Here is a 57,671-nt window from a genome sequence, read left to right on the forward strand (position 1 = left end):
TGCTATAATCCTTATACCAAACAAATTGAGAAAAATATCTGGTTTGTCTTTAAAGATTCAAAAGCAAATATTTGGGCAAGTTCGACAAATGAAGGTACACTGTATCTTTTAAATCGAAAAAAAGATGTCTTTGAACCTTTCGATAAAAGAATCGACAACCTGCAGTGTATGATTGAAACTTCTGATGGAAAGTTATGGGCAGGAAATTATACTTCGCTCTTATCTATTGACAAAAATACTCGCAAAATCACTAAAAAAGTAATTGGAAATCCTATCAGATGTATTCATGAAGACAAGGATAAAAATCTTTGGGTTGGAACGCAAGAAGGAGGTCTGCTTTTATTTGACCGAAAGACCAATACTTTTAAAAGATTAACAATAGACGATGGTTTGCCTTCAAACTCCATTCTAAGGCTTTTGGAAGATCAAGAAGGAAACTTGTGGATGAGTACTTATAATGGAATCTGCCGATACGATAAAAAGACTAAAACATTCCGTAATTTTTCTGTAAATGACGGACTTCAAAGCAATCAGTTTAGTTTTAATGCTGGAATAAAACTATCATCTGGGGAATTTCTTTTTGGAGGCATAAACGGTTTTAATGTTTTTTATCCCCATACAATAAAAGGCTTTATCCAAAAAAATAATGTCTTGCTAACAGATTTTTACGTCAATAATCAGCTTATTGAAGAAAGTAAAGCTGAGGTTGATGTGAGTTCTAATAAAATAAAAGAAGTTAGCTTGGAATACGATCAAACCACTTTGTCATTAGAATTTGTGGCGCTAGACTACAATAACGCAGATAAGATAAATTATGCCTATTTTTTGGAAGGTTGGGATCAGCAGTGGAACTATGTGGGTCAAACCCGAAAAGCAAATTATTCGCGACTTCCAGAGGGGAAATACACCTTTAAAGTAAAGACAACCAATTTTCAAGGCGGATGGAATAAAGAAGTAAGTTTGGTTTCTATAACAGTTTTACCGCCTTGGTACAGAACTTGGTGGGCTTATGCCTTATATCTTTTAGCAATTGGGGGAATACTATTTTTATATTTGGATTATAACAAAAACAAAGAAAAATTAAAGTATAAGGTTAAAATCGCAGAGCTTGAAAGCAAGAAAGAAAAAGAGATTGCCGAAAAGCAGTCGTCTATGTTTACTTATATTTCGCATGAATTTAGAACACCGCTTTCGCTGATTATTAATCCGCTGAAAAAAGCAGTTCAGAAGGAAATTGTAGAAAACGGATCTTCTGGAAGTGATTTGGCCATTGCCCATCGAAATGCCAGAAGACTTTTAAGCTTGGTAGATCAGTTACTTTTACTAAGAAAAGCAGAAAACGATGCCGATTCTCTTCGCTTGTCTCCAATATATGTAAATAATCTTTCGAATGAAGTGTATCAATGCTTCGTCAATCAGGCAAAGGAAAAACACATTAGTTATAATTTTATTATTCCAGAGCACGAAATTACCATTATTGGCGATTATGAAAAGATAGAGATTTCATTATTTAATTTAATGTCAAATGCTTTTAAATACACGCCAATTGGAGGCGAAATCAATTTGACAGTAACTGAAAATGATGATGAAGTTTTTCTTGAAATAAGTGATAGCGGAGATGGAATTGATAAAAAAGATATTGATGTTATTTTTGAAAAATTCAGACAAATCAATTCGAAAGTTTCAGTTGGAACTGGTTTTGGCATTGGACTTTATATTGTTAAATATTTCGTTGACAAACATAAAGGATCTGTACTCTGCAGCAGTGAGAAAGGAAAGGGAAGTACATTTAAATTGGCATTTTTAAAAGGAAACAGTCATTTTGAGGATATAGAAATTACCAATGAAAAACCACAGCGAAGCCAATTATTTGATGAATTGATTCCAGATGAAATCCAAGAGCCGATTCCTGCAGCAGTAACTTCTATTGCCGACAGTGATTTTAAGAAGACTATGTTAAGCGACAAGCGAACTGTTTTGATTATTGATGACAATGCAGAAATTAGAGCGTACCTTATTAAGCTTTTTGCTGATAATTATATAGTCTACAGTGCTGAAAATGGCGAAGAAGGTTTAAAAATGACCAAAAAACATATGCCAGATCTTGTCATTAGCGATATTACAATGGAAGCTATGGACGGTTTAGAGCTGTGCCGAAGAATTAAAGAAGATAACGCTTTATCACATATTCCCGTTATTTTACTAACAGCATCTAAAAATCTGGAAACTCATTTACAAGGAATTAATGAGGGCGCAGATGACTATATCACAAAACCATTTGATGATGATATTCTCACAGCAAGAGTCGATTCTCTATTGCGAAATCGCCATAATTTGCGAACCTATTTCTTAGATAGTATAACATTAAAAGAAAATACCCAGAAAGTTCCTGTTGAATATCAAGAGATATTAAAAAAATGTATCGAAATTGTTGAAGCTAATATTCATAAAAAAGATTTCACGATTCGAACTTTTGCCCTTGAAATGGGAATGAGTCACAGAACGCTTTATACTAAGATCAAAATTATTTCTGGTCAAACCTTAAATGCTTTTATTCGTTCTTTGCGAATCAGAAGGGCAGCGATGCTGATGCTGACTGAAGATATGAATATTACTCAGGCGAGTACCGAGGTTGGATTTGAAGATCCGAAATATTTTAGACAACAGTTTGTAAAACTTTTTGGAATGACTCCTTCAGAATATATCAAAAAGTATAAAACGTCATTCAATTCTGACTTGAATATCATTAAATAGGCTCTAGATTCATTTTTACCGTTGCAGAATCAGCTGCTTTTTTTAGGGAAAGCTTGAATTTTTTTATCCAGCTCAAACGTTTTAGCTTAAAAACTGCATTTTATTCAATAATTATATATTTTGTAAAAAATCCCACATGATTTTAAATACTCTTTAAAATTTAATTCAAAATAATGGTTAATTACAATTTTGACCTCCTTTTTTTTCCAATTTACCCCTCATCAGAAGTGTTATTTAAACATTTCTTTGCAGTAATAGCAATCAACAAATAGGTTTTGCTGTTAGTCATAAGTGTTAATTAAGATAGTTAGTTATCTGTTTAAAGAACTGAGCACTCTTTAAACTTTCAGATCAGTAGTGGTTGGTTTTCATTACTTATCATCCCGCAGTTTATTTAGGCTGCGGGTTACTTAAAAAAGACATTTATTATAAACGGAAAGAAATAAAAAGAAATAAAAAGAAATATCTAACCATGTAACCAAACTCAAATAATATGAAAATGACCACATAATAATCGTTTTACTTTTTTTACCGCCTCACATAAAAAAAGCATTACCTCGAGTAACCTACGAGATTTAAAAAACAAACTTTGACTTTTAGAAAAAAAACTAACTAACCTAACCTCAAAAATTAAAGAAATGAAAAAAAATGTATTTTTATTTTTTCTTGCTCTTTTTGGCCTTCTCGTAACAGGATGCCAAAATAATGAATCAGGATTTCCAAGTTCTGATAATCCTACGGTGGTAGTTTCCACAAAAGAGATCTATGGAGCTCCGAGTAGAAAATTTGAAATTAAAGCTGCGCTTGCAGACGATTTAGGACTAAAAAGCGTACAAATTCAGATTCCAGAATTATCTCTGGATAAAGTAATTTCTTTTGGAACAGATCCGCTTTTAAAATTGTATGATTTAAGTTATTTTTTTGAAATTCCTGCAGATCGGGGAACGTCGGAATCTTTCAAAATTAAACTAGCTATTACTGATGTTTCAGGTAATGTTGTCAACGAAGAGATTAATCTGCGTTTAGATGGTGAGTTTGCGGCTCCTAGCATAACAATGGTTACGCCAAAAGAAGGGGCGGTTATTTTATTGTCTACAAGCAATGAAATGCCGGTAAATTTTGTGGTAAACGATGATTCAGGAATCGATTATGTACAAGTAAAATGCGAAGCTTTAGGAATCGATGAAATGATTCAGTTGTCAGGATCTCCACAGTCATATACATTCAATAAAACGTACAAATTGCCAGTAACTGCTGCTAATTATGTTTTAACAATTACAGCTAAAGATAAATTTGCGATTCCAAATTTAGGAGCACTAAACGTAAATATCGTGGCCACTAATGAATATCCAGCTATCTATTTATGCGATCAGCAAAAAGGGACCAATCTGACTACAGATGCAGTTGGAGTTCCGATGTATTTCCATGAAAAAAGCGGACAGGATTTCGAATTCAAGTATTACGCCGATAAAGACAACAAAGAAGTATATTTCTTAGGTCAGGAATCTGATTTTGCTCCTCATTGCTTTGGTTTAAATGCTTCTGGAGAATTAGTAGATGATGTGGCTTCAACGCCAATTATTTTGCCAACAAAAGGATATTATAAAATAAAAGTAAATCCAAATACTTTAAAATATACTGCTGAGAAATATACTCCAACAAGTAAAGTTTGGGCAGATATTGCAAATGGTTTATGGCATGATGATGCTGCGTTAAGAAAACCATTTGTAAGTGTTTGCGGCGGCGGAATTCAAGGAGCAACTTGGGATACTTGGGATGCTTGGACTCAAAAAAGTTTACACTTAACTAATAATCCTGCCAATCCATATCAATTGGTTGGAGAATACACTTTAACGGGAACTATAGAAGCAACTTTCACAGGCCAATGGTGGGATCCTTCTTGGAGATTAATTAAAAATGGAATTGCAACCATGTCGCCGGGAGAAAATGGAAATGCGAAATATCCTGCCGCTCCAGGTGTTTACAAAGTAGTCTTAGATACCGAATTGGAAAGAGTATTTATAACAAAAAAATAGTTGGTTATAACGTAGTTGTAACATTAAACAAATAAAACAGCTTGATATGAAATTTAAATATATAGGATTTTTTATTGCCCTTTTGTGTACTGCTGTATCTTTTGGACAAATAAAAATAAAAGGTACTGTTAAGGATAAAGCCAATGTGCCGATTCCAGGAGTAAATGTAATAGTAAAAGGAACTTCGACATCGGCAGCGACCGATTTTGATGGAAATTATGCGATAAGTGTTCCAAACAAAAATGCACAAATCGAATTCTCGTTTGTAGGTTTTACTTCCCAAATTGTCTCGGTTGGAGATAAAACAGAAATTAGTGTAGTAATGCAGGAATCAAGTCAGGCATTAGATGAGATAGTGGTAGTAGGTTATGCGGCTGTAAAAAAGAGCGACGTTACGAGTTCAATTTCTTCTGTAAAAGGAAAAGAATTGCAAACTATGACTGTTGGTAACGTAGCAGAATCGCTTCAAGGAAAAGTTTCTGGAGTGCAGGTTACGGGACAAGGAGGTCCAGGAGCGCAGCCAAGGGTTTTAATTCGTGGGATTTCGACTTTAAACTTAAACACAGATCCATTGTATGTAGTAGACGGAATTCCGATGGGAACAAGCATCAATTTCTTAAGCAACAACGAAATTGAATCTATGGAAGTCTTAAAAGATGCTTCTGCAAGCGCTATTTACGGTTCTCGCGCGTCAAATGGAGTTATTTTGATCACCACTAAAAAAGGTAAAGAAGGCAAAACCAGATTTACTTTCGATTTAAGCTCTGGTATGCAGATTATGAATAATCCATACGATATGGCTGATGCAGAAACTTACGCCCGAATAATGAATACGGCCAACAATAATTCAGGTTATGCTGATTATCTGCCAAATCCGTCACAATACAGAGGAAAAACGACAGATTGGTGGAAGGAAGGAATTAGAAAAGGAACACCCGTTACCAATGCTTCTTTAGGAATTTCAGGAGGCTCTGACAAACATACTTACGGAATAAGTCTGAATTATTATAATTCGGAATCTATTTACGGTATAGGCGGATGGGAAAGAATAACAATGAGAATTGCCAACGATTTTAAATTCTCAAAAAAGCTGTCAGCAGGAATTACATTAAATCCGCGTTATGAAACTTGGGGAGCACCTGGAAACTGGGCTGACTTCGATAAAATTGATCCCATTACGCCAATTTACAAACCAGCAGATCAGTTGAACGGAACAGAAAATGAATACAGCATTTATGCAAGATCTCCATCTTATGTATGGAATCCGGTTGCAGCTGTAAAAAGATATGACGACTATACCGATCAGTACAATTTAAACACAAACGGATATTTACAGTACGAGCCAATAAAAGGTTTAGTGATTCGTACACAAGCATCTGTTGAGGTTGGAGACAAAGTGAGAAATAAATTCGTTCCAGATTTTGTAATTGACGCAGCTCACGAAAAACAAGAAATTAATACCGTTGAAAAATGGAATACTACAAATGTAGATTGGACTTGGCAGAATACGATTACGTACTCTAGAAAATTTGCAGAAAAACACCATGCTTCTTTAATGGTGGGTAATACCATGGAAGAGTATAACGGCAATGATCTTTGGGGATATGGAGAAGGGGTGCCAAACAACTCAGATTCTATGAGAGAGTTAAATGCGGCAACCAAAAATAAAGACAGTAAAGGAAACAGCTGGTCAAGTTCTTTAATGTCTTATATCTCTCGTTTTTCTTATAATTATGATGAAAAGTATTATTTCACTGGAACATTTAGACGTGATGGCTCTTCAAAATTTATGACCAATAACAAATGGGCAAATTTCCCTTCTGCGTCGGTTTCCTGGAGAATTTTAAACGAAGGCTTTATGGAATCTGCCAAAGATTTCGTTAGCGACTTAAGATTAAGAGCAGGATGGGGTAAAGTAGGAAATCAAGGTTTGCCAGATGCGGTTTATCAATCAAATATTGGGCAAGGATATTATGTAATTGGCGGAGGAGTTGTTGATACTTCTTTTCCTTCTTCAATGGCCAATAAAGACATTAAATGGGAAACGGTAGAAGATATGAGTTTTGGTTTGGATTTCGGTTTCTGGAAAAACAAACTTTCAGGCTCTTTAGAATATTATAAAAAGAAAACCAATGACATGTTATTTTTAAAACAGTTTCCAACGTATAGCGGATTTCCAGATTATTCAAGAATGTGGACCAATGTTGGTTCTATGCAGTCAAGCGGTATCGATTTGCTTGTTTCTTATAAAGATAAAAAAGGGGATTTCTCTTATGGCGTAGATGTAACTTTTACAACGGTAAATGTAGATATGGTATCGCTTTCTTCTGATGGAGAAAGATTATACGGATCAGGAAACAGAACCTTAACTGTTAAAGGTGACGTTCCTGGGTATTTCTACGGATATGTGGCAGATGGATTGTTCCAAAACCAAACGGAATTAAACTCACATACAGATGAGCACGGAACGAAATTACAGCCGTATGCACAAGTAGGAGACGTTCGCTTTAAAGATTTAAACGGCGATGGAAAAATAGATGAAAAAGACAGAACAAAAATAGGTTCTCCGTGGGCTGATTACAACATTGGTTTGAATTTAAATTTTGCTTACAAAGGATTTGATTTAGTGGCCAATTTCTATTCAAGTATCGGAAATGAAATCGTTAACCAGAACATATCGGATTTATACAATGGTGCAAGTTTAACTAACAAAGTAAGCGGATTGGAGCAGATGGCTTGGCATGGCGAAGGGACTTCAAACTATATCCCTCGTTTGTCTAAAGACGATAACAACGAAAACTTTACCAAATTCTCTTCTCTTTATGTAGAAGATGGCTCTTATGTACGTATGAAAAATTTACAAGTAGGATATTCTTTCTATAACAAATTCGGATTGGATAAATTAAGAGTTTCATTATCGGGCCAGAATTTATGGACATGGACAAAGTATACAGGAGTTGATCCTGAGGTTGCTGGAGGAGATCCTAATCAGGGAGATAGAGTAAAAGGATCAGGTTTTGGAGGATGGAATTATCCAGTACAGCCAACAATCTTGATGGGACTTAATGTTGCATTTTAATCAAAACGATCATGAAAAAAATAATAGTATCAATAATAGCTTTTTCTCTATTAGCAGTTTCTTGCAGCGATTTTATTGAAAAAGAACAAAGAGGAACACAGACTTTAGAAAATTATTTTCAAACTGCGCAAGAATGCGAAAATTATGCCAATGAGTTAACACAGAGATTGTTGCTGGCCAAAGATTGGTGGACACTAACAGCTCCAAGAGTGACCAACGAAATGTCTACAGATGACGCTTGGATGGGAAATACAGGACAAGACAGCGGAGCTCATAGACCATGTTCGCAATACATTATTACTCCTGACAATATGGGAGATATGAATAGTATTTATACTGCGCATTATTATACCATTCAATCTGCCAATATAGGTTTAGAAAGAATGGCTAAATCGCCAATTACAGATGCCCAGAAAAACCAATATATGGGAGAATCTTTATTTGTGCGTGCATATTGCTACTACGAATTGGTAAATCTCTTTGGAGGTGTGCCTTTATATACAAAATCATTAGGAACAGGAGATTTAACTTTACAGAGAAGTTCTGCTGCAGAAGTATATGCGCAAATTGAAACTGATCTTAAAGATGCGGCGGCTAAATTAGAAAGTGCTCCTGTAAATAGAGACGGTAGAATAAACAAATGGGCGGCTTATGCTTTATTGGCACGTGTTTCTTTATTTCAAGAAAAATGGGCTGAGGCAAAAACCTATTCGAACAAAGTTATCACAGAAGGACCTTTTCAGTTAGAGGCAGATTTCTTAAATATTTGGAATGTAAACAATCATAACGGAGTAGAATCTATTTTAGAAGCGCAGTCTTCTTCTGTTCAAAACAGAGATTTAGGCGCGGCATTGCCAACTTTATCTGGAGCAAGAGGAGAAGACAAGAAGAATTTTCCAAGTAATGATGCTGCTGATGTTTTAGACGGATGGGGATGGTGTATGCCAACAAGTGACTTAGAAAATGCTTATCTTTCTGAAAATGATGTGATTCGTCGTAGAAGTACTATCACAAAATGGGGAGAAGCAGCTTATGGAGATGAAGTTTTAAACCCAACACATAAGTTTAGCTTAAACGATAATAAATCAGGACGTATTTGCCGTAAATATTATATTCCGATTGCAACTCGTCGTTCTTTAGATAAAAAAGACGGACACTTACCGCTAAACATTCCATTAATTCGTTTGGCGGAAATGTATTTGACAAGAGCAGAAGCAAATTATCATTTAGGTGGAGATGCTTTAGCAGATATCAACATCATTAGAGCACGTGTGAAATTGGATCCAAAAACAGGAATTTCGGGACCAACTTTATTGAGACAAATCTACAAAGAACGCCGTTTAGAATTGGCTTTTGAAGGATTGCGTTTATTTGATATCCGCCGCGAAAAAGACCCAACAACAGGAAGACCGGTTATAGAATCTTTAATGGGGCCAAACGGAACTTTTGTGAAATATAATTTAAGTTCAACAGATCCCTATGAAACAACTAACTTGAGAGAACCGCAAGACAAAGGAATCAATTTTGATCCTTCTAAACACTTATTGTGGCCAATTCCGCAAGTAGAAATCGATTTAAGTGGTAATGTCATTAAACAAAATCCTGGATACTAAAATGAAGTTTAATAATCAAAATAAAGTGAGTCTGCTGTGTGCAGGCTTACTTTTCGCAAGTTCCCTTTTTGTAAGCTGTGATGCTGAAAAATCTGAAAATTCAGGTTCAGAAAATGTTGTTGCGGAATTAAATGTGAGTTTAGACATGAATCTTCAAACCATGGAAAGTTTTGGAGCTTCGGATGCTTGGCAATGTAATTTTATTGGAAAAAATTGGCCTACTGACAAAAGAAATAAAATAGCCGATTTATTATTCAGCCAAGGTTTAGATGCTGACGGAAATCCAAAAGGAATTGGATTGTCTTTGTGGCGTTTCAATCTTGGGACAGGAAGCGCAGAACAAGGTGACGCAAGTGATATTACAGACGAATGGAGAAGAACGGAATGCTTTACTGCTGATGGAGTTTCGTACAATATGTCAAAACAAGCAGGTCAGGTTTGGTTTATGAAAGCCGCGAAAGAACGTGGTGTAGACAAACTTTTAGCTTTTGCCAACAGCGCACCTGTTTATTTGACTCAAAATGGAAAAGCTCATGCGACGATCAAAGAATTTTACAATTTAAAAGAAGGTAAAATGCCAGATTTGGCCGATTTCTGGGCAACATCCTTAGAAAAGTTAAAAACAGAACATGGTTTGACTATCGATTATGTGAGTCCTTTTAACGAACCGCAATATGAATGGGATGGTTCTGGACAAGAAGGTTCTCCAGCAACCAATGCTAATATTTATAGTTTTGTAAATGTCCTTTCGCCAAAATTACAATCAAAAGGCTTAGATGCAAAAATTGTAGTGGGAGAAGCTGGGTCTTATGAATCTTTATACAAAACTGTTTCAGGAAAAGAAAGCAGATCCAATCAGATCGATTATTTTTTTGCCGCTAATTCTTCTAAAAATATTGGCGGTTTAAGCAATGTAAAAAAGACAATTTCTGGACATAGCTATTGGCAGGCTTGGCCGTTGCAAGAAATGATTTCTTCCAGACAGTCAGCAGCTGCGAGAATTCAATCGGTTGGTGGAGTTAGTCTCTGGTCATCTGAATATTGTGTGTTAGAAAGTCCGGGAACTGCTGAACTTCCGGGCGGAGCTGGAGCAGGTAGAGATTTAGGAATCTCATTAGCACTTTGGACAGCACGCATCATCAGCACAGACATTGCTGTTGGAGGTGTCACCTCTTGGCAGTGGTGGACGGCAGTAAGTCGTGGTGATTATAAAGATGGATTAATTCACGTAGATGATGGAACAAGCAACGGAGCAGGAAATGCCGATTACTGTAAAAATGACGGATACATCAGAGATTCTAAAACGCTTTGGGCTTTAGGAAACTTTTCGTTCTTCGTTAAACCGGGAATGGTAAGAGTTCAAATTCCTAGTGTTGACAATTCAACTGCTTTAAACGATGTTATGGTTACAGCTTATAAAGATGCGACAAATAAAAAGCTGGTAATTGTTGCCGTTAACATAAGCAAATCGACGAAAGCCTACAAATTAAATCTTTCAGGCGGAGCTGTAACAGATAATAAATTAACGCCTTACATTACTTCTGAAACATTGAGTTTGAAAAAAGGAACAGCGGTTGATGTTGCTGGTTTTGAAATTCCAGCTAGATCTATAGTAACCTACGTAGGAACGTATAAATAAGAATAAAAAATTAACCGCAAAGACACAAACAAAAAACGTAATCCGATAGCTATCGGGAGCAAAGCTAAAAATAAGCTTAGCGAACCTTGCGATAACTTGGCGTCTTTGCGGTTAAAAAACAAAAATATAAATGAGGAAAATATATCTCTCGCTTTTATTGGTAATTAGTTCGCTGTCTTTTGCACAGCGAACTGTTACCATCAGCACAGATAATGTAGTACAAACCATGGACGGTTTTGGAGGTTCTGATGCTTGGAGAACACAGTTTGTGGGTAAAAACTGGCCAGAACAGAAAAAAAATGCCATTGCAGATTTATTGTTTAGCAAAGAAATCGATGCACAGGGAAATCCAAAAGGAATCGGACTTTCGATTTGGAGATTCAATTTGGGTGCAGGAAGTGCAGAGCAAGGAGAAAACAGTAAAGTTTCAGACGAGTGGAGAAGAAGTGAATGCTTTTTGAATGCCGATGGAACTTACGATTTTTCAAAACAAGAAGGCCAAAGATGGTTTCTGCAGGCAGCCAAAAAACGCGGAGTAGAAAAATTCCTGATTTTTACCAATAGTCCGCCAGTGCATATGACGAACAACGGATTGTCTTTTGCTTCTCAAAAGAATAAACTGAATCTAAAAGATGGTGCAATTCCAAAATTTGCTGATTTCTTAGTTCAAAGTATTCAGGGATTGGAGAAAAAAGAAGGAATCAAATTCGATTATGTAAGTCCGATAAACGAACCGCAATGGGAATGGATGCCAAAAAATGGGGATACCAACAGTCAAGAAGGAACACCAGCGACCAATCAGGAAATATATGATTTAACCAAATCACTTTCAGAGAAACTGAAAGCAAAAAAAATGAGCACTGAAATTGTGATTGCAGAAGCTGCGCAAATCGATTATTTGTACGAAAATGTAAATGCCGAAAATCGAGACAATCAGATTGATTATTTCTTCGGAAACACTAAGACCAATGTAGCTAAGTTTTCAAACGTAAAAAATGTAATTCTCGGGCATAGTTATTTTACTACTTGGCCAATTGAAAGACAAGTTTTAAGTCGAAAATTGATTGCCGCAGAAGTAAAACAAAAACCAGGATTAAAATACTGGCAGTCGGAATATTGCATTTTAGAAAATCCGGGAGAAGCTGAAATTCCGGGAGGTTCTGGCGGCGGAAGAGATTTAGGAATGCAGACTGCTTTGTTTGTAGCCCGTTTAATTCATAATGATATTGCCGTTGCCAATGCCGCATCATGGCAATGGTGGACTTCTATTACAAGAGTTGATTACAAAGACGGCTTAATTTATCTGGATGATGGAAAAAGTAACGGAGGTACGGCTCCAGATTATGTGAGAAATGATGGAGAATTTCACGATTCCAAATTGCTTTGGGCTTTAGGCAATTATTCGCTTTTTGTACGTCCGGGAATGCAGCGAGTTGATGTTCCAAACCAAAATGAATTGGATAAAGCAAACGATGTAATGCTGACCGCTTACAAAGACATTCTAAACAAAAAACTGATTGTTGTTGCTGTAAACTGTGGCAAAGAAGCTCAGAAATACAAATTCGATTTATCAAAAGGAACTTTAAAAAACAATGAGTTCATTCCTTACATAACTTCTGATGCATCAAATTTAAAAAGAGCTGAAGTTCAAAAAAATGGAAATTTAGAAATTCCTGCAAGGTCAGTAGTGACGTTTGTGGGAGAATTGCAATATTAAAAAATTGTTTCAAGTTTCAGGTTTCACGTTCAAACCTAACTTGAAACTTGAAACCTGAAACAAAAAATAACTAAAAACATGTTAACTAAGAAAACTCTAATTCCCGTCCTTCTCTTTTCGTGTGTATCGGCATTTAGCCAGATATCATTTGGAGATTCTAAAAAAATAAATGACAGCTGGAAATTCAATCTTCAAGAAACTCCAGATGCAAAAAATGTTGCTTTTGATGATACTAAATGGCAGAGTGTAAATGTACCGCACGATTGGAGCGTAAAAGGCCAGCTGAGTCCAACTCTGGCAAGCTGTACAGGTTATCTTCCGGGAGGGATTGGTTGGTACAGAAAATCAATCAATATTCCGCAAAGCAAAGCAGGAGAAAAAGTATATTTGTATTTTGAGGGAGTTTACAACAGAAGCGAAGTTTTTATCAATGGAAAATCATTAGGAAAACGTCCAAACGGCTATATTTCATTCGCTTATGATGCTACACCTTTTGTGAAATTTGGAGGAGAAAACACCATTTCAGTACGTGTTGACCATAGCCAAAGTGCCGATTCAAGATGGTACACTGGTTCAGGAATTTACAGAAATGTTTGGTTGGTTTATGCAAACCCAGTTCACATTGCACAATGGGGTGTATATGCTTATCCAGAAGTGAAAAAAGGTGCTGGAACATTGAACGTTGAGGTTGATGTAGAAAATGGTTCTGCTTTTAAATCTACATTGACTGTTGTAAACGAACTGTTTTCAAAAGATGGAAAATCGGTTGGAAAAACAACTTCTAAAGTTGAAGTGGCAGCAAATCAAAACGGAAAAATTTCAGCCAAAATCAACGTTAAGAATCCTCAATTATGGGATTTAGACAATCCAAATTTATACGAATTGAAAACTACTGTTTTACAAGACGGTAAAGAAATAGACAAAGCGGTAACTCAAACAGGTTTTAGAAGTTTTACATTCGATCCAAATAATGGTTTTGCCCTTAACGGAAAATGGATGAAAATGAAAGGCGTTTGCTTGCACCATGATGCGGGAGTTTTAGGATCTGCAGTTCCAAGAGAAGTTTGGGTAACTAGATTAAAAACCCTGAAAGAAATTGGAGTAAACGCAATCCGTACTAGCCATAACCCGCAAGCGCCAGACTTCTATGAACTTTGCGATGAATTGGGATTATTGGTTTTAAACGAAGCTTATGACGAATGGGAGTTTCCAAAACGTAAATGGCTAGAAGGATGGAATTATGGAACACCTGGATTTGAAGGCTCGTTTGATATTTTTGCTGATTGGGCAGAAAAAGATTTAGAAGATTTCGTACGCCGCGACAGAAACCATCTTTCCGTTTTTGGATGGAGCATTGGCAATGAAGTGGATTATCCAAACGATCCGTATTCTCACCCAGTTTTAGATCAGGGGAAAAACGGATTTGGACAGGCTGCTTATGGAGGCTATAAAAAAGACGCTCCAGATGCCATGCGACTTGGAGCAATTGCAAAACGTTTGGTGGCTGCAGTAAAGAAATACGACAAATCTCGCCCAACAACAGCAGGTTTAGCTGGAGTTGCCATGTCTAACGAAACAGAATATCCAGGCGCTTTAGACATTACAGGCTATAATTACACAGAAAGCAAATATCAGTCAGATCACGAAAAATATCCAAAGCGAGTGATTTTTGGAAGTGAAAATGTACATGATATGGAACCTTGGCTCGCAGTAAAAAACAACAAACATATTTTCGGCCAGTTCCTTTGGACAGGAATCGATTATTTGGGAGAATCAGGAAGATGGCCTTCACGAGGATTTTACTCAGGTTTAGTTGATTTTGCTGGAATTATCAAACCAAGAGGCTATTTCCGCCAGTCATTATGGTCAGATAAGCCGATGGCGTATTTGGGAACTTATCCATTAGTAAATGAAAAAGATGTTTCTAAAGACGCATGGGCAATCTGGAATTACGAAAACGGTCAAAAAATCCGTGTGGTTTGTTATACCAATGCAGAAAAAGCACGTCTGGAATTGAACGGGAAAGTAGTGGGAGAAACGAAACCCTACGATGAAAAAACGGGAATAATCTATTGGGATATTCCGTTTGCTTCAGGAAAATTAGAAGCAGTTGGTTTAGATAAAAGTGATAAGGAAGTAAGCCGTTATGCCATTACTTCTACTCAACAGCCATTTGAGTTAACTATTGCCGATAAGGATATCACCATTAGTAAAGATAAAGGCGTTGCTAAAATTATGGTTCAGGTAAAAGACCAAAACGGACTTCCAGTAATGCTTTCAGACAACGAAGTGACTTGCACCATCAATGGAGCAGCGACTTTATTAGGTTTGGAAGCAGGAAACAATAGCGATATGACCGATTACACAGATAATGTACAGCGTGTTTTCCACGGACATATAGCAGCATATATTCAGGCAAATGGAGATTCGACAGCGCCAATAAAAGTAAAATTTACAAGCCAGTGGCTAAAACCTGTTGAGGTTACTGTAAATGTGAAATAAGAAAGCAAGAAAAGACCTGACAGGTTTTTAAAACCTGTCAGGTCTAATTTTTGTCTGCAACAATAAAATTTCATTATATTTAAAGTGTAAAAACCACACATAAAACAACAGATGAAAATTACAAACTTACTTACAATGGCTATAGGAGCCTTTTTTCTATCAGCCGCAACTAACGCTCAAAACACATTTCAAAAAGAAGAATTTAAACAATGGGCTCAGACTCCGCCCATGGGTTGGAATAGCTGGGATTGTTACGGACCAACGGTTGAAGAACACGAAGTAAAAGCCAATGCCGATTATATGGCAAAAGAGCTCAAGAAATTTGGATGGGAATATGTCGTTGTAGACATTCGTTGGTTTGTCGAAAATGATAAAGCAGGCGGTTACAATCAAACAGATCCACGTTATGTAATCGATCAATACGGGAGATATCTTCCAGCTGTTAATCGATTTCCTTCAGCAAAAGACGGACAAGGTTTTAAACCACTAGCCGACTATATCCATAAAAAAGGATTAAAATTCGGAATCCATATTATGCGTGGCATTCCGAAAAAAGCTGTTGAAGAAAAAATGCCAATTAAAGAAGCAAACGGAATTACAGCAGATCAGATTTATTCAACAGCATTACAATGCGAATGGCTGAGAGACAATTATACAGTTGTAGCGGATAAACCAGGAGCACAGGAATACTACAATTCTATTTTCGAATTATATGCACAATGGGGAGTAGATTTTATTAAAATTGATGATTTGTCTAGACCGTATCACGAAGGCGAAATTAATTTAATTAGAAGCGCCATTGATAAATGTGGGCGTAAAATTGTTTTAAGCACATCACCAGGAGAAACCCCAATCTCAGCAGCGCCACACGTATCTACACATGCTAATATGTGGCGTATGGTAGATGATGTTTGGGATACATGGCCGCATATCACGCATTTAATGGATGTGGCACAAAAATGGTATCCGTATATCGCCCCGGGAACATGGCCAGATTGCGATATGATTCCGTTAGGACGTATTTCGATTAGAGGAGAACGTGGGAACGACAGAATGACTCGTTTAACAAAAGACGAACAATATACTTTAATTACATTTTTCAATATCTTCAAATCACCATTGTTTTTTGGCGGAGATTTACCAAGCAATGATGCTTTCACCTTATCGTTATTAACGAATAAAGAAGTAGTAAAAATGCATAACGAAAGTACTGCAGTAAAACAGCTTTTTCAGAAAGATGGAAAGATTGCAGTCACTTCAAAAAATGCAAAAGATGGGAGTGTTTATTTAGCTTTATTTAATATTTCAGATAAAGATTCGCAGAAAGTATCCGTAAATCTTTCAGATCTTGGAATTTCAGGTACTGCGGAAGTTTTAAATATGTGGACAGGAGAAAAATCTAAATTAAATTCGAAAGAAATTGGAGCCGATTTAAGACCTCACGCTTCAGTGTTATATCAATTAAAAAGTAAAAAATAAATGAAGAGAATATTTTTTTGTCTTGTATCATTACTAAGCCTTTTTGATCCTTTACAAGCCCAAAATACAGCAAAAGGAATTCCGCCCGTCATTGCCGAAAAAGATCTAACAGCTTATTTATTCGTTTATTTTATTGGGAATAAAATAGAAGAAGAAGCGGTTAATTATGCCGTAAGTACTGATGGATATCATTATTATGCCCTTAATAACAACAAACCTGTTATAGACAGTAAGAAAATAAGCTCGACAGGAGGAGTTCGTGACCCGCATATATTGCGTGGCGAAGATGGTAAGACTTTTTATATGGTTTTGACTGATATGACTTCTTCAAAAGGTTGGGACAGCAATCGTGCAATGGTTTTATTAAAAAGCACTGATTTAGTAAACTGGAAAAGCAGTATTGTCAATATTCAAACTACATTTCCAGGAAACGAAAACCTAAAACGTGTTTGGGCACCACAAACTATTTACGATACAAAAGCGGGTAAATACATGATTTACTTTAGTATGCAACATGCAGGAGGACCGGATAAAATTTATTACGCTTATGCGAATAAAGATTTCACGGCTTTAGAAAGCGCTCCTAAACTGTTATTCGTTCCAAAGTCAGGAAATGCTTGTATTGACGGGGACATAATTGAAAAAGATGGGGAATATCATCTTTTTTACAAAACAGAAACCAATACGCCTGGAATCAAAGTGGCAGTTACAAAAGATTTGACTTCTGGAAGCTGGATTGAAAATGACCATTATTTGCAGCAGACAAAAGATGGAGTAGAAGGTTCGAGTGTTTTCAAATTAAACAATTCAGACGAGTATATTTTGATGTACGACGTTTACACTAAAGGAAGATATCAATTTACAAAAACGAAAGATTTAGAAAATTTCAGCGTAATTGACAATGACATTTCAATGGATTTTAATCCGCGTCATGGAACAATTCTTCCAATAACCCGTTCTGAATTAAAGCGAATTACAGACAAATGGGGAATGCCAGCAAAACTTCCAAAAGTAAATCATAATCCTGTTTTGGAAGGGTATTATGCCGATCCTGAAATTTTATATTCAAACAAAACAAAAAAATATTACATCTATCCAACAAGCGATGGATTTGACGGCTGGTCAGGTTATTATTTCAAAACTTTTTCGTCAGATAATTTATTGGATTGGAAAGATGAAGGAGTAATTTTAGATCTTAAAAAAGACGTGGCTTGGGCAAACAGAAATGCTTGGGCACCATGTATCGTAGAAAAAAAGATAAAAGGAAAATATAAGTATTTTTACTATTTTACTGCAGCACAAAAAGTTGGAGTTGCGGTTTCTGATAATCCCACAGGACCTTTTAAAGACAGCGGAAAAGCAATTGTAGCTGCAAGACCAGAAGGAATAAAAGACGGTCAGGAAATTGATCCTGATGTTTTTACAGATCCCAAAACGGGTAAAAGTTATTTGTATTGGGGAAATATGTATATGGGCGTTGCAGAGCTAAACCCGGATATGGTTTCAATAAAAAAAGGAACAACAAAAGTAATTACTGTTGACAGTACTTTCCGTGAAGGAACCTATGTGATTTATAGAAACGGAAAATATTATTTCTTTTGGAGTGAAGATGACACCAGAAGTCCAAATTACAAAGTAAGATACGGGATTTCAAATTCACCAACCGGACCAATTGAAATTCCTAAAAGCAATATTGTAATTCAAGGAAAATCAGAAGAAGGAATTTATGCTACGGGGCACAATTCGGTTTTACAAATTCCTAACAAAGATGAATGGTATATTACGTATCATAGATTCTCATATCCAACAGGAATCAAAATGGGAGATGCTGGAGGCTTTCATCGTGAAGTCTGCATTGATAAACTAGAGTTTAATGCAGATGGAACTATTAAACAAGTTGTTCCAACTCATGGTGGAGTTGATGCTTTGAAAAAGTGATATCTACTTAAAAATAAAAAAAAGCTGTTTCTAAATGAATAGAAACAGCTTTTTTATTTTTATAAAAGTTTGAATTACGCCGTTTGATCGTCTATAGTTGCATCAGGAGCATTTTTTTTAACAGACTCAATTCCATTTTCTCTTGCTGCTACGCTCTCATACATTTCGCTTGCACCAATAATTTGGCCATTTCCAGCTTTTAAATTGAAATATGGTTTTCCGCTGCTAGATTCTTTTCTGTCATAACGGTTATCGTCTGCTGCATTGTTTTTTACAGATTCGATACCATTATTGCAAGCTGCTTTTGTCGAGTATCCTTCACTCGTTAAAATAGTCTGACCGTTACCAGCTTTTAAATTGAATTGGAACTCTCCGTTGGCTCTAGTAGTGATTACAAATTTTCCCATGTAGTTTACTTTTAAAGTTAGGTATATAAATTTTGCTATTGATAAAAATACAAAACTTAGTAATATAAATCATACGTCAATTTGAAAAAATCATTACGATAATCATAATAAATTGATTTATGGAATTAAATTAAGCAGACTTTTTTTGATTTAAGCAAATAATAGTATTTGTGTATAAAGACAATTTTTTAAAGAAATAGTATCAAGATAAATCTCTCTTGCTGTGTGTTGTATTTGTAATTTTTTTTATTTTTAAACTATGAAAGAAATCAGCGAAATTCTTAAAGCATATTCACAAGCTAAGGCAGAAGAAAAGAAAACAGCTTTGGCAACCGTAGTAAAAGTCGAAGGTTCGTCATACAGGCAGCCAGGAGCACGTATGTTGGTGACCGAAGATGGCATGCTGACCGGCGCAATAAGCGGTGGATGTTTAGAAGGAGATGCATTGCGAAAAGCTCTTCTTTCTATAAATCAAAAGCAAAATAAACTTGTTACTTATAATACTAGTAACGAGGATGATGCCGAAGTTGGTTTACAGCTTGGATGCAACGGAATTGTTCATATTCTTTTTGAATACATTGATGAGGAGGTCGAAAACAATCCGATTCAGCTTTTGCAGCAACTCGAATTAGAAAGAAAAGAAGCAGTAATAGTAACAGTTTTTTCTTTAAAGAGAAATGCTTCTCAGATAGGGACAACTTTGTTTTTTAGAAAAGACAGTCCAGTTTTAACTCTTGATAATGAAGCTTTAAGTCTGATTTCAGATGTAAAAGAAGCACTGGAAAATAAAACCACAGTTGTTAAAAAACTTCAAGAAGAAAACGGGAGAGAAGCTTTAATCGAATACATAAAACCATCTATTTCATTGGTTATTGCCGGAGCAGGAAACGATATCCAGCCATTGGTAAAAATGGCTGCTGTTTTAGGATGGAGAACTCATATTGCTGAAGGACGTGCAACGCATGCGACTGCAAAGCGGTTTCCTAAAGCCAGTGAGATTTCGGTTGTAAAACCTGAGCAATTTCTGGAGAATATAACCATCGATGATCAGACTTATTTTCTTTTGATGACCCACAATTACAAATACGATCTGGCACTTTTAAAATTATTATTAGAAACCAATTGCCATTACATTGGCATTCTAGGTCCAAAATCTAAATTCAGCCGAATGCTGGATGATCTTTTAATTGAAGGAATTACAGTAAATGAAGAACAGTTAAGCCGAATTCACAGTCCCATAGGTTTGGATATCGGAGCTGAAACCTCAGAGGAAATCGCCATTTCGATTGTTTCTGAAATTAAAGCCATTGCCTCTGAGCGTGTTGGGACATCGTTGAAATATAAACGGGGCAAAATTCATAATGAAATTCATTATGGAAAATAAAAATCATCAGAAAATTGGCATTATCATTCTTGCAGCTGGAAATTCGTCTAGATTAGGCAGACCCAAACAGTTACTAAAGCATAAAGAATCAACTCTTCTGAAAAACACGATTTTAGAAGCTTTAAAGATTCAGAATTCTTTTTTAATAGTGGTGACAGGTGCAAATCATGATATAATTGAAAAAGGGATTAATTTGCCTGAAATAAAACTTTCATTCAATTCTGAATGGGAAAAAGGAATGTCTTCTTCAATTGTCAAAGGAATTACGGAATTATTATTTCTAAATCCCGATTGCGAACAATGTATTATATCAGTCTGTGACCAGCCTTTTTTAACGAGTTCAATTTTCGAGAATTTAATCAGCGTATCTAAGAAAACTGGAAAAGGAATTTCAGCTTCAGCTTATGCAGAAACTTTAGGAACGCCAGCTTTATTTCATCAAAAATACTTTCAGAAACTTCTTGAATTGAAAGGAAAAGAAGGAGCCAAAAAACTCATTAAAAAATATACTGATGATGTCGTTTCAGTTCCTTTTGAAAAAGGAAATATTGATATTGATACGGAGGAAGATTATACTCAGTTGATTTCTTTTGATAATTGACAAAGGTTCAAAGTGACAGAGGGACAAAGTTTTTTATGCAGATTATGTAGATAAAGTTTGCCACCCTTACTTTGTCAGGATGACAAAAAAAACTTTGAGTCTCTGTGACTTCGCGAGATTAAAAAAGAAAAAAAACTTTGTGAACTTTGCGCCTTTGCGGTGAAAAATTATCAGCCACGTAACTTTCCAGCCAATTCCAAAACCTGCTCAATAGCCACATCAATTTCCTCAGAAGTAGTAAATCTCCCTAAACTAAAACGAATAGAACTCAAAGCTTCTTCATCAGATAATCCCATTGCTTTTAAAACATGTGAAGGTTCGGAAGTAACAGCAGAACATGATGCTCCATTTGAAACCGAAATATTCCCTAAAGCCAAAATCAGCTGTTCTGAATTTACGCCAGGAAAACAAATGTTTGAAGTATTATAAATTCGGTTTTCTGTATTTCCGTTAACGAAAGAACCTTTAAATTGTAATAAACCTTTTTCGAGTTTGTCTCGCAATAGAGAAACTCTATTTTGGTCTTTTTCTAATTCATTTACAGCAATTTCCGATGCTTTTCCTAAACCGATAATGCCAGGAACATTTAGCGTTCCGCTTCGTAATTTTCTCTGTTGTCCGCCTCCAAGAGTTTGAGGTTTCAATTTTACTTTGGCTTTCGCCGAAATATACAAAGCGCCGACTCCTTTTGGGCCATAAAATTTATGAGCTGACAATGCCAAAAGATCGATTCCCAAAGTTTTTACATCAATCGGAATTTTACCAGCAGCTTGAGTTGCATCGCATATAAAAAGTACATTTTTGGCTTTCAGTGTTTTAGAAATCGCGTTGATATTTTGTATGACGCCAGTTTCATTATTAGAAAACATTCCGATGAAAACCAGTGTTTTATCTGTAATTATTTCTTCTAAAAGTTGAATATCTAAAAGACCATCAGCAGCGGTTGGAAGATAAGTGACTTCAAAACCAATGCTTTCCATAAAGTGGCAAGTTTCAAGAACGGCTTTGTGTTCGGTCTGAATGGTTACAATATGCTTTTTGCCTTGATCTGCGAGTCCTTTTATAGCAAGATTGATGCTTTCTGTAGCTCCAGATGTAAAAATGATTTCATCAGCATTAGCATTTATCAAATCGGCTGTTTGCCAAGCAGCATTTTCAACAGCTTCTTTTACTGTTAATCCAGCCAAATGTGTACTGGTTGAATTGGCATAATAATCCGTAAAATAGGGAAGCATCGCATCCAAAACACGTTCATCAACGCGGGTTGTGGCATTATTATCCAGGTAAATGATTTTTTGCTGTGACATAATTTGGGCTTATTTCAGTAAAAATACAATTTAAGAGTTAATATAGGTGGGAAATTAACCGCAAAGTACGCTAAGGAATTTCGCAAAGGTCGCACAGTTTTAATGGGTATAATTTTTTGTTTCTCGCAGATTTTGCAGATCTAAACAGATTTTTATTTATTTCTATATAAAGAATCTGGGCAAATCTTTCCATCGTATTCAAAATCTGCATTATCTGCCAAATCTGCGAGAGAAAAATAACTTTGCGAATTTTGCGAAAACATTGCGCCTCTGCGGTAAAAAAAATAACGAAATTGTAATTATTCTAAATAAGGAGAATGTTTGAATTTCATAACTTTTTGTGATTTAAGTTGATTAAATTTGTTAGAATGACAAAAGTGAATTTGCTAATTTAACAAATAGATTGCATGGCTTCTAAAAAATCAAATCAGAATAAAGTAACGTTGGAAGATGCTAATTCTCGTCGTGACTTTATAAAGAAATCAGGACTTTTTACCGCTCTTGCCCTGACGCCGCCCTCATTGGTAATGGCTTCAGATAAGAAATGGGATGAAAAAATAGCGGAATATCTAGAAACAGTACCGCTTTCTATTGAAGTAAATGGCACTAAACACAACTTGAACATAGAGCCGAGGACTACGCTGCTTGATTTACTTCGCGAACAATTACAGCTTACAGGAACTAAAAAAGGCTGTGATCACGGACAATGTGGTGCGTGTACAGTCCACGTAAACGGAACTCGAATTTTGTCATGCCTTTCTTTGGCCACGATGCAGCAAAATGCACAAGTAACTACAATTGAAGGAATTTCGAAAGGCAAAAAACTACATCCGATGCAGGAAGCTTTTATCAAACACGATGGTTTTCAGTGCGGCTATTGTACTCCTGGTCAGATTATGTCGGGAATTGCCTGTATCAAAGAAGGTCATGCCAACAGCAGAGAAGAAATTAGAGAATACATGAGCGGGAACATCTGTAGATGTGGCGCTTACCACAATATTGTCGATGCTATAACGGAAGTGAAGGAAGGAGGAAAGGAGATATGAAAAATTTTCAGATAATTAAAGCGCTTTCTTCTTCGACAGCAGTTACAGGAAAAGCCAAAGATGATTCTTCTATGTTTATTGCGGGCGGTACAAATCTTGTCGATTTAATGAAGAAGAATATCGTAGCTCCAGATAAACTAGTTGACATCAACGGATTAGATTTAAAGAAAATCGAATTTTTGAAGGGAAAAGTTTCGATTGGTGCATTGGCAAAAAATAGTCAAGTGGCTGAAGATGCTTCGATAAAAGAAAAACATCCTTTGCTTGCATTAGCTTTAGCAGCTGGAGCTTCTCAGCAAATTCGACACATGGCAACAGTGGGAGGGAATATGCTGCAAAAAACACGTTGCTCTTATTATTACAATACGGATATGCCATGCAACAAAAGAACACCAAAAAGCGGATGCGGTGCCATTGGTGGTTTTAACCGAATGCATGCTGTTTTTGGCGCTTCAGAAAGTTGTATTGCTGTGCATCCAAGCGATATGTGTGTGGCTTTGGCTGCGCTTGATGCAACAGTTTTGGTGGAAGGTCCAAAAGGAAAACGAGAAATTAATTTTACCGATTTTCATAGACTTCCAGGAAATACACCAGAAAAAGACAATACGCTGGACAACAGAGAATTAATTACTTCTATTGAAATTCCAGATAATAATTTTACTAAAAATGTACATTATCTAAAAGTTCGAGACAGAACAAGTTATGCTTTTGCATTGGTTTCTGTTGCAGTAGCTTTAGACATAAAAAATAACACCATAAATGATGTTAGACTAGCTATGGGCGGTGTGGCACATAAACCTTGGAGATTAACTGAAACAGAAAAATTCCTGAAAGGAAAAACAGTTTCTGAAGATCTATTTAAACAAGCTGGCCATTTGTCTATGAAAGGAGCAAAAGGATACGGCGACAATAATTTTAAACTAACGCTTGGAGAGAATGCAGTAGCAGAAGCACTTACAATAGCAGCATCAAAATAATTAAATTATGAGTAAGACAAGTAATATTAATAGAGTTGACGGATTTGCTAAAGTAACGGGTTCTGCAACTTATTCGGCTGAATATAAAACATCTGGTGTGGTTTATGCCTGCCTAGTGGGAAGTACTATTGCAAAAGGAAGAATCAAAACCATTGACACCAAAAAAGCAGAATGGGCGCCGGGAGTTTTGGCGGTTATTACACATTTGAATGTAGATAAACCTGCAGGTTATCAGAAAGCCAAAGACAAACATAATTTTGGTCAGCCGCTGCAGATTTTCAAAGACGATTCGATTTTGTATTACGATCAGCCAATTGCTTTGGTGATTGCAGATACTTTTGAACGTATGCAATATGCGGCAAGTCTAATTAAAGCTGAGTATTTTAAAGAAGAGCATTCGACAGAACTTAAAAAAGCAGCAGAAAAAGAAAAGAAAGTTGAAACCGATAAAGGAAATGATTACCATCGCGGTGAACATGATGGCTATAAAAATGCTGAGGTAATTCTAGAAGCTGAATATACAATTCCAACAGAAGTTCATAATCCAATGGAATTGGCCAATATTATTGCGAAATGGGAGGGAAACAAACCTATTTTATATACAAAAAGTCAAGGTGTTGAAGGAACTCGCAGAAGTGTAGCAGGTGTTTTTGATGTTCCCGCCGAAAATGTCGAGGTTCATGCTGAATATCTTGGAGGCGCATTCGGAATGGGATTGCACACTTGGCCGTACGAAATCGCAGCTTTAATTGGCGCTAAAAAATTAAATCGTCCTGTAAAATTAGTGTTGCATCGTGAACAGATGTTTACCAATGTTGGTTTCAGACCTTACACCATTCAGAAAATGGGTCTTGGTGCTACAAAAGAAGGAAAATTGACAGGCTTAACGCACGAAGCTGTAGCTATGACTTCGAGTTATGAAGATTTCATGGAAGGAACGGTAAATATGTCGCGATTTATTTATGATTGTCCGAACGTTTCAACACGCTATAGAATTGTGCCTCTTGATACTTGTACGCCAATCTGGATGCGTGGTCCAGGTGAAGCAACAGGGTCTTTTGCCTTAGAATGTGCCATGGACGAATTGGCTTATAAATTAAACTTAGATCCGATTGAATTCCGTAAACTGAATTATGCCGAAAAAGATCAGGAACAAAATAAACCGTGGAGCAGTAAATACCTTTTGGAATGCTACGAAGCGGGAATGGAAAAAATTGGCTGGAAAAACCGTAAAAACGAACCAGGTGCTGTTAAAGAAGGAAATTGGTTAGTAGGTTACGGAATGGGAACGGGAACTTTCGGCTGTTACAGAAGCCCAACTTCGGTAAAAGCAAAATTCTTAGCCAATGGCGATTTGGTTTTGCAATGCAGTGTAAACGATATGGGACCTGGAACCGCAACTATGATGACGGCGATTGGAGCTGAAGTAATAGGTTTGCCAGCTGAAAATGTAATCATTGAAATGGGGAAAAGCGGATTGCCGAAAGGGCCTACTCAAGGCGGTTCGGCAACGACTTCATCTGTCGGTTCTGCAGTTCATGACGCTTGTAATTTATTATTGAATAAAATAATTGAATTGGGAAGTAAAAGTCCCGCTTTGAAAGGAATCGCTATTACGGATTTAACTTTTGAAAATGGTACGGTTTCTTCTAAAAAAGACAAGTCGAAATCGGTTACGTTAGCTGCACTTTTAAGCAGTAACAAATTAGAAGATTTTGAAGTAGAAAATCTTTCTAAAGCTGCTGAAGAAGCGAAGAAATATTCAATTTATTCGTTTTCAGTTCATTTTGTAAAAGTATTAGTGAATCCGAATTTGGGTAAAATAAGATTGGCTCACGTGGTTTCTTGCGCTGATATTGGAACTGTAATCAACCAAAAAACATCTGCAGGGCAAATGTTTGGCGGGGCAGTAGGAGGAATTGGAATGGGATTGATGGAAGCACTAGAAATCGATCACCGTTTTGGGCGTCCGATCAATAACAATTTTGCAGATTATCATGTGCCGGTGAATGCTGATATAGAAAAGCAGGAAGTTTTCTTCGTAAATAAAAAAGACCCGATTAGTAACCCAATGGGAACAAAAGGTCTGGGTGAAACTGCTTTAGTCGGAATGGCGCCTGCAATTGCAAATGCCGTTTTTAATGCAACGGGAAAACGTGTTAGGGATTTACCTATTACGTTGGATAAGATTATCGAAACTGTTTCTTAAATTTTAACCACTGATTAAAGAGGATTCAAAATGATTTTTTCATAACCACGAATTACACGGATTTGCACTAATTTTTTCTTCCAATTGATGATTTAAATTTGTGGAAATTCGTGTAATTCGTGGCATAAAAATAACTCATCATACCAGAAAATCCTTTTTTGAGTTGCAAAAAAAAATCGCAAAGTTTAAAAAAAAACTTTGCGACTTTGTGCCTTCGTGGCATATCTCATTAAAACTTATTTAACCGTAATTGGCAATTCAACCGTTGTTTTATCCCAACCAATAACAAGATTTGCTACGTTACCTTGAGTGGTAAATGCAATTGATAAAGCTTCGATAACATCAGAAACTGGTTTAACAGGAACTGAAACTCTTACAACATCTTTGCTTTCGTCGTAAGCATAACCGCCCCATAAATCTAGTTCTTTATTGATAATGATAGTCCATTTGTCCTTTTCTGGAATAGCAAATAAGCTGTAGTATCCTGCAGGAACTTTTTTACCACCGATTGTTACATCTTTGTAGAATTTGATTTCTGTGTTTTCATTAGCGCCAACTCTCCAAACTTCTCCAAACTTAACCACATCACCAAAAATAGTTCTTCCTTTTACAGAAGGTCTTGCATAAAGAACTTTGATAACTGGGTTTGGATTATCTGTTTTTTTGAATTTAACCGCTTTGTTTGGGAAATACGAAATATCAACCGGACTTGCATCAAGCGGAGCAAATTTTACTATGTCTTGAGCTTGAACTGTAAAAGCAGCAAACAAAGTAACTGCTAGTAAATAGAATTTTTTCATGGTTTACAATTTTTAGATTAACTACAAAGTAAATTAATAATGAAGAAAAATCATATAATTTGACGCCTGTTTTTTGTTAATGAATTGGTAATGACGCATTAATTCTGATATTCTTTTTTCTTCTTAGCATACCAATCCTGCATAATGTAGAAAGCCTTTTTCTTTTCGCCATCATTTGAAATTAAACCTTTGCGATTGTAACCGTCCTGAATTCCTGGAAGCAATCTTTTTGGAGATCTAAAATCAACTAAAATCCAAGGACTTGTTCCGCTTAAGTGTGGAATTTTTTCAATCATTTTTAAATTCTGAATGTATAAATATTCCTGATATTCTTCTGTCCAGCGCTCGTTTTTCTCTCCGTGGAAACCGGCTTTTGCATCGCCACCAAATTCAGAAACAACAATCGGTTTATTGTATTTAGATTTCCATGTTATTTTCTCAGCATCTTCCAAATTTCCGCCATACCAGCCCAAATATTGATTGAAAGCCACAACATCTAAAACTTCTCCAATAGGATCATCAATAGTTTCTTTTTTGGTTAATAAAGCAGCGCTGATTAATCTTGTATTGTCTAATGATCTGGTGTGAGATGCTAAATTTTTAATGAACGTATTTCTAGCATCAGAAATCGGAGTTTCATTTGCCATTGACCAAATAATAATGCTCGCTCTATTTTTATCTCTTGTGATAGAAGCAGTTAATTGATCTTCGGCGTTTTTGTAGGTGTTTTCATTTTTAAATTCTACTGTCCAGTAAACTGGAATTTCCTCCCAAACCATTAAACCCAATTTATCAGCTTCTCTAACCATGTTTTCGTTATGCGGATAATGCGCCAGACGAACATAATTACAGCCTAATTCTTTCGCCCAGTTTAATAAGCGCAAAGCATCTTCTACAGAATTAGCACGCCCGCCTTTTCCATTTTCTTCATGAATAGAAATTCCGCGTAAAAAGATTTCTTTTCCGTTTAGCAGAATTTTATCTTCTTTGGTTTCGATGGTTCTAAAACCAATCTGATCGTTTAATTTTTTTCCATTAAAGTCAACAGTAACATTATATAATTTCGGATTTTCTGGCGACCAATACGAGATTTTTTTGGCAGGAATTTCAAAGTTTAAAATTCCGTTGCTAGCCGCTTTTCCTTTGAAATTGATTTTTAATTCAGGAATAGAAATCGAAATATTATTTTTCGAAGCATCTAAATTATTGATTTTAATAAAACCTGAAATAATATTTGCATTGCCTTTTTTCAGCTGAATAGTATAATCTTCCACAAATGATGATTCTTCTTCAATTAAAGTCACATCGCGCGTGATTCCGCCGTAATTCCACCAATCGGTGTTTACGGTTGGGACATCTTCTTTATGACGTGTATTATCAACTTTAATTACTAAATAATTTCCAGTAGGTTTTACAATCGAAGTTACTTCATAATTAAACGGAGTGAAACCGCCTTCATGTGTGCCAAGTTTTTTTCCGTTTAAATAAACATCGGCTTTGTAATTGATTGCTCCCAAATATAAGAACAGACGTTTATTAGCTGTTAAATTGTAATCAAAAGACTTTTTAAACCAAACATTTCCTTCATAATATTTCAGTTCCGCAACCTGCGAATTCCAATCTCCAGGAATATTGATTGTTGGCGATTTATCAAAATCATATTCTACCAATTCTTGTTTGTTTTGAGCATGATAATTAGAAAAAAAAGCCCCTTTTGCCGGTTTTTCACTTTTGTCGTATTGATCCAAGTGAAAGCTATAAAAACCAGTTTGATAGGGATCGATAATATAATTCCAAACTCCGTTTAAAGAAGTGGTGTTTCGGTTTGATACGTTAGAAATTAAACCTTGTGATTGTCCAATTGCGAACGATGTCAGGAATAATAGTGTTAGAATTTTTTTCATTTTGTAAAATTATTTTTGTTTTAATCTGAAATATATTTTAACCGCAAAGGACGCTAAGTTTTACGCAAAGTTCGCAAGGCTTTGCGTGCCTTGCGAACTTTTCCTTTGCGCTCTTTGCGGTTAAGTTAATTAATTGGAATCTTCAAATATTCTCCTTTAAAGCTCTGATTTAATGCCGTCATTTCAATCGGATTACCGGAACCATCGGGAATTACTTCTATAGAAGCCTTTCCGTTTGCCATTCTTATCGATTCGCTTCCAGTTGGTGTTCCTTGATTTTTTAGCGTTTTTCCGCCTTTTAAACATTGAAAATAAACACTCGCTTCATAATCCAGGCAGCGTAAATTATTATTGTCAACTGCAACGGCGGTAACTAAATAATTGCCGTTTTTTAGTTTTTCTGATGATAATTGCAGCGAAACCGCCGTATCATTTTTATTGAAACGATAGTTCACTTTCAGCGTATCAGAAACCGTTTTTCCTTCTTTTGTTTTTCCGACGGCAACTAAAATATTTTCTCCTTTCGTAAAATTGACATCCCAAGTTAAACCATTTGCAGGATACAGAGCAAGATTTCGCTGTTTTTCTCCTAATGATTTTCCGTTATGGAAAAAAGTCACTTTCTCACAATTGCTGAAAACGCTTATCGTTCTCGGTGTGCCTTCAGGACCTTGGCGTTCTGTCCAAGTATGCGATTCGATGTAAGCGAAAGGTGCTGTCGCCCAATAGCTTTTAAAAACATAATACGCATCTTTCGGAATTCCGTTTCGGTCTGTCAATCCTTTTTGGTTCATGTACGGAATATCGTCTTCTGGTCTCAAAGGCGTTGCAAAATCCTTAAATGCCCATTGAATATTTCCCACAAAAGTTGGGTCATTCTCGGATATATGCAAATGCCAGTCAAATAAATCAACGATATAGTTTTCGCTCCAATCGCCAATTTGTGCAATATTAGCTACTTTGGTCTGAACAATCGCTTCTTCCCAACCTTCGGCTTTTATTACATTTTCACCTGTAATTGGGTTTTCGCTATGACGTCCAACATGACTATCTCCGCCATATTCGGCATGAATAAAATGTTTGTATTCTTTCTTATAAACATCAATCGCTTTTTGGTAGCTTTTATAGCTTCCAGAATACCATCCAGACCAGATAGAAGGAGAGAATACATCTACAATATGCGAGCCTTCGTAATATTTTCTAATAGCCGTTTTGCGGGTTGGATCCAGTTTGTGAGCGATGTCGTTTAATTCCGTTAAAAATTCATTCGTTTTCTTATCATTGTCGCCATCAGGAAAATCAGGAAGCCAATTGATTTCATTGCCTAAAGACCAGATAATAATACTCGGATGATTATAGTTTTGATTGATGATTTCTGCCAGCATATTTTTGGTATTCGTTTTCCAAACGTCATTTCCAATTCCTCCGCGACACCACGGCAATTCATCCCAAACCAAAAGACCTAGTTCGTCACAGGCTTTATAAACTTCCGGATCTTGAGGATAATGTGCTAAACGAACAAAATTGGCTCCCATTTCTTTGATCGATTTCATATCTGCCCAGTGCTGTTCGTTGCTCATAGCGGCTCCAACACCAGCTTGTTCCTCATGTCGATGCGTTCCGCGAATCAATAATCTTTTTCCATTCAAATAAAAAGGGCCATGATCTTTAAATTCAAACCATCTGAAGCCAACTTTTTCTGAAATACTGTCTTTAATCTGATTTTTTTCTGATAAAACAGCAGAAAGTCTGTATAAGTTCGGTTTTTCAGTATCCCAAAGTTCTGGGTTTTTGATGTTTTCAAAAGTGATGGTTGAAGTTCTATCTGTAACCAAAACGGTTTTGCTCGCTACTTTTTTTCCTTTCGGATTTTTAAGCGTTACAGTTAAAGATAAGTCCTTTGAATTGTCAGGATTTACAAAAGAAGAAACAACTTGTAGAGAAGCTTTTTTAGCAGAAACTTCAGGAGTTGTAATTTTTATATTTTCGATATGATTTTTGTATTTCGAAACTAGCCAGACGTCGCGCGTGATTCCTCCATAAATGAAGAAATCGCTTTTTTGAGACGGAATAATTTCGATATCATAACTATTATCCACACGAGCAAAAATATCGTTGTTTCCTTCTTTTATGAAATTCGTAATATCAATAGAAAAACCAATATAACCGCCAATATGCGATCCCGCTTCTTTTCCATTGACATATACTTTTGTGGTTACATTCGAGCCTTCAAAGTATAAAGAGTAAACTCTGTTTTTATCGATTTGCGGAATATTTAATTTTTTTTGATACCAGCTTGCATCGCGTCGGTAACCTGGATTTAAGTCGGTTGCATCTTCGGCATTCCAAGTATGCGGTAAATTTAAAGAAGTCCAGTTGGAAGCTTTTTGCGCTTCGTTTAATTTTTGAGTATCATTTTCTAAATAAAGCCAATTGTCGTTAATGTTCATCTTTGTCTGAGCAAAACTGCTCAGACAAATCTGAAACAAAACAAAAAGTGCAAAAATTGAAAATGTATTAAAGTGTAATTTCTTCATAATAAGGCTTTTTTAGGTTCAAAGGCCGAGAACCTTTGCACCTTTGTAACTTTGTCCCTTTGTTACTTTCTTCTAAGAAGTGCTTCCAGAAAATAATAATCGGCGTAAATTATTGGTTCGTCAATTTCGTCATGTTTTGGCCAGTTTCCTGTACTGTGATTAAATAAGAAAGGTGCTTTGATTTTAGCATCTAAAATATATTTATCCGTTTGTACTGAAGTCATCAGTTTATCGGCAAAAGCCAAATAACTGTCATTTTTTGTGTAACCATACAATTCGTATAGGGCAGACGCAATCACCATTGCTGCAGAAACATCTCTTGCCGAATTTGGAATGCTAGGATCTTTAAAATCCCAATACGGAATTCCGTCTTCTGGCAGGTTTTTATTCGTCATAAAAAACTTCGCTGTTCCTTCAGCTTGTTTTAAGTATGCTGGATCTTTTGTATATCGATATGACATCGTGAATCCGTAAACTGCCCAAGCCTGACCGCGAGCCCAAACCGAATCATCATTGTATCCTTGAAGAGTCGTTTTCTTTCTAACTTCGCCAGTTGTTGGATTATAATCGATAACGTGATAACAAGAGTTGTCTTCTCTAAACTGATTTTTTAAAGTGGTATTAGCATGTTGAATCGCAACTTCACGATATTTTGGATTTCCTGATATTTTGGATGCTTCAAAAAGCAATTCCAGATTCATCATATTATCAATGATAACTGGATAATCCCAAATTTCCTTGTTGAAATCCCAAGAACGAATGGAACCCACTTTTGGGTTGAACCTTTTGCATAAAGTTTCGGCGCCTTTTACAATTACCGCTTCGTATTCTTTTTTGTTTTCCACTTTCAGCGCTTCTCCAAAACTGCAAAACACTTTAAAACCTACGTCATGCGAATTGCTGTTGACACTTTCCTTTTTGCTGAAAGGAGTCCATTTTTGAGCCTGTTCTTTATATTTTGAATCGCCTGTCAATCGGTACAATTGCCAAAGATTTCCAGTAAAGAAACCGCTTGTCCAATCTCTCGATGGCACTTTGCGAATTTCGAGAGTTTTGGTATTCATGCTTCTCGGCATTGACATGGAGTCTACTGGATAATCCAAAAGCATTTTGTAACGCGTTTCGAGTAGATTATTTGCCTCTGTTGTGCTTTTTGTTTGAGGTTTAACCCCAGATTTGCACGCTATTGCCAGCGATGCAAACCCAAGGATTAAAATGAAACTAATTTTATTCATATTACTAATTAATCTTTATTTTTAGTTTCTATACTAAAATGTTAGACGCGGATTGTACGGATTCATTATCGCGAAGATGTTGATCTAAACTTTTTCTCTCGCAGATTTTGCAGATTTGCAGATTTTTTTTGTCTCCTGCAGATTAAAAATGTTTTTAATTTAATCTGCTTAATCTGTTAAATCTGCGGGAAACCAATTAAGCGTAACTTTAAAAAATCCGTTTAAATCAGCTCCCGATAGCGAATCCGTTTCATCCGTGTTCAATACTAATTGTGCTAATTTAATAACCAGGATTATTTGGTTTGAGATTCGGATTAATAGCCAGTTCTGTTCCAGGCAACGGCCATAAATAATCTCTGTTTGGATCAAAATTGGCATGTGGTTCTAAACCATTTGGTCCAAATACTTCTGGTCCGATTTTTAACCTTTTGATGTCGTACCATCTCACATATTCAAACGCCAATTCTAATCTTCTTTCGTCAATAACCATTTTTCTGAAATCGGTTTGAGAAAGTCCTGGCGTTACATTTGCCGGGAACGAAACCAGTTTTCCAGCTTTATTTCTCGCTCTTGCACGAACGCGATTCACGTAACCATCAGCTTCAGTTGTTCCTGGATTAATTTCGTTTAAAGCTTCAGCTGCAGTTAGTAAAACTTCTGCGAAACGCATTGTAATGTAATTGTGCTGAGAAGTTCTTCCATTCGCTCCAGCTTTCCCCGGAAAACGGAAATATTTGGCAATATGTGGACGTGGCGCTTTTTCATTGTCGCTTGAAGGATAAACCTGAAGCGATCCGCCTGGACCTGTTTTCTTTCTGATAATGGTATCAAAACTTACGGCTCTTCTATAATCTCTCTGATCCCAAGTATTGAATACTTTTAATGATGGAACAGCAACAGAAAACCCTTGTCCGTAACTATAACTGTCATCTTTTAACGATCCTGTAAAAAACGCGGTATAATCTTGACCGTAATTTCCAGAAGTCAAGTTGTTAAAGTCAATTGTAAATAAAGGTTCTTTTAAAGAAGCTGTTTTGGTAGCATTGAATAAATCCTGAAAATCAGCATCAAGACCTAAACCAAATTTGGCTTCGTTTGTAATAACAAATTTGGCTTCGTCGTACGCTTTTTGAAAATTTCCTAAAGTCAGGTAAACAGAAGCCAAATACCCTGCAGCAGTACCTTTTCCAGGAACAGCTTTTACTTTTGGTTTGTCATCTAGCCATTGTTTGGCAAATTCCAAATCGGCAATGATTTTTGGGTAAACGTCTGCTTCTTTTGTTTTGCTAAGGGAATTTACTTGATTCACATCATTTACAACAAAATCAACATAAGGAATATCTCCAAATAGGCGCACTAAATGATAGTAAGCAAAAGCTCTTGCAAAATACGCCTGAGCCACAATGGCATTTACTTTTGCTGGATCTCCAGGTGTTTTTTTAGCACCTTCAATGGCTTGATTTGCCGCGGTAATAATTACATACGATTGTGGCCAAAAGTTAGCTACAAGTGCATTGGTGTCATTCATCGACATGTCGTTTACGTCAATACGTGCAGCCTGAGTGGTTCTATCGCCGATGTCAGCCATATCATCACGAAGCATAAGGGCAATTGTAAATTCTCTTCCCCAATAATTATTGTGGGCAATATTAGCGAAAGCTCCATTTACAGCAGCTTGCAAATCGTCTGTATTGTTGAAAAAGTTCTCTGGACGAATAATTCCTACTGGTTTTTCTTCCAGATCAGAACAGCTGAAAAACGCCATCGTTCCGAAGCAAAGAAAAGCTATATATTTTTTCATAGTATTTTTATTAGAGCTAATTGGATGTAATTAATTTTAACACATAGAAGCATAGATTTAAACTCTTAAAAAAGGCGTTTCACTTATTTAAAATACACATAGTGAGCTATGTGTAAGAAACCATGTTTCTTTTTGTATTCTTTTTTTAACACATAAAATCTATGTTTCTATGTGTTAAATTATTAGATCCAAATAGGTTATTAGATTAAAATTTTAAATTGAATCCTGCTGTAAATGTTCTTACGTTTGGATATCCTCCATAATCCAATCCTAAATTGGTATTACTTCTTGAGTTGGTGTCGTTTAAATAATTCGTTTCAGGATCTGTACCTGGATAATCTGTAATCGTCCAAAGGTTTTGCGCGCTGATGTAAAAACGAACTTTGCTTAGGCCTATTTTTGACACAATTTTTTCATCTAAGCTATACCCGATAGAGATGTTTTTTAGACGGATATAACTTCCATCATAAACAAATCTTGAAGTAATTCTTTTGGTTCTAGCAGCATTTGCAGGAACATTTGTATCCGTATTAGTTGGTGTCCAAGCATCTAAAACTTCAGTTGTAGCATTGTTGTTTCCAGAAGCCAATTCCATCAAAGTATAGTTTAGGATTTGATTTCCTTGCGAACCTTGAAAGAAGATATTCAAATCAAGATTTTTATAGGTGAAATCATTGTTAAATCCGAAGATGAAATCTGGATTTGGGTTTCCAATGATGGTCTTATCCTGAGAATCTAGTTTTCCGTCGCCATTGTAATCTCTGAATTTTTCTCCTCCGGGAGCCGTTTCAAAGTTTCCTGGCAATACCGTTTCTCCTTGCTGAATTACACCATCATAAATAAATCCGAAGAAAGAGCCAACCGGTTGTCCAACTCTTAAAATCTGTGACTCAGTCGCTAAGAAATGCCCAGGCGCAGAGTTGATTAAAAGATCTTTATTATCGGCTAATTTTAATACTTTATTTTTGTTTGAAGAAATATTAAAGTTGGTTGACCAAGTAAAATCTGCACCAATGAAATTTCTAGTGTTAATACCCAATTCCCATCCTTTATTTTCTAATTCACCTACGTTTTGAAGCTGAGAAGCAATTCCAGAAATTCCAGGAAGTGGTCTGTTGAACAACAAATCTTTGGTAATTGTTTTATAATAATCCGCCGTTATGCTGATTCTATTGTCAAACAAACCTAAATCAATTCCGTAATCTTGCTGATAAGACGTTTCCCATTTTAAATTCGGATTATCTAATGAAGTCAACTGAACCGCATTGGTAATCACGTCACCGCTTACATAATAGATTTCAGAGAATCTAGAAAGAGTAGAGTAGGCACCAATTGAAGGATTTCCTGTTGCTCCGTAACTTGCTCTTAATTTTAAGTTTGAAACCGTTTTATTGTCTTTTAAGAAGTTTTCTTTGCTAATGTTCCATCCAATTGCTCCAGAAGGGAAAGTTCCGTATTTGTAGTTTTTACTAAAGCTAGAAGAACCGTCTCGTCTTGCTGTGAAGGTCAGTAAATATTTATCAGCATAATCAAAATTCAACCTTCCGAAAGCAGAGATTAATTCCGTTTCAGATAAGCCAGAATCCGGTTTTAAGAAAACTGTTCCTGCTCCCAAATTTCTATACGAATTGGTATTCGTTAAAAAACCTCTTGAAGCAGCATACGAATTTTCGTTTTTGTTTTTTTGATATGAATATCCTCCCAAAACTGTTAGCATTCCTTTGTCGATAATTTCACGTTTGAAAGTCAAATAATTCTCTGTTAGGAAAGAAGAAAATCGTGTATTGTTTACAGAAGCTTCTCCTTTGATATTTTTTCCGGCAATTAAAGTTGAAGGAATAAATCTCCCAGTTTGCGAATTACTATCGGTTAAACCTAAAGTGGTTTTAAAATCTAGATCTTTTGTAATTTGATATTGGGCAAAGAAATTGTTTCGGTTTGTAACAGAAACCGTTTCCAAGATATTTTCCATTGCAGTTGCGTACGGATTATCAATATCATCACCAATTGGCGCCGTAGTGGTATAAGTTCCGTCAGCATTGTAAATTCCTTTATCAGGCATAAAACGATAAGCCGATGCGATAACACCCGCAGCCCCAGTTCCTCCAGCGCTAGTCTGGCTCACAATTCCTTCTTTGTTCTGTTTGCTTGTAAAAGTGTTTAAACCCACTTTGAATTTTGGAGATAAATCAGCTTCAAGGTTTCCTACAATTGTATATTTGTCAATGCCAGAATTGATTACAACACCATTTTGATTGAAATACGTTCCAGAAACATAATATTTTATATTTTCAGATCCGCCAGAAAAAGACAATTGTGAGTTAGAAATCATTCCTTCACGATAAATTACATCTTGCCAATCTGTATTTGCTGGACCTTGCGTGTGCGTTGTAAAGCTCTTTCTGTAAGCCGCAAATTGGTCGGCATTCAATAAATGTAATTTGTTATTTACCGATTGGACAGAAGTCGAATTGCTAAACTCAATTACTGGTTTTCCTGGTTTTCCTTTTTTTGTCGTTACCATAATAACCCCGTTAGAACCTCTTGATCCGTAAATAGCAGTTGCAGATGCATCTTTTAAAACCTCAATAGAAGCAATGTCCTGCGGTGCTGGCATAGAAACGCCTGCAAAACCGTCCACAACAATCAGAGCATCTCCACTTGCATTAATTGAAGTTCCTCCACGAACTCTGATTTTTACAGGAGCTCCAGGTTCACCACCGTTATTGGTCATTACCGAAACACCCGCAGCACGACCTTGTAAAGCCTGCTCAGCATTTAAAAGAGGAAAAGCAGTCAGTTCTTTTGCTGTAACAGAAGATACAGAACCTGTTATGTCGCTCTTTTTACGTGTTCCGTAACCTACTACGATAACTTCGTCTAGTGCCTTTGTATCTGGTTTTAAGCTTACATTGATTACGCTTTTGGTTCCAACTGGAACTTCAACCGTTTGAAATCCGACGAAATTGAAAACTAAGACAGCATTTTTCTCTCCTACAATCACAGTATAATTTCCGTCCATATCGGCAGAAGCGCCTACAGAAGAATTTTTGATGTAAACATTGGCACCAGGAAGTCCAAGTAAATCTTCACTAGAAGTTATTTTTCCGGTCACTTTTCGTTCTTGTGCGTGCATCACGATATTTATCAGTAAAAAAGATACCAGTAAACACCATTTAAACGATTTGTTTGTTTGGTTTGTAAACATTCATTTTTTGGTTTTAGAGTTAATAAGTTAGATTAAGTAGAAAAACAATAAACTCATTCCGATGACGAGAATGACAAATAAAATTTGAAGCACTAAGTAACTCGTTTTTTTGATTTTCATATCGCAAATGTAAAAGCCGAAAACGATATAGAAATACAAAAAAGGGTATCTAAAAATACAGATACCCTTTTTAAACCCTTTAAAACCGATGATTTTTAAAGTACAGCTGAAGATTTATAAAATTTGTCAGCGTATTGAGAAGGCGTTTCGCCGTACTTTTTCTGAAAGCATTTGCTAAAGTATTTCGGATTGTTGAAGCCTACTTTATAACTGATTTCAGAAACGGTTAACTTGTTTTGCTCTAATAATTGAGCCGCACGTTTTAATCTTATTTCATGAATAAATTCATTTGGAGTGCAATTCGTCCATGCTTTGATTTTTAAAAAGAGCATGGTTCGGCTTACGCCTAATTCTGAACAGAAAAACGGAATATCAAATTGTTCGTTTGAAATGTTTTCTTCCACGATTTTGAAAGCTTTTTTCAATAGTTCTTCGTCCAATGATGAAACCGTTATTTCTGACGGAATAAAACTGTCCTCGCTTGAGAATTTGATTCTTAAACGTTCTGTGGTGTTCAACAGATTTTTAACACGAAGCTTAAACTCCATTAGATTGAATGGTTTACTGATGTAATCATCCGCACCGCTTTCTAATCCTTCAAATTTGTAAACCAAAGATGATCTCGAAGTCAGCAGAATAACAGGAATATGGCTGGTTTTGATGTTTTCCTTTATTTTAGAACACAATTCAGTCCCTACCATTTCTGGCATAATGACATCACTGATAATCAGGTTTGGAACAAATTTTAATGCTTTTTCCAGAGCAATTTTACCATTTTCAGCCTCAATAATATTGTAATCTTTTTTCAGAAGGTTTTTCATGAATTTTCTCAGAACCTTGTGATCTTCAACCAATAAAATCGTCTGTTTTTCTTCATTGACAATTAAATCTTCGATGTCTTCATGTTCGATGACTTCCGAAGGTTCCAATTGCGCTTGGTATTGCTCAATATCGTCACTAATTTTAAAATCAGGAATGATTTCACTGTCCAGAAGATGTTCGCGTCCCAGCGGTAAAGTCACTTTAAAAATTACGCCGCCACTTGGTTTATTGGTAACATCGATTTTTCCTTTATGCAGTTCTACAATGTTTTTTACGATTGAAAGTCCGATTCCAGTTCCTTTATTATAGTTTTTCTGAACCTGATTGTGTGTTGGAACTTCAAAAAATAAATCAAAAATTTTGTCAATATGTTCTTCTGATATTCCAACGCCAGAATCTTCAACTGCAATGAAAAGATTCTGCTGATCGTGATTGATTTTAATATTTATCGAACCGCCTTTTGGAGTATATCTAAAAGCATTCGAAATCAGATTGTAAAATACACGTTCGAGTTTATATCGGTCAAAATAAACCAGAATTTCTTCGTTTTCGGTTTCAAATGTATAATCGTAACCGCCGTCTTTCGCATATTCTATAAAGGATAAAAAGATTTCTCTAGTAAATTTGACAATATTTCCGTTTGCCGATTCAAGCGTAACCTGATGATTTTCTAGTTTTCTGAAATCCATTAAACGGTTGATCAAACTCAGCAAATGATTGGCGCTGCTTTCAATCACCAGAAGCTTTTTGTACATTTCGTTAGTTCCATTATAATCAGAAAGAATTTGCTGTAATGGTCCTAAAATCAGAGTCAATGGCGTTCTGAATTCATGCGAAATATTGGTAAAGAAATCCAATTTCAGCTTGTTGTTTTCTTCAATTCGCTGTGTTTCCAAATATTCCAGTTCGAGTTTCTGTTTCAATCTTGCTTTCGATTTCATAATCCAAATCAAACCATATAGACCTAAACCAATTACGATTCCATACAACATAAATGCCCAAATGCTGCGCCAAGGAGCTGGATTTACAATAACAGTCAATGTTGTCGGATTCTGATTCCAAACGCCATCGTTATTGGCACCGCGCACTTCAAACGTATATGTTCCTGGATTTTGGATTGCAAAATTGGCTTCACTGTTTTTAGTTGTTGTCCAGTTGTTTTCTAAACCGGTTAAACGATAACTGTATTGATTGTTTTTAGATCGAATATAATTCGGAATCGCAAAACTGATCGAGAAATTGGCCTTGTCATAATCTAAAGTAATCGTTTTGGTAAAACCAATGCTTTGTTCTAAAATTCCATCTTTATCGTGCGCATGAACAATTTCGTTTTTAATCTTCAAATCAGTAATTAAAACCTGTGGAGCATATTTATTCAAGGAAATCTTTGTAGCATCAAAAAATGTTGCTCCAGACGGACTTCCAAAATAAAACTGATTGGAACTTAATTTTAAAGCCGAATTATCATTAAATTCATTACTCGCCAAACCGTCTTTCTGGTCGTAAATAACAACCGTTTTCTTAATTGTATTATATTTTATAATTCCTTGATTGGTGCTAATCCATAGGTTTTTATCATCATCTTCTAAAATAGAATGTATAGAAGTGATAACCGTATTTCCAAATCTCAAATTGATTCGGTTGAATTTTTTTCCATCAAAATAATGCAATCCTTTTGCTTTTGTCCCAACCCAAATTTTGTTTTGAGAATCTTGAAACAAAGTCAGAATATCATCGCCAGACACAGTCGAATGGTCGTAAAAGAAATGCTGAATCGTATATTTCTGCGGATTGAAATTTTTGAGCGGAATGCGGTTCAAACCATTTTGAGTTCCAACCCAAAGAAAATTTTGCTTATCGACTAAAATCGTGCGCAGGATATTATTGGTAAGGAAAACTGGTTTGGTGTTATCATTTCCAATAGCATCAAAAGTTTTGGTTATGGTGTTGTACCTAATTAAGCCTTTGCCGAAAGTTCCGATCCATAAAATTGAACCTTCAGTTTTAAGAGCATAAACACCGCTGTCTTTTAGTAATTCGCTTAAATCTGAAGAAATTCTGTTATCTTCAATTCTTTTAGAAACGGTATTGTAAGCTGATAAGCCTTTCGAAAAAGTTCCAATCCATAAAATATGATCATCAGAGAGGCACATCGCTTTGATATCATTTTTATTCGTTTGTCCAGTTTTGCTGTTGATGTAACTTACAGACTCAGTATTTCTATTGTAAATCGTAATTCCGCCTCCTTCAGTCCCAAAATAGATATTCTGGTTTTTGTCGGCAATTATCGAACTTACCACATCAAAACTCATCGGAATCTTTTTCGAATTCTGATTATAATTAGAGAAATTGACGTTTGAAACATCCCAAAGATTCACACCTTTGTAATAACATCCAATCCAGATTGAACCTTTTTTATCCATAAAAACGGACTTCACTTTGTCGATTCCGTTATTGTTATTGCTATTATTTATTTTCTGAAGGCTTTTATCTTTTCCAAGAATATAAATTCCGTCATAGGCGCCAACCCATAAAGAGCCTTGATTGTCAATTACTAAAGATCGAATATCGGTATTGATTTCGCGGTATTTTTCAGCTGGCAAAAAAGAAACAAAAGCTTTTTCTTTTGGATTGAATTTTAAAAGGCCTTTGTTTTTTGTTCCCACCCACAAACTGCCGTCTTGGTCTTCAATAACCGACTGAACGTTTAATAAATCTGTTGTGTTTAACGGATAATTTTTAAAGAATAATTTTCCGTTCATTCGATTTGTCAGCTTACATAACCCTTTTGTCGTTCCAATCCAGATTTGGTCTTCTTTGGTTTTTAAAATGCTGAGAATATTATTGCTAGGAAGAGTAGAAGCATCATCGTCTGAATGAAAAACAGAAGTAAATAATCCTGTTTTTTTATTGTAAATAGTTAATCCTTTTGAAGTTCCAAACCACATTTCGCCACCAATTTCTCTGATGCTCCAAACAGCGTTATTGCTTATCGTATGATTTGCTTTCGTATGAAGATATCTCGTAAAACGGTTCGAAACAGGATCATAACAGTTTAAACCATTATAAGTTCCCACCCAGATTTTTCCTGCGTTGTCTTCTTCAATAGCTAAAATATCATTGTTGCTAATCGAATATTTATCTGTAGCATCATTCCTAAAAATCGTAAAACGGCTTCCATCATATTTATTCAGACCATCACGTGTACCAAACCACATTTGTCCAAACTTATCCTGATGAATGGCAATAACAGAACTCTGCGAAAGCCCGTCTGTCGTTGAAAAATTTTTAAGACGATATTTATTTTGGGAAAACATGTTTCCGAAAACAAATACAATTGCGAGAAAAGCTATTTTATATTTCATAGCGTTTGTATTTAATGTTTTTTTGCCACAGATTTTACAGATTATAAAGATTTTTTTCTGTGTGTTAAAAATTAGCCACAAATTCACGAATTACTTATAATCTAAATTTGAATAATTCGTGAGTTTTTAGCCATTTTAACACAAATAAAATCAAGTCAAAGGATTAGAGAAATTCGTGAATTCGTGGCGAAAAATCCTTGTAATCTGTGGCAGATATTTTGACTATTTTAATCGTTTTTTTAATTGATAATCATACAGAGAAGGAATCTTCTCAATCGGAATGTTTAAAAATTCTATATAGGGATCAATGTCGTATTTGATTTCAAATTTCGTATTTCCGTGAACGCCAATGATTCTGGCTAAAGCGCCGTCTTTCATTCCGTGCAATAAAACTGGTTTTGATGCATCAGGATTTTCAACTTGTACATTTAAATTCCAAAAAGTGCTGAAAGGCCCGTGAGAAGGTTTCCAATAATCAGCGCCGCCGCCTCCAAATAAAGCATAACTATTATTTTTATCGGCTTTTAGATGAACCGTGATATTGTCAAACAAATTTTGATGATTGGCTCCTGAATGCTGATCTAAAACAGGATCTGTAAATATTTCGCAGTTTTGATACACATTTTTAGTCGCAAAAGTGTTGAAACTTAAAGGATGAACCGCTGAATTGTAGATCTTTAGATTTTTAACCAAAACATTATGTACGCCGCCTAAAGTTACTGTATAATGCGCCAAATGCGATCCATCTGTTGTAACATCTTGAATGGTTACGTTAGAAACTTCTTCGGCTAAAATTCCGCTGTCAGCATTGGTAATTTTAACATCTTTCACCCATGAATTGAATAATCGGGTTAAGAAAATCCCATTATTTCCGGGTTCTACATGATGCGCCACCCTCGGAATGTCAGGGAACGTAAAACGAAGCTGTTCAATTCCGACTTCATTTAAATGTTTCCATTCAACCAATTGTGCTTGATAACTCGGTTTTATCGAAATAGTTAAAGGTGTTTTTAAAGTGATTTTAGAACCAGAGATTTTAGCGATTTCAACCTGCTGCCTTACAATGGGAAGCTTTGGGAATTTCCAGTGGTGCGAACCTGGCTTTACTTTAGCACCTTGATACAAATCTTTGATGATCTCGCCGTTTTCGCCATCCTTATTGAACAATTGCAATTCGACAACATCGCCAACTTTCAATCCTTTTACGTCAGAAACCGTAATAATATGTTCGCCCATTTTTCCCGAACTGACTTTAGCCAACGGATTAGATTCTGGTTCGTATTTATCTAAATATGACTTTACACGCTCACCCGGAACCTGAGTCCATATAAAACCTCCAGACCACGCATATTGCGAAAAAGGAAGATCAATATTGTTTTCTGGCTCTCGCTGTCTTTTGTCAAATGTGGTCAAGTATTCGCGAAGTTCAGCCAAAACATCAGAATCTTTAAGATACATCATCGGTCTTGGACAATAGATTTCAGTTCCGTTTTCAGCAGAACCAGCGCCTCGAAGTACAAAATTGCTTCGTTCGATGTAGAGAATTTCACTTAAAATAATACGTCCTGCTGGCAATTGTACGATTACATTTCCCTCAATAGCATTGGCAGCTTTAAAAGCTTTTAAAAGCGCCTTTGAATCGTCTAAATTGTCATTGGCTTTTACACCAAAATCTGTTGCGTTAATGATTTTTCCATTAGTTTCAGGAATGGAACTTTCGCCAAAACGATATCCTGCGTAACTAAAATCAGGCAGATAATTGGTTTTTGAAGTAAGAATTTTGGGTGTTTCCTGCGCCAGTAAAGAGTTTATAAAAAAGCCACAGGATAAAAGAATGGCTTGGCGAATCATGGTTTTGTGGTTTTTGTGGTTAGTTAGTTTTTTGTTTTTGCCGCTAAGGCGCTAAGGCACGAAGTTTTTTTGCTTGCAGATTTACTAGTTTTTTTTGTCATCCTGACGAAGGAAGGATCAAACAAGAAATTCCTCAAAGAGAATCGAAAATCTTTGTCGAGCATCTAGTGTGATCCTTCCTTCGTCAGGATGACAAACAGAACTTAAAAACTTCCCGCCTTAGCGCCTTCGTGGCAAACAAAATTATAAAGATCGTTTAATCCCTATTTCAAGTCCGCGCAATTCTGCCAGGCCTCTTAAACGCCCAATCGCAGAATAACCCGGATTTGTTTTTTTCTTTAAATCATCCAGCATTTGGTGTCCGTGATCTGGACGCATTGGCAAAGTGCTGTTGTTTCTTTTCTCTACTTCCAAAATTGCTTTTACAACTTCGTACATGTCAACGTCGCCTTCGAGATGGTTTGCTTCGTAGAAACTCCCTTCTTCGTCGCGCTGTGTGCTTCTTAAGTGAATAAAATTCATTTTATCGCCATGACGTCTTACCATTCCAGGCAAGTCATTATCAGCGCGAACACCGTAAGAACCTGTACACATTGTAAATCCGTTTGATTTAGAAGGAGCAGCATTCATTAACTCAATCAAATCTTCTTCTGTACTTACGACTCTTGGCAAGCCTAAGATTGGGTAAGGAGGATCATCTGGGTGAATCGCCATCAATACGCCTTTACTTTCAGCAACGGGAATAATTTCTTTTAAAAAGTGAAACAGATTATTTTTTAAAGCCTGTCTATCAATATGATTGTAAGCACTTAAGGTTACCAAGAAATCTTCAACCGTATAAGCTTCCTCAGCCCCTGGAAGTCCCGCTAAAATGTTTTGCTGCAATTTTACTTTATCTTCTGGAGTCATGGCTTCAAAATAGCTTTTTGCTTTTTGTTTGTGCTCTTCAGAATATTCGTTTTCTGCGCCTGGCCTTTTTAAAATAAACAATTCAAAAGCGGCAAAAGCATTGATATCAAAGCGTAAAGCTTTTGAACCGTCTTCAACCGTATAAGAAAGATCTGTTCTTGACCAGTCTAAAACTGGCATAAAGTTGTAGCAAACGCATTTGATGCCGCATAAAGCTAAATTCCTGATGCTTTCTTTATAATTTTCAATGTATTGCAAATAATTTCCAGTCTGCTTTTTAATGTCTTCGTGAACTGGAATACTTTCTACAACCGACCAAGTCAAACCAGAAGGGCCTTTTTTAGGGTCTCCATCTTCATGTTCGATTTCAACTTTTCGTTTAATAATTTCATCGACGCTCCAAACTTTTCCGTTTGGAATATGATGTAAAGCTGTTACAATTCCAGTTGCGCCAGTTTGTTTGATGTCTTGTAAAGAAACAGGGTCATTTGGTCCGAACCATCTTAATGTTTGTTCCATTTTGTATTATGTTGTTTTTGTGAGTTAGTTTTTAAATGCTCGTTGCGGCAAATCCGCCATCAACTTTTAAGATAGTTCCCGTTACGAATTTAGACATGTCACTGCATAAAAATAAAAGAGCACCGTCAATATCTTCTGGAGTTCCAAATCTTCCCATTGGCGTATGATCGATGATTTTTTCGCCTCTTGGCGTTAGTTTTCCTTCTGGAGTTAACAATAAAGCGCGATTTTGTTCGCCAATAAAAAAACCTGGAGAAATAGCATTTACACGAAGTCCTTCACCATATTTTTGAGCCAATTCGACCGCCATCCATTGTGTGAAATTGTCGATTGCCGCTTTTGAAGCAGAATAACCCACAACTCTTGTTAAAGGTCTTTGCGCTGAAGCAGATGAAATGTTGATGATATTTCCTGATTTCTGTTTAGCGAAAAGCTCAGCAAAAACCTGAGTTGGAAGCATAGTTCCAATAATATTCAAATCTATAACTTTTTGTAAATCATCGCTTTTCATATCATAAATTGCTTGATCTGGCTGAATTGTTGCTCCCGGCATATTACCTCCAGCTGCATTGATTAAAATATCTAAGCGGCTGTATTTTTCAACAATTAAGTCTTTTACTTTTTCTAGTTCTTCTTTGTTTAAAACATTTGCTTGAACAGCAAATGCTTGTCCGCCGTTTGCTTCGATTGCTTTTACTGTGTTTTCAGCTTTTTCTAATGATTGCGAAACGATTCCGACAACAACGCCTTGTTGCGCCAAAACATTTGCAAATCGGCTTCCCAGAACACCAGCGCCGCCTGTTATTAATGCAATTTTTCCTTTTAAATTAAATATTGAATCCATTTTAATTTTTAATTTTCAATACTTTAAATCCTAAATTCCAATTTGGAAATAAAGTACATTTTTATATAATTAATTTTTACTTTTTTTGATTTAGTTAGTCTCTCAGTTCAAACTGGGTTTTCAAATTTGGAATTTATTTTCTGATAGTTTCAATCAGTTCCAAAACCCTTTTAGTTTCTTTTTCGATGGTTTCGTAAGCGCCGTATTCCATTACTTCTTTACTAATTAATTTGCTACCCATTCCAACAGCAGAAACACCAGCGTTAAACCAAGTTTCAATGCTTTGTTTCGTAGTGTCAACACCGCCTGTTGGCATAAAGATTAAATTTGGAAAAACATCTTTTATGGCACTCATAAAATCTGATCCTAAAATATTTCCGGGAAAAAGTTTGATGAATTTTACACCAGCATTTTCAGCCGCAATAATTTCTGTCGGAGTCATACAGCCTGGGGCGTATAGAACTTCTTTGGTCACTAAAAACGAAGCTATTTCAGGTACAAATCCAGGACTTATAAAAAAATCAGCACCAGTTAAATAATACGTTTCTGCTTGGGCTAAATTTTTGATGGTGCCAATTCCTAAAAGCATTTCAGGCATTTCAGCATTTCTTACTTCAATCATTTTTTTGAAGTTTGAAAGTGCTTCAGAGCCACGGCTTGTATATTCTACAGCTCTGATTCCTGCATTGTACAGTGTTTTTAAAATGGCAATGCTTTTGCTTTCGTCAGCATTAAAATAGAGCGGCAGCATTCCCTGTTTTAAAATGACATCTATAGAGTTCTGAATACTGCTCATAATTATATTTTTACCTTGATAACAATTTTTTTCAGTGGACCGCTTCCAATCATAGCAGAATGAACGTCTTCTGGAAACAGGATTGCAAATTGCTTTTCTTTTATTTCAAAAAACATATCTGGTTTGTCATGAAAGAAACGAACATCTCTTTCGTCATTATAATTTCCATTTGGACTGATGCATTTTTCTCTAGGTTTCCATGCAAAGGTTTCTGGACCAATAATAGAAATCTGAATATCGATGTTTTTATCATGACATTCAAAACCTTTAATGCTTTCTTCCCTCGTGCTTCCTTCGCCAACAATTACGATAAGTTTTAAACCTTCGCCAATTTCATAAGTGCCTTCTTCAAGATTGGCAATATCATTTTGGTTTACATAATCAAAAGCTTTTTTGAAATTGGAGTGCAGACCATAGTATTTTGCTGCATTATGTAATGAGTCTATTATCATTTTGTACGGTTTTTATTTTGGTTTTTTGATGTTATGTGTATATTTGCGTGTGCGTACACGGTATTTTACAAATGTATGCAAAATGTGATGTAAAACAACTTATTTTTGATAAAATAAATTAATTTTACCCTACTGCTTTTATATTTTTAACTTAAAAAGAATCAATATCATAACAATTAAAAAAATTGCCGAATTAGCTAATGTCTCTGCTGGAACAGTGGATAGGATTATACACAAACGAGGACAAGTGGCTCAGGAAACCGTTGACAAAGTCAATGCGATTATTGAAGAATTTGGCTATACGCGAAATATTTTGGCAAGTAATCTAGCGCTGAATAAGAAATTTCATTTTGCAGTTTTCCTTCCAAAATCTGAAACATTAGAATATTGGAAAAGTCAGGCAGAAGGTATTGAAAAAGCAGCTTTGGAGTTTAGCAAATTTGGAATCGTATTGGACTATTTTTTTTACGATTATAATCTGATTTCTTTTAAAGAAACGGCGCAGAAAATAATGAAGTTTGATTGTGACGGTTTGCTATTTGCTCCAATTTTTTATGAGGATTCGGTTCGATTTTTAAAAGAATATGAAAAGAAAAATATTCCAGTTGTAATGATCGATTCGAATATTTCTGAAGAAAATGAACATGCCTATGTGGGTCAGGACGCTTTTCAGAGTGGCTATTTAGCTGGAAGATTAATCAGTTTTGCTGTGAAAAATGAAAGACAAGTTCTGATTTTTAAAATTACCCGCGAGATTGAAAGCACTTCGGTTTATCAGCAGCGCATCAAAGGATTTTACTCTTATTTTGAAGATCATAACGAATTGACTCATTTTAAATTCTCAGAAGTAACATTAAAAGATTCAGGAATTGATCAGCTGAGTTTGGAAATGTTTTCTGGAGTAAACAGTGTTTTTGTGCCCAATTCAAGAGCTTATATTGTAGCTCAGTTTTTAGAAAAAAACAATATAAAAGGTGTTCGAATAATTGGTTTTGATTTGCTAAAAGAGAATATCGAATATTTAAATAAAGGCGTAATTGATTTTTTAATCAATCAAAGGCCAGAAGAACAGGGGTATTTGGGAATCAATTATTTGTATAAAAAACTGGTTCTTCAGGAAGAAACAGAAAGAACACATTACATTCCGTTGGAGATTATTTTGAAGGAGAATTATTTTCCTGCTAAGCGATAGTTGTTTTGCCACTAAGACGCTAAGACGCGAAGATTTTTTTTAGGCTTTGTGTTTTTTAATCACAATCGCGATAGAGTTGAGGCGCAAAGTTTTTTTATTTCACACAGATTTAAAAATATTTAGGCAGATTTGTTTTAAATTAAAATCTAAATTAATCTGCTATAATCAGCAAAATCTGCGTGAAATAAAATCATTTTAATCCTATAATCTGTGGCTTAAAAAAACTTCGAGCCTTAGCGCCTTAGTGGCAAAAAAATCATTTCTTAACCTTCACAACCAAAGGATTATTGATCTTCTCAGCAAAAGAGCTCAAATACTTTTCCCATTCCTGCTTAGTTTGAAATGGACTTCCTTTTTTCCATCCAAAACCAACATAATAAATGGCTTTGTTGTTTTTAACAGCAATATTTCCGTACAGATTACTCAAGTCTTTTTCGTCTGTTACATGATTATCAAAACTTAATAAAGTATTTTTTGGAGCAACCAAACCAATTCCAATTTCAGAATCGTCAATCGGTTCCCAATAACTCAACCAGCCTTCTTTTAGATTTGTGCCGGTAGTTCCTTTTTTGTCATGAAGTGTTAATCCAGCAGCAATTTGTTTGGTTCCCGTAATATTGATTTCAAAACGCGAAAGCTGGCTTCCGTAATCTAAACTGATTAATTTCGATTCCGTTATTTTATTTCCTTTTGCATCCCAATCTGCGTAAGTCAAAATAAAACTAGTTCTAATTGGTCCCGTTGTAATGGTTTTCCAGCTGATGAAATTTTTAGAAAAATAATATTTTCCGTCCACATTTACAGCAATTCCGCCCACACCACGGCTGTCACCAACGTGAAAATTATCCAAACCTTCACCAGTATCTTTATGATAGGTTCCAGTTCCGTTAGTCGCTTTTTCGTACCATTTGTTAATGATCGGGTAATCGACTCTTTTTAGCCATGCATCGATTCCGCTGGTTAGAGTTCCGCCTGGAATTTTATCTTCCACCATTTTTTGAGCAACAGGGCCATAAGTTCTAAATGCGACTTTGTTGTTTTCCCAAGCATAATCGTCTGTGCGTTCTGGAACAAAGCGAGAATAACAGCTGATTACTTTTGAAGCCGAAGGATTTGTTCCAACTATAACTTCAAAATCCTGTTTTGAAGAAGCTTTGATTTTAGGCTGAAAAAGCAATACATCTGCTTTTCCGTCGCCATCATTATCTACTGTTTGAGTTTCTAAGAAAGCATTGCTTCCAATTTCTTTTACGGCATAATTTTCAAGTTTTGAATCTGCATGTAATCCAAGTGATTTTTTAGTCAATTCGATAGTTTCAAATTCTCTGTCAACTTTCAAATTGTTGGTAACAGTAATGATTTTATTCTGGGAAAAAGCAGCAAAATTAGCTGTCAGAATGGTTATGATATAAAGATGTTTTTTCAAAATTCTTAGATTTTTAATATTTCAAAAATTAGGTTTGATAGGATTATAAAAGTACAAATCAAAACGGAATTGAAAATACAGAATAGGAGTAATTCTGTACAGAAGTTTGAAAATGGGCAGAAAAGCTTTGAGAATGAAATAGATTATTTTTCGTAATTTACATTTCCTGATTTTTATTTCGGGAGATTATATAATTAAATGAAAATCAACAAAATGGTTAAATGTATTATTTTCGATTGTGACGGCGTATTGGTCGATACAGAAAAAATTGGCAACGGAATATTGCTGGAAATGGCTCAAGAACACGGATTTGAAATGGAATTGGAAGATGCCTATCGTCATTTTAATGGTCGAAACTTAAAAGATTGTTTCAGACATATTGAAGAAGCAATCGATCAGAAACTTCCAGAAAATTTTGAAACAGAATATCGCGAAAAGAGTTTTGAAGCTTTTAAAACTCAGGTAAAACCAATGGAAGGTATTATAGATTTTATCGAAAATATAGAAAAATTAGAAATTCCATATTGCGTTGCTTCGAGTGGACCGGTAGATAAAATTCGTTTGAATCTTGAAGTGGCAGGATTGCTGGATAGATTTGAAAATAAAATATTTAGTTCGTATCAAATTGGAAGCTGGAAACCAGAACCTGGAATATTTCTTCATGCAGCGGCAGCAATGGGTTTTGAGGTAAAAGACTGTATTGTTGTTGAAGATAGTAAAGCAGGTGTAAAAGCTGGAGTAAGCGGCGGATTTAAAGTGTATGGTTTTGCAAATGGTTTCAATAATGAGGATTTAGAAGAAGAAGGAGCAGAACTTTTTAGTTCTTATGGAGAGTTAAGTGAAAAACTTGGAGTTTAAATTTTGTTTTAAGTTTAAGGTTTCAAGTTTCAAGTTAAACCCGACAGGTTTTAAAAACCTGTCGGGTTTGTTTTTACGATTAAATTATTCCGTTTGGAATATTTGGTCGGTAGAAAAATAAAAACGCATTTGCATAGTGTCCTGTAGAGACACCTGTTTTTGCGTAATGAATGTTATACGTATGTTCAAATGTTCCTACGGAACGTGTAACTCTGAATCTAATTCGAAAATCTACCAACCAGACATTCCTACGGAATGAAGAACATCTTTTTGCACTTTGACAAAGTTTAATTTTCTCATTGCCACATTTCCTAATTATCAAATTCACTCGTTAAAATGTAATTTGTTGCAATAAAATAAAATTTTATATATTTGAATTTCCACATTCTCTTTTTACTTTAATAATAATGAATAATTGTTATTTACACATTTAAAAAGAAAGAATGTTTTTGTCTAGAAAATGACTTTTCCCAAAGAAGTATTTTCCAGATTGTGATTCCAAAAAATCACAAAACTAACCTACAGACCCGCGACAGAATGATGAAATTTAAAACCAGAATTTTATTTCTATTCCTATTATTTTCTTCGATTACCAACTCCCAAATCAAAAAGATTGGAGTTCCCTTTATAGCCAATTATAGTCCGAAAGCTTATAAAGCTGCATCAGAAAATTGGGATGTTTTGCAAGATTCTAAAGGCATGATGTTTTTTGCCAACCATTTTGGAATCATGCAGTTTGATGGTGTTCGCTGGGCGATTGTGACGCAACCAGAAAATCGAAGCATGGTTCGTTCTATGGCAATTGACAGAAAGGATAAAATATATGTTGGCGCTCAAGGCGATTTCGGGTTTGTAATTCAGCTTCCAAATGGGCAATATCAATACACTTCTTTAGTAAAACTGCTTCCTAAATCGGCTCGAAATTTTGGTGATGTGCTGCATACTATCATTCGAAATGGCGAAGTGATTTTTTTCTCCTATGAAAGGCTTTTTATTTATAAGAATAATACAATCAAGGTCATAAATGCTAAAAAAGCTTTTGATGATTTCTTCGAAGTTGGGAAAGAAATTTATGTTTCGGATAACGAAAAAGGATTATTAAAACTAAAAAAAGATGCTTTAGTTCCAGTAGAAAATGGTCAAAAGTTTGTTGGATTACAGGTTCGAAAGATTTTTCAAACCAAAAACGGACTTTTGCTATTCACTCAAAAAAATGGCCTTTTCATTTTCGATGAAAATCAAATTAAACCATTTGCAACAGAAGTCGATCATTTGCTGAAGCAGAATCAGATTTCGGCAGGAATTCAGCTTTCTGATGGCTATTTCGGAATCGGAACCCGTCAATCGGGATTGATAGTTATAGACAGTGAAGGACATTTGATTCAGCATATTGATAAACAAATGGGACTTCAGAATGAATATGTGACCAATTTTAAAATTGATAAGGAAGGAAATTTGTGGGTGACGCTCAAAGGCGGAATTTCACTGATTCAGATTTCATCTCCTTTGTCTAAAATTATAGACAGCACTAATTCCGAAACCAAAATCTATTGCAGTCAGATTTACCAAAATAAATTATATATCGGTACCGACAACGGTTTGTATTGGCTTGATTGGGAAGCTTACAAAAGCGGAAAAAGAGAAAATGTAACCTTTCAGCACATTTCTGGAATGTCTGAAAATGTCTGGAATGTGGGAGTTTTTGGTGATTCATTACTAGCCTTTGAGAAAAACGGAATATTTGAAATCAGTGGAAATTCCGCGAAAGCGTTGGCAAAAATTGATGGCGCTTGGCAAGGAATTCTAATTCCAAATCATTCGGATTTACTGCTTGTTGGAGGTTATACAGGATTGTATTTTTTGAAAAAAATAAATGGTTCTTGGGTTTTTCAGCATCGTATAAAAGGTTTTGATGAAAGCAGCAGAATTATGGAAACCGACCAACAAGGCAACATTTGGATTGCGCACGGATACAAAGGAATTTATAAACTCAAATTCAACGCGACATTTGATTCCGTTAAGGATATCCAATTTTATAATGATAAAAACGGATTTCCGTCGAGTTTGTTTTTGAATACATTTAAAGTGGATAATCAGATTTTGTTTGGAACAACAAAAGGCGTTTACAGACAGGATTTGTCTTCTAAAAAAATGATTCCAGATCCAGTTTTCAAAAAATATCTGGGGTTAGAAAATCATATTCGATTATTAAAACCAGACCATCAGGATAATATCTGGTACATTTCTGGCGAAAATACTGGGAAAATGAGCAGGCAGAAAAATGGAAGCTTTAAGATTGAAGAACTTCCTTTTCGAAAACTTCGTTATATATATGTTCCTGGTTTTGAAAATATTCAGACTACAAAAGGAGGTGATGTTTTTTTTGGAACGCAAGAAGGTTTGATTCATTACAGTGCTATTAAAAACAAGAAATATCAAACAAAATATAAAGCTCTTATTTCTGAAGTAAAATGCATTTTTCCTAAAGACAGCCTATTGTTTTCCAGCCGTTATGATGTTTTGCCTAATAAAACAGGATCAGAAAATGATAAACTTTCAACGGTATTGCCATATTCTAGTAATGCGCTTCATTTTTCTTTTGCATCATTATGTTTTGAAGATGCCGATGCGACGAAATATGAATATTGGCTAGAAGGTTTTGAACCAACGTGGTCAGATTATAGTCTTCAGACCGAGAAAGAATATACCAATTTGCCCGAAAACGAATATGTCTTTCATGTAAGAGCAAAAAATATGTATGATGTGGTGAGTGAAGAAGCCGTTTTTCACTTTGAAATTTTACCGCCTTGGTATAGAACTTTTTGGGCTTACTTATTTTATTTTGCACTTTATAGCATTGTAATTTACTTAATTGTTAGATATCAGAAATCTGTTGCGGAGCGTCAACGTCGTCAATTGATAGAGAATCAGGAAAAGGAATTGCTTCGAAGCCGTGCCGAACTTAACGAACAGAAACTCACATTGGAACAGCAGAATATGGCTATTATTCGAGAAAATCTTGAAACGACCATAAATCTTAAAAATGCTAAGGTGGCTTCAAATACGGTCAATTTGATTCATTTAAATGAAATTTTGCTTTCTATTAAAGATTTGATTGGACAGATTGATAAGAAAAATGATCCAAATGTAAACTTTAGCCTGCTGACCAAAATCAATAAATTGATTGATCACGAATTGCAGGGAGACAAACATTGGAATGAGTTTGAAGAAATCTTCAATCAGCTGCATGACAATTTTATGCAGCGGTTGAAATCGACTTATCCAGAATTGACTCCTCGTGATATGCGTTTGTGCGCTTATCTGCGAATGAACTTTAATACGAAGGAAATTGCTCCGCTTTTGGGAATTTCTGTTCGTGGGGTCGAAGATACCCGTTATCGCATTCGTAAAAAATTACAGCTTCCGTCTGATACGAATATCACCGAATTCATTCTTAATTTTTAATTTTTCTCGGAAAAATGGAATTTAAAGTGATTTTATGCATTTCATCGATGATTTGTTACATTTCTTCGATAGTACCGTAGTCAAACCGTACTCCAAAATGTAAGTCTTGCCTGATTTTTTAGTTAATATTGCGCTGTTATTGTCAGAAAATACGATCTGCTTTTTCAAATTGAATGTATTGATGAAATAACATTTACTAACTAAAAACCTATCAAAAATGAAGCAAAATGACTTTTTTTTCGGCCGACCACCGAAAAGCAATTCTTATTTATTTAAACAATTTTGTCTGGCAGTTTTATTCTTATTGCTGCCATTTCTTAAGACTCAGGCCCAATGTAATACGCTTGTCTGGTCTGATGAATTTAATGGCACTACGGTAGATTTGACCAAATGGCAAAGTATCTCAGGAAATGGATGTCCGTCGCTTTGCGGATTTGGAAATGCTGAGGCACAGCGCTACGATCCCAATCAGGCAACAATTGTAAAAGAAGGAACAAACAGCTACTTAAATATTGAAGCAAAATATGCGCCGAGTTCACAATTTCCTGATCAGCCGTATGCTTCTTCAAAATTAACTACCGAAGGAAAATATTCGCTTAAATATGGAAGAGTAGAAGCGCGTATGAAACTTTCTAACGGAATGGGCGCTTGGCCAGCTTTTTGGATGCTGCCAGTAGGAGGAAACTGGCCTTTTACAGGAGAAATTGATATTATGGAAGCCAAACATAGAAACCCGAAATCTATAGATGGAACTATTCATTACGATGGCGGTGGCTATCAGTTTACAGGAAGAAGTTACAGTTCTCCAATTGATTTATCGGCTGATTTTCATGTGTATGCTGTAGAATGGGGTCCAAATATCATTAAATGGTTTGTGGATGATGTGTTGTTTCATACTGCAACGCCAAATACAACGGTAAATGGAGGATGGCCTTTTAATGACAACAATTTTTATATTATTCTGAATTTAGCAGTTGGAAGCTATGGAACGCCTTACACGAGAGTAAACGGCGCAGGAGTTGAGCCTATTCCTGCCGATTTCCCAGCAAAATTACAAGTCGATTATGTTCGTGTTTACGATGGGAGTTTTAAATATGCGGTAACAGGCGATAACAAAGTGTACCAAAATGAAACTAGTAAAACCTATTCTGTAAATGCAATTGCGGACGCGACCTACAACTGGACTGTTCCAGCGGGAGCAACAATTGCATCAGGACAGGGAACAAATTCGATTACTGTAAATTGGGGAACTTCTGGAGGAGATGTTTCTGTAGCGGCAACAGTTTCAGGCTGTAATGTCAATACCTACAAACTGGCGGTTACAACCGAACCTGCCTTGCCAGTTGAAAAAATACATGAAGATTTTCAAAGCAATCGAAATGTATTGTATCCTGTAAAAACTGGAGTTTTGACAGAAGCTGTTGCGAATCCTTCTGCAACTGGAATTAATACATCGGCTTTGGTTGGAAAATACGTTAGAAATTCAAGCGAATTGTATGATGTTTTGAATATCAGAAACGTAACGATTACGAATGCGAACGATTACGTTTACGGAAGAAAAAGATTGTCGTTTGATATTTATACTTCGGCTCCTGTTGGAACAAAAATATCCATGCAGCTGGAAAATAGCAATGTAACGACAGCGACCAATTATCCGTTAGGAAGACATAGCGGTTTTAAAGCGACAACAACAGTTCAGAACAAATGGGAAACCATTGAATTTGAGTTCGAAAAAGTAATTGATCCAAATACAAGTGCTTTGGCGATTAATAATGTAGTGATTCTTTTTGAATCAAATTCTAATTCTGGAGCAACGTATTATTTTGATAATTTGCTGACAAAAGCGGCGCCAGAAAAACCAATTTTAGCAACAGATATTCTGCAAAACTATGATGGATTCAATAAAATCATAAAAGGAACTACAACTGGAACGTATTCTGTTGTGGCAAATCCGGGTTCAAATTCAGTTAACTCTTCTGCAAATGTGGCAAGGTATGTCCGAAATGCATCAGAGCAATACGATGTACTTTTCTTTAATACACAAACTTCAATCGAAGATGCTGGTTTATTTAAAAATCAAACCAATAAAATCATGATCGATGTGTATACCACAGCACCAATTGGTACGGTTGTAAGCATGAATTTTGAAAATAGCGCCACTTCGCTTCCAACCAATTATCCGACAGGAAGAAATAGTAATTATGTAGCCATTACAACCAAACAAAATCAATGGGAAACATTAACTTTCTATTATAATTCCAGTCCGGATGCTGGAACTTCAAACTTAGCTGTAAATCAAATGGTTTTATTGTTTAATTCAGGTTCGTACACAAGCGATACCTATTATATTGATAATATCAGAATTGGTTCGACTAAACTTCCAGATACTTTTACGCCAGGTGTGGTATATGAAGATTATCAAACGATTCACAATATTACTTTTAGAGATGCGATTGGGACTTATACGCCAAATACGGCAAATCCAAATGCAAGCGGCATTAATACTTCTTCTAATGTTGGAAAATATGTTCGTAAATCAACAGAATTGTATGATAACTTCTCATTCAATACGACTTTAAACAACATTGGAGATTTTAAAGCGGGAACTAAAAAGTTTGCGATGGATGTTTACACTTCTGCACCAGTTGGATCAATAATTTCTTGGCAGGCAGAAAGCAGCGCTTCGGTTCCGTCCAATTATCCTGTTGGAAGACATAGTATTTATCAGGGAGTTGTAAAACAAAGCAATGCTTGGCATACCATTACTTTTACTTATGTAAGTACTCCAGATGCTTCGACGCCAGATGCTGATGTAAACCGTTTTGTTTTCTTGTTTGAGCCGGGAACTAACTCTGGAAACACGTATTATTTTGACAATT

33 protein-coding genes (2 of these 33 running past the window's edge) are annotated in these 57,671 nt (G+C 35.8%); 18 read left to right on the plus strand and 15 right to left on the minus strand.

From position 1 onward, the window contains the following. From BB050_RS16055 to BB050_RS16095, 9 genes are all read left to right on the plus strand, one after another. Window positions 1-2,754: the 3' portion of a hybrid sensor histidine kinase/response regulator transcription factor gene (locus BB050_RS16055; RefSeq protein WP_236940341.1), read on the plus strand. 1,233 nt of this gene lie to the left of the window's left edge; 2,754 of the gene's 3,987 nt are visible here — the last part of the coding sequence; its start codon lies beyond the left edge, outside the window; its stop codon occupies window positions 2,752-2,754. 638 nt (window positions 2,755-3,392) lie between these two features. Next, entirely contained in the window at window positions 3,393-4,790 is a 1,398-nt protein-coding gene (locus BB050_RS16060; RefSeq protein WP_066034254.1) for a hypothetical protein, read from the plus strand. Between the two features lie 46 nt (window positions 4,791-4,836). Then, window positions 4,837-7,869, plus strand: coding sequence for a SusC/RagA family TonB-linked outer membrane protein (locus BB050_RS16065; RefSeq protein WP_066034255.1), 3,033 nt, complete (start codon window positions 4,837-4,839; stop codon window positions 7,867-7,869). An 11-nt stretch (window positions 7,870-7,880) separates the two neighbouring features. Next, window positions 7,881-9,482 carry a RagB/SusD family nutrient uptake outer membrane protein gene (locus BB050_RS16070; RefSeq protein WP_066034256.1) on the plus strand — a complete coding sequence of 534 codons (1,602 nt, stop codon included), beginning with the start codon at window positions 7,881-7,883 and terminating at the stop codon, window positions 9,480-9,482. A gap of 1 nt (window position 9,483) precedes the next feature. Further along, window positions 9,484-11,121, plus strand: coding sequence for a glycoside hydrolase (locus tag BB050_RS16075; protein ID WP_066035196.1), 1,638 nt, complete (start codon window positions 9,484-9,486; stop codon window positions 11,119-11,121). 130 nt (window positions 11,122-11,251) lie between these two features. Beyond that, window positions 11,252-12,838: a glycoside hydrolase gene (locus BB050_RS16080; RefSeq protein ID WP_066034257.1), complete on the plus strand. Its 1,587-nt coding sequence runs from the start codon at window positions 11,252-11,254 to the stop codon at window positions 12,836-12,838. Between the two features lie 78 nt (window positions 12,839-12,916). After that, entirely contained in the window at window positions 12,917-15,340 is a 2,424-nt protein-coding gene (locus BB050_RS16085; RefSeq protein ID WP_066034258.1) for a glycoside hydrolase family 2 TIM barrel-domain containing protein, read from the plus strand. A 111-nt stretch (window positions 15,341-15,451) separates the two neighbouring features. Further along, entirely contained in the window at window positions 15,452-16,819 is a 1,368-nt protein-coding gene (locus tag BB050_RS16090) for a glycoside hydrolase family 27 protein (RefSeq protein ID WP_066034259.1), read from the plus strand. Further along, window positions 16,820-18,757: a glycoside hydrolase family 43 protein gene (locus BB050_RS16095; RefSeq protein ID WP_066034260.1), complete on the plus strand. Its 1,938-nt coding sequence runs from the start codon at window positions 16,820-16,822 to the stop codon at window positions 18,755-18,757. 74 nt (window positions 18,758-18,831) lie between these two features. Here the strand turns inward: BB050_RS16095 and BB050_RS16100 are convergent, their stop codons facing one another. Beyond that, window positions 18,832-19,164: a YegP family protein gene (locus BB050_RS16100; protein WP_066034261.1), complete on the minus strand. Its 333-nt coding sequence runs from the start codon at window positions 19,162-19,164 to the stop codon at window positions 18,832-18,834. A gap of 259 nt (window positions 19,165-19,423) precedes the next feature. Between BB050_RS16100 and BB050_RS16105 the strand changes: the two genes are divergently transcribed. Together BB050_RS16105 and BB050_RS16110 are read left to right on the plus strand one after the other, a co-directional pair. Then, window positions 19,424-20,548 carry an XdhC family protein gene (locus BB050_RS16105; RefSeq protein ID WP_066034262.1) on the plus strand — a complete coding sequence of 375 codons (1,125 nt, stop codon included), beginning with the start codon at window positions 19,424-19,426 and terminating at the stop codon, window positions 20,546-20,548. Further along, complete coding sequence (locus BB050_RS16110; RefSeq protein ID WP_066035197.1) at window positions 20,538-21,149, plus strand: nucleotidyltransferase family protein; 612 nt, start codon at window positions 20,538-20,540, stop codon at window positions 21,147-21,149. Before BB050_RS16105 ends, BB050_RS16110 begins: the two co-directional genes overlap by 11 nt. Before the next feature lie 170 nt (window positions 21,150-21,319). On the opposite strand, the gene BB050_RS16115 is transcribed toward BB050_RS16110, so the two are convergent. Further along, window positions 21,320-22,456, minus strand: a complete 1,137-nt coding sequence (locus BB050_RS16115) for a cysteine desulfurase family protein (protein ID WP_066034263.1) — start codon at window positions 22,454-22,456, stop codon at window positions 21,320-21,322. Between the two features lie 407 nt (window positions 22,457-22,863). Here BB050_RS16115 and BB050_RS16120 point away from each other — a divergent pair, with 407 nt between their 5' ends. Genes BB050_RS16120 through BB050_RS16130 form a run of 3 tightly spaced genes read left to right on the plus strand, consistent with a single transcriptional unit; the run spans window position 22,864 to window position 26,688 of the window. Continuing rightward, window positions 22,864-23,502 (plus strand): 2Fe-2S iron-sulfur cluster-binding protein, encoded by a 639-nt coding sequence (locus tag BB050_RS16120; RefSeq protein WP_008467604.1) that lies wholly within the window; start codon window positions 22,864-22,866, stop codon window positions 23,500-23,502. Then, on the plus strand, window positions 23,499-24,479 hold the full coding sequence (locus tag BB050_RS16125; RefSeq protein ID WP_066034264.1) for an FAD binding domain-containing protein: 981 nt from the start codon (window positions 23,499-23,501) through the stop codon (window positions 24,477-24,479). Before BB050_RS16120 ends, BB050_RS16125 begins: the two co-directional genes overlap by 4 nt. A 7-nt stretch (window positions 24,480-24,486) precedes the next feature. Further along, complete coding sequence (locus tag BB050_RS16130; RefSeq protein ID WP_066034265.1) at window positions 24,487-26,688, plus strand: xanthine dehydrogenase family protein molybdopterin-binding subunit; 2,202 nt, start codon at window positions 24,487-24,489, stop codon at window positions 26,686-26,688. A 236-nt stretch (window positions 26,689-26,924) separates the two neighbouring features. Here BB050_RS16130 and BB050_RS16135 read toward each other — a convergent pair whose 3' ends face one another. The 12 genes from BB050_RS16135 to BB050_RS16190 all read right to left on the minus strand — a co-directional run bounded on the left by BB050_RS16135 (window position 26,925) and on the right by BB050_RS16190 (window position 47,851). Next, a complete protein-coding gene (locus BB050_RS16135; protein WP_066034266.1) occupies window positions 26,925-27,488 on the minus strand; it encodes a DUF2911 domain-containing protein in 564 nt (187 codons plus the stop codon). Window positions 27,489-27,586: 98 nt separating this feature from the next. After that, window positions 27,587-29,392, minus strand: coding sequence for a glycoside hydrolase family 2 protein (locus BB050_RS16140; RefSeq protein ID WP_066034267.1), 1,806 nt, complete (start codon window positions 29,390-29,392; stop codon window positions 27,587-27,589). A gap of 125 nt (window positions 29,393-29,517) precedes the next feature. After that, the gene (locus BB050_RS16145; RefSeq protein ID WP_066034268.1) at window positions 29,518-31,929 is read right to left on the minus strand and encodes a glycoside hydrolase family 2 protein; all 2,412 of its coding nucleotides are present in this window, start codon (window positions 31,927-31,929) and stop codon (window positions 29,518-29,520) included. Between the two features lie 62 nt (window positions 31,930-31,991). Beyond that, complete coding sequence (locus tag BB050_RS16150; RefSeq protein WP_066034269.1) at window positions 31,992-33,164, minus strand: glycoside hydrolase family 88 protein; 1,173 nt, start codon at window positions 33,162-33,164, stop codon at window positions 31,992-31,994. A 280-nt stretch (window positions 33,165-33,444) separates the two neighbouring features. Continuing rightward, a complete protein-coding gene (locus BB050_RS16155) occupies window positions 33,445-34,965 on the minus strand; it encodes a RagB/SusD family nutrient uptake outer membrane protein (protein WP_066034270.1) in 1,521 nt (506 codons plus the stop codon). A gap of 205 nt (window positions 34,966-35,170) precedes the next feature. Next, window positions 35,171-38,173: a SusC/RagA family TonB-linked outer membrane protein gene (locus BB050_RS16160; RefSeq protein WP_066034271.1), complete on the minus strand. Its 3,003-nt coding sequence runs from the start codon at window positions 38,171-38,173 to the stop codon at window positions 35,171-35,173. 215 nt (window positions 38,174-38,388) lie between these two features. Then, window positions 38,389-42,480, minus strand: coding sequence for a two-component regulator propeller domain-containing protein (locus BB050_RS16165; RefSeq protein ID WP_066034272.1), 4,092 nt, complete (start codon window positions 42,478-42,480; stop codon window positions 38,389-38,391). A gap of 222 nt (window positions 42,481-42,702) precedes the next feature. Next, window positions 42,703-44,331, minus strand: a complete 1,629-nt coding sequence (locus BB050_RS16170; RefSeq protein ID WP_066034273.1) for a right-handed parallel beta-helix repeat-containing protein — start codon at window positions 44,329-44,331, stop codon at window positions 42,703-42,705. Between the two features lie 243 nt (window positions 44,332-44,574). Beyond that, a complete protein-coding gene (gene uxuA, locus BB050_RS16175) occupies window positions 44,575-45,759 on the minus strand; it encodes a mannonate dehydratase (protein WP_066034274.1) in 1,185 nt (394 codons plus the stop codon). 31 nt (window positions 45,760-45,790) lie between these two features. Beyond that, window positions 45,791-46,603: an SDR family oxidoreductase gene (locus tag BB050_RS16180; RefSeq protein WP_066034275.1), complete on the minus strand. Its 813-nt coding sequence runs from the start codon at window positions 46,601-46,603 to the stop codon at window positions 45,791-45,793. A gap of 133 nt (window positions 46,604-46,736) precedes the next feature. Then, window positions 46,737-47,399 carry a bifunctional 4-hydroxy-2-oxoglutarate aldolase/2-dehydro-3-deoxy-phosphogluconate aldolase gene (locus BB050_RS16185; RefSeq protein ID WP_066034276.1) on the minus strand — a complete coding sequence of 221 codons (663 nt, stop codon included), beginning with the start codon at window positions 47,397-47,399 and terminating at the stop codon, window positions 46,737-46,739. 2 nt (window positions 47,400-47,401) lie between these two features. Then, the gene (locus BB050_RS16190; protein WP_066034277.1) at window positions 47,402-47,851 is read right to left on the minus strand and encodes a NanQ anomerase/TabA/YiaL family protein; all 450 of its coding nucleotides are present in this window, start codon (window positions 47,849-47,851) and stop codon (window positions 47,402-47,404) included. A gap of 217 nt (window positions 47,852-48,068) precedes the next feature. Between BB050_RS16190 and BB050_RS16195 the strand changes: the two genes are divergently transcribed. After that, the gene (locus BB050_RS16195) at window positions 48,069-49,043 is read left to right on the plus strand and encodes a LacI family DNA-binding transcriptional regulator (protein ID WP_236940342.1); all 975 of its coding nucleotides are present in this window, start codon (window positions 48,069-48,071) and stop codon (window positions 49,041-49,043) included. Window positions 49,044-49,299: 256 nt separating this feature from the next. On the opposite strand, the gene BB050_RS16200 is transcribed toward BB050_RS16195, so the two are convergent. Continuing rightward, complete coding sequence (locus BB050_RS16200; protein ID WP_066034279.1) at window positions 49,300-50,469, minus strand: DUF4861 family protein; 1,170 nt, start codon at window positions 50,467-50,469, stop codon at window positions 49,300-49,302. Between the two features lie 198 nt (window positions 50,470-50,667). On the opposite strand from BB050_RS16200, the gene BB050_RS16205 reads away from it, so the two are divergent. The 3 genes from BB050_RS16205 to BB050_RS16215 all read left to right on the plus strand — a co-directional run. Further along, window positions 50,668-51,327: an HAD family hydrolase gene (locus tag BB050_RS16205; protein WP_236940343.1), complete on the plus strand. Its 660-nt coding sequence runs from the start codon at window positions 50,668-50,670 to the stop codon at window positions 51,325-51,327. Between the two features lie 537 nt (window positions 51,328-51,864). Continuing rightward, window positions 51,865-54,792, plus strand: coding sequence for a triple tyrosine motif-containing protein (locus BB050_RS16210; protein ID WP_236940344.1), 2,928 nt, complete (start codon window positions 51,865-51,867; stop codon window positions 54,790-54,792). A gap of 217 nt (window positions 54,793-55,009) precedes the next feature. Continuing rightward, window positions 55,010-57,671, plus strand: the 5' portion of a protein-coding gene (locus tag BB050_RS16215) for a family 16 glycosylhydrolase (RefSeq protein ID WP_066034280.1). It continues 1,289 nt past the right edge of the window; the window shows 2,662 of its 3,951 coding nt (coding positions 1-2,662); the start codon lies at window positions 55,010-55,012; its stop codon lies beyond the right edge, outside the window.

It is taken from the genome of Flavobacterium anhuiense, assembly GCF_001705175.1.
GTDB classification, from domain to species: Bacteria; Bacteroidota; Bacteroidia; order Flavobacteriales; family Flavobacteriaceae; genus Flavobacterium; species Flavobacterium anhuiense.

What these genes read in the sequence shown, in the direction of transcription:
- BB050_RS16060 (WP_066034254.1), top strand. Translation starts at nt 3,393, where the DNA reads ATGAAAAAAAATGTATTTTTATTTTTTCTTGCTCTTTTTGGCCTTCTC.
- BB050_RS16065 (WP_066034255.1), top strand. Translation starts at nt 4,837, where the DNA reads ATGAAATTTAAATATATAGGATTTTTTATTGCCCTTTTGTGTACTGCT.
- BB050_RS16070 (WP_066034256.1), top strand. Translation starts at nt 7,881, where the DNA reads ATGAAAAAAATAATAGTATCAATAATAGCTTTTTCTCTATTAGCAGTT.
- BB050_RS16075 (WP_066035196.1), top strand. Translation starts at nt 9,484, where the DNA reads ATGAAGTTTAATAATCAAAATAAAGTGAGTCTGCTGTGTGCAGGCTTA.
- BB050_RS16080 (WP_066034257.1), top strand. Translation starts at nt 11,252, where the DNA reads ATGAGGAAAATATATCTCTCGCTTTTATTGGTAATTAGTTCGCTGTCT.
- BB050_RS16085 (WP_066034258.1), top strand. Translation starts at nt 12,917, where the DNA reads ATGTTAACTAAGAAAACTCTAATTCCCGTCCTTCTCTTTTCGTGTGTA.
- BB050_RS16090 (WP_066034259.1), top strand. Translation starts at nt 15,452, where the DNA reads ATGAAAATTACAAACTTACTTACAATGGCTATAGGAGCCTTTTTTCTA.
- BB050_RS16095 (WP_066034260.1), top strand. Translation starts at nt 16,820, where the DNA reads ATGAAGAGAATATTTTTTTGTCTTGTATCATTACTAAGCCTTTTTGAT.
- BB050_RS16100 (WP_066034261.1), bottom strand. Translation starts at nt 19,164, where the DNA reads ATGGGAAAATTTGTAATCACTACTAGAGCCAACGGAGAGTTCCAATTC.
- BB050_RS16105 (WP_066034262.1), top strand. Translation starts at nt 19,424, where the DNA reads ATGAAAGAAATCAGCGAAATTCTTAAAGCATATTCACAAGCTAAGGCA.
- BB050_RS16110 (WP_066035197.1), top strand. Translation starts at nt 20,538, where the DNA reads ATGGAAAATAAAAATCATCAGAAAATTGGCATTATCATTCTTGCAGCT.
- BB050_RS16115 (WP_066034263.1), bottom strand. Translation starts at nt 22,456, where the DNA reads ATGTCACAGCAAAAAATCATTTACCTGGATAATAATGCCACAACCCGC.
- BB050_RS16120 (WP_008467604.1), top strand. Translation starts at nt 22,864, where the DNA reads ATGGCTTCTAAAAAATCAAATCAGAATAAAGTAACGTTGGAAGATGCT.
- BB050_RS16125 (WP_066034264.1), top strand. Translation starts at nt 23,499, where the DNA reads ATGAAAAATTTTCAGATAATTAAAGCGCTTTCTTCTTCGACAGCAGTT.
- BB050_RS16130 (WP_066034265.1), top strand. Translation starts at nt 24,487, where the DNA reads ATGAGTAAGACAAGTAATATTAATAGAGTTGACGGATTTGCTAAAGTA.
- BB050_RS16135 (WP_066034266.1), bottom strand. Translation starts at nt 27,488, where the DNA reads ATGAAAAAATTCTATTTACTAGCAGTTACTTTGTTTGCTGCTTTTACA.
- BB050_RS16140 (WP_066034267.1), bottom strand. Translation starts at nt 29,392, where the DNA reads ATGAAAAAAATTCTAACACTATTATTCCTGACATCGTTCGCAATTGGA.
- BB050_RS16145 (WP_066034268.1), bottom strand. Translation starts at nt 31,929, where the DNA reads ATGAAGAAATTACACTTTAATACATTTTCAATTTTTGCACTTTTTGTT.
- BB050_RS16150 (WP_066034269.1), bottom strand. Translation starts at nt 33,164, where the DNA reads ATGAATAAAATTAGTTTCATTTTAATCCTTGGGTTTGCATCGCTGGCA.
- BB050_RS16155 (WP_066034270.1), bottom strand. Translation starts at nt 34,965, where the DNA reads ATGAAAAAATATATAGCTTTTCTTTGCTTCGGAACGATGGCGTTTTTC.
- BB050_RS16160 (WP_066034271.1), bottom strand. Translation starts at nt 38,173, where the DNA reads ATGTTTACAAACCAAACAAACAAATCGTTTAAATGGTGTTTACTGGTA.
- BB050_RS16165 (WP_066034272.1), bottom strand. Translation starts at nt 42,480, where the DNA reads ATGAAATATAAAATAGCTTTTCTCGCAATTGTATTTGTTTTCGGAAAC.
- BB050_RS16170 (WP_066034273.1), bottom strand. Translation starts at nt 44,331, where the DNA reads ATGATTCGCCAAGCCATTCTTTTATCCTGTGGCTTTTTTATAAACTCT.
- uxuA (WP_066034274.1), bottom strand. Translation starts at nt 45,759, where the DNA reads ATGGAACAAACATTAAGATGGTTCGGACCAAATGACCCTGTTTCTTTA.
- BB050_RS16180 (WP_066034275.1), bottom strand. Translation starts at nt 46,603, where the DNA reads ATGGATTCAATATTTAATTTAAAAGGAAAAATTGCATTAATAACAGGC.
- BB050_RS16185 (WP_066034276.1), bottom strand. Translation starts at nt 47,399, where the DNA reads ATGAGCAGTATTCAGAACTCTATAGATGTCATTTTAAAACAGGGAATG.
- BB050_RS16190 (WP_066034277.1), bottom strand. Translation starts at nt 47,851, where the DNA reads ATGATAATAGACTCATTACATAATGCAGCAAAATACTATGGTCTGCAC.
- BB050_RS16205 (WP_236940343.1), top strand. Translation starts at nt 50,668, where the DNA reads ATGAAAATCAACAAAATGGTTAAATGTATTATTTTCGATTGTGACGGC.
- BB050_RS16210 (WP_236940344.1), top strand. Translation starts at nt 51,865, where the DNA reads ATGATGAAATTTAAAACCAGAATTTTATTTCTATTCCTATTATTTTCT.